This is a genomic window from Actinomyces sp. HMSC065F12 (genome assembly GCF_001814535.1).
Classification (GTDB): domain Bacteria; phylum Actinomycetota; class Actinomycetes; order Actinomycetales; family Actinomycetaceae; genus Pauljensenia; species Pauljensenia radingae_A.
In genome coordinates this window covers 57,672-115,342 of the sequence record NZ_KV817042.1, presented here as the reverse complement: position 1 = coordinate 115,342, position 57,671 = coordinate 57,672, and the positions used below count along the sequence as shown (strand labels likewise).

At 59.9% G+C, this 57,671-nt stretch carries 44 protein-coding genes (2 of these 44 cut by a window edge); 14 read left to right on the top strand and 30 right to left on the bottom strand.

All coding sequences use genetic code 11. The features are described from left to right. Positions 1–1,698 carry the 3' end of a type VII secretion protein EccCa gene (eccCa, locus tag HMPREF2975_RS11590; protein WP_070728184.1) on the top strand. The gene continues 2,346 nt to the left of window position 1, outside the view, so the window shows 1,698 of its 4,044 coding nt (coding positions 2,347–4,044); its start codon lies beyond the left edge, outside the window; it ends in the stop codon at positions 1,696–1,698. A gap of 122 nt (positions 1,699–1,820) precedes the next feature. Here the strand turns inward: eccCa and HMPREF2975_RS11585 are convergent, their stop codons facing one another. The 7 genes from HMPREF2975_RS11585 to HMPREF2975_RS11555 all read right to left on the bottom strand — a co-directional run bounded on the left by HMPREF2975_RS11585 (position 1,821) and on the right by HMPREF2975_RS11555 (position 8,498). Further along, positions 1,821–3,329: an FHA domain-containing protein gene (locus tag HMPREF2975_RS11585; RefSeq protein ID WP_070728181.1), complete on the bottom strand. Its 1,509-nt coding sequence runs from the start codon at positions 3,327–3,329 to the stop codon at positions 1,821–1,823. Further along, positions 3,329–4,276, bottom strand: a complete 948-nt coding sequence (locus HMPREF2975_RS11580; RefSeq protein WP_070728178.1) for a PP2C family protein-serine/threonine phosphatase — start codon at positions 4,274–4,276, stop codon at positions 3,329–3,331. Before HMPREF2975_RS11580 ends, HMPREF2975_RS11585 begins: the two co-directional genes overlap by 1 nt. A 126-nt stretch (positions 4,277–4,402) precedes the next feature. Beyond that, the gene (locus HMPREF2975_RS11575; RefSeq protein ID WP_141757429.1) at positions 4,403–5,788 is read right to left on the bottom strand and encodes a S8 family peptidase; all 1,386 of its coding nucleotides are present in this window, start codon (positions 5,786–5,788) and stop codon (positions 4,403–4,405) included. Continuing rightward, a complete protein-coding gene (locus tag HMPREF2975_RS12970) occupies positions 5,785–7,203 on the bottom strand; it encodes a hypothetical protein (protein ID WP_070728170.1) in 1,419 nt (472 codons plus the stop codon). The genes HMPREF2975_RS11575 and HMPREF2975_RS12970 overlap by 4 nt, the downstream gene beginning before the upstream one ends. Positions 7,204–7,252: 49 nt before the next feature. Beyond that, a complete protein-coding gene (locus HMPREF2975_RS11565) occupies positions 7,253–7,744 on the bottom strand; it encodes a hypothetical protein (RefSeq protein WP_070728167.1) in 492 nt (163 codons plus the stop codon). Positions 7,745–7,883: 139 nt separating this feature from the next. Further along, positions 7,884–8,168: a WXG100 family type VII secretion target gene (locus tag HMPREF2975_RS11560; RefSeq protein WP_058237776.1), complete on the bottom strand. Its 285-nt coding sequence runs from the start codon at positions 8,166–8,168 to the stop codon at positions 7,884–7,886. Positions 8,169–8,183: 15 nt separating this feature from the next. Further along, a complete protein-coding gene (locus tag HMPREF2975_RS11555; RefSeq protein ID WP_058237775.1) occupies positions 8,184–8,498 on the bottom strand; it encodes a WXG100 family type VII secretion target in 315 nt (104 codons plus the stop codon). Positions 8,499–8,877: 379 nt separating this feature from the next. On the opposite strand from HMPREF2975_RS11555, the gene HMPREF2975_RS11550 reads away from it, so the two are divergent. Genes HMPREF2975_RS11550 through HMPREF2975_RS11540 form a run of 3 tightly spaced genes read left to right on the top strand, consistent with a single transcriptional unit; the run spans position 8,878 to position 13,000 of the window. Continuing rightward, positions 8,878–10,197, top strand: coding sequence for an EsaB/YukD family protein (locus tag HMPREF2975_RS11550; protein ID WP_070728164.1), 1,320 nt, complete (start codon positions 8,878–8,880; stop codon positions 10,195–10,197). After that, entirely contained in the window at positions 10,197–11,609 is a 1,413-nt protein-coding gene (eccB, locus tag HMPREF2975_RS11545; protein ID WP_058237773.1) for a type VII secretion protein EccB, read from the top strand. Before HMPREF2975_RS11550 ends, eccB begins: the two co-directional genes overlap by 1 nt. After that, the gene (locus HMPREF2975_RS11540) at positions 11,606–13,000 is read left to right on the top strand and encodes a S8 family serine peptidase (protein WP_070728160.1); all 1,395 of its coding nucleotides are present in this window, start codon (positions 11,606–11,608) and stop codon (positions 12,998–13,000) included. The genes eccB and HMPREF2975_RS11540 overlap by 4 nt, the downstream gene beginning before the upstream one ends. Positions 13,001–13,062: 62 nt before the next feature. Here HMPREF2975_RS11540 and HMPREF2975_RS11535 read toward each other — a convergent pair whose 3' ends face one another. The 7 genes from HMPREF2975_RS11535 to HMPREF2975_RS11505 form a co-directional block, all read right to left on the bottom strand. Continuing rightward, positions 13,063–14,832, bottom strand: coding sequence for a serine/threonine-protein kinase (locus tag HMPREF2975_RS11535; RefSeq protein ID WP_070728156.1), 1,770 nt, complete (start codon positions 14,830–14,832; stop codon positions 13,063–13,065). Continuing rightward, positions 14,829–17,489 carry a transglutaminase-like domain-containing protein gene (locus HMPREF2975_RS11530; RefSeq protein WP_070728154.1) on the bottom strand — a complete coding sequence of 887 codons (2,661 nt, stop codon included), beginning with the start codon at positions 17,487–17,489 and terminating at the stop codon, positions 14,829–14,831. The genes HMPREF2975_RS11535 and HMPREF2975_RS11530 overlap by 4 nt, the downstream gene beginning before the upstream one ends. Beyond that, positions 17,486–18,697, bottom strand: a complete 1,212-nt coding sequence (locus HMPREF2975_RS11525; RefSeq protein WP_070728149.1) for a DUF58 domain-containing protein — start codon at positions 18,695–18,697, stop codon at positions 17,486–17,488. Before HMPREF2975_RS11525 ends, HMPREF2975_RS11530 begins: the two co-directional genes overlap by 4 nt. Then, entirely contained in the window at positions 18,698–19,663 is a 966-nt protein-coding gene (locus HMPREF2975_RS11520; protein ID WP_070728146.1) for an AAA family ATPase, read from the bottom strand. A gap of 111 nt (positions 19,664–19,774) precedes the next feature. Next, on the bottom strand, positions 19,775–26,002 hold the full coding sequence (locus HMPREF2975_RS11515; protein WP_193600060.1) for an Ig-like domain-containing protein: 6,228 nt from the start codon (positions 26,000–26,002) through the stop codon (positions 19,775–19,777). Positions 26,003–26,324: 322 nt separating this feature from the next. Continuing rightward, entirely contained in the window at positions 26,325–28,040 is a 1,716-nt protein-coding gene (locus HMPREF2975_RS11510) for a glycoside hydrolase family 13 protein (protein WP_070728140.1), read from the bottom strand. 313 nt (positions 28,041–28,353) lie between these two features. Continuing rightward, entirely contained in the window at positions 28,354–30,819 is a 2,466-nt protein-coding gene (locus HMPREF2975_RS11505; RefSeq protein WP_070728138.1) for an ATP-dependent Clp protease ATP-binding subunit, read from the bottom strand. A 213-nt stretch (positions 30,820–31,032) separates the two neighbouring features. On the opposite strand from HMPREF2975_RS11505, the gene HMPREF2975_RS11500 reads away from it, so the two are divergent. Beyond that, complete coding sequence (locus HMPREF2975_RS11500; protein ID WP_070728134.1) at positions 31,033–32,190, top strand: glycerate kinase; 1,158 nt, start codon at positions 31,033–31,035, stop codon at positions 32,188–32,190. Here HMPREF2975_RS11500 and HMPREF2975_RS11495 read toward each other — a convergent pair. Genes HMPREF2975_RS11495 through HMPREF2975_RS11480 form a run of 4 tightly spaced genes read right to left on the bottom strand, consistent with a single transcriptional unit; the run spans position 32,138 to position 35,142 of the window. Next, a complete protein-coding gene (locus HMPREF2975_RS11495; RefSeq protein ID WP_070728132.1) occupies positions 32,138–32,779 on the bottom strand; it encodes a GNAT family N-acetyltransferase in 642 nt (213 codons plus the stop codon). The genes HMPREF2975_RS11500 and HMPREF2975_RS11495 overlap by 53 nt on opposite strands. Positions 32,780–32,787: 8 nt before the next feature. Beyond that, positions 32,788–33,213, bottom strand: a complete 426-nt coding sequence (gene dtd / locus HMPREF2975_RS11490) for a D-aminoacyl-tRNA deacylase (RefSeq protein ID WP_070728129.1) — start codon at positions 33,211–33,213, stop codon at positions 32,788–32,790. A 2-nt stretch (positions 33,214–33,215) separates the two neighbouring features. Continuing rightward, a complete protein-coding gene (locus HMPREF2975_RS11485) occupies positions 33,216–34,406 on the bottom strand; it encodes a CAF17-like 4Fe-4S cluster assembly/insertion protein YgfZ (protein ID WP_070728127.1) in 1,191 nt (396 codons plus the stop codon). Next, complete coding sequence (locus HMPREF2975_RS11480) at positions 34,399–35,142, bottom strand: heme-binding beta-barrel domain-containing protein (RefSeq protein WP_070728123.1); 744 nt, start codon at positions 35,140–35,142, stop codon at positions 34,399–34,401. Before HMPREF2975_RS11480 ends, HMPREF2975_RS11485 begins: the two co-directional genes overlap by 8 nt. Before the next feature lie 658 nt (positions 35,143–35,800). Between HMPREF2975_RS11480 and HMPREF2975_RS11470 the strand changes: the two genes are divergently transcribed. The 4 genes from HMPREF2975_RS11470 (at position 35,801) to HMPREF2975_RS11455 (ending at position 38,783) form a co-directional block, all read left to right on the top strand. Further along, on the top strand, positions 35,801–36,145 hold the full coding sequence (locus HMPREF2975_RS11470) for a hypothetical protein (protein ID WP_141757428.1): 345 nt from the start codon (positions 35,801–35,803) through the stop codon (positions 36,143–36,145). A gap of 301 nt (positions 36,146–36,446) precedes the next feature. Next, on the top strand, positions 36,447–36,866 hold the full coding sequence (locus HMPREF2975_RS11465; RefSeq protein ID WP_070728114.1) for a DUF4418 family protein: 420 nt from the start codon (positions 36,447–36,449) through the stop codon (positions 36,864–36,866). A 16-nt stretch (positions 36,867–36,882) separates the two neighbouring features. After that, the gene (locus HMPREF2975_RS11460) at positions 36,883–38,097 is read left to right on the top strand and encodes an ABC transporter permease (protein WP_070728111.1); all 1,215 of its coding nucleotides are present in this window, start codon (positions 36,883–36,885) and stop codon (positions 38,095–38,097) included. Next, positions 38,097–38,783 (top strand): ABC transporter ATP-binding protein, encoded by a 687-nt coding sequence (locus HMPREF2975_RS11455; RefSeq protein ID WP_058237754.1) that lies wholly within the window; start codon positions 38,097–38,099, stop codon positions 38,781–38,783. The genes HMPREF2975_RS11460 and HMPREF2975_RS11455 overlap by 1 nt, the downstream gene beginning before the upstream one ends. A gap of 109 nt (positions 38,784–38,892) precedes the next feature. On the opposite strand, the gene HMPREF2975_RS11450 is transcribed toward HMPREF2975_RS11455, so the two are convergent. The 3 genes from HMPREF2975_RS11450 to cysS all read right to left on the bottom strand — a co-directional run bounded on the left by HMPREF2975_RS11450 (position 38,893) and on the right by cysS (position 43,125). Beyond that, on the bottom strand, positions 38,893–40,170 hold the full coding sequence (locus HMPREF2975_RS11450) for an adenylosuccinate synthase (RefSeq protein WP_070728108.1): 1,278 nt from the start codon (positions 40,168–40,170) through the stop codon (positions 38,893–38,895). 167 nt (positions 40,171–40,337) lie between these two features. Beyond that, entirely contained in the window at positions 40,338–41,321 is a 984-nt protein-coding gene (gene rlmB, locus HMPREF2975_RS11445; protein WP_070728104.1) for a 23S rRNA (guanosine(2251)-2'-O)-methyltransferase RlmB, read from the bottom strand. A gap of 322 nt (positions 41,322–41,643) precedes the next feature. Next, positions 41,644–43,125 carry a cysteine--tRNA ligase gene (cysS, locus tag HMPREF2975_RS11440; RefSeq protein WP_070728102.1) on the bottom strand — a complete coding sequence of 494 codons (1,482 nt, stop codon included), beginning with the start codon at positions 43,123–43,125 and terminating at the stop codon, positions 41,644–41,646. Between the two features lie 886 nt (positions 43,126–44,011). Here cysS and HMPREF2975_RS12660 point away from each other — a divergent pair. Both HMPREF2975_RS12660 and ispF read left to right on the top strand, forming a co-directional pair. Then, on the top strand, positions 44,012–44,521 hold the full coding sequence (locus HMPREF2975_RS12660; RefSeq protein ID WP_193600057.1) for an endonuclease domain-containing protein: 510 nt from the start codon (positions 44,012–44,014) through the stop codon (positions 44,519–44,521). An 807-nt stretch (positions 44,522–45,328) separates the two neighbouring features. Further along, entirely contained in the window at positions 45,329–45,805 is a 477-nt protein-coding gene (gene ispF, locus HMPREF2975_RS11430; protein ID WP_070728279.1) for a 2-C-methyl-D-erythritol 2,4-cyclodiphosphate synthase, read from the top strand. 115 nt (positions 45,806–45,920) lie between these two features. Here the strand turns inward: ispF and HMPREF2975_RS11425 are convergent, their stop codons facing one another. The 6 genes from HMPREF2975_RS11425 to HMPREF2975_RS11400 all read right to left on the bottom strand — a co-directional run bounded on the left by HMPREF2975_RS11425 (position 45,921) and on the right by HMPREF2975_RS11400 (position 52,586). Then, positions 45,921–47,480 carry an RNB domain-containing ribonuclease gene (locus HMPREF2975_RS11425; RefSeq protein WP_070728096.1) on the bottom strand — a complete coding sequence of 520 codons (1,560 nt, stop codon included), beginning with the start codon at positions 47,478–47,480 and terminating at the stop codon, positions 45,921–45,923. A 63-nt stretch (positions 47,481–47,543) separates the two neighbouring features. Continuing rightward, the gene (locus HMPREF2975_RS11420) at positions 47,544–48,992 is read right to left on the bottom strand and encodes an MFS transporter (protein ID WP_082628655.1); all 1,449 of its coding nucleotides are present in this window, start codon (positions 48,990–48,992) and stop codon (positions 47,544–47,546) included. A 61-nt stretch (positions 48,993–49,053) separates the two neighbouring features. Beyond that, positions 49,054–49,947, bottom strand: a complete 894-nt coding sequence (locus HMPREF2975_RS11415) for an IspD/TarI family cytidylyltransferase (RefSeq protein WP_082628654.1) — start codon at positions 49,945–49,947, stop codon at positions 49,054–49,056. Positions 49,948–50,008: 61 nt separating this feature from the next. Next, positions 50,009–50,557, bottom strand: coding sequence for a CarD family transcriptional regulator (locus HMPREF2975_RS11410; RefSeq protein WP_058237746.1), 549 nt, complete (start codon positions 50,555–50,557; stop codon positions 50,009–50,011). Between the two features lie 143 nt (positions 50,558–50,700). Beyond that, positions 50,701–51,402 carry a response regulator transcription factor gene (locus HMPREF2975_RS11405; RefSeq protein ID WP_058237745.1) on the bottom strand — a complete coding sequence of 234 codons (702 nt, stop codon included), beginning with the start codon at positions 51,400–51,402 and terminating at the stop codon, positions 50,701–50,703. 2 nt (positions 51,403–51,404) lie between these two features. Next, positions 51,405–52,586: a sensor histidine kinase gene (locus HMPREF2975_RS11400; protein WP_058237744.1), complete on the bottom strand. Its 1,182-nt coding sequence runs from the start codon at positions 52,584–52,586 to the stop codon at positions 51,405–51,407. A 180-nt stretch (positions 52,587–52,766) separates the two neighbouring features. Between HMPREF2975_RS11400 and phoU the strand changes: the two genes are divergently transcribed. Further along, complete coding sequence (gene phoU / locus HMPREF2975_RS11395) at positions 52,767–53,411, top strand: phosphate signaling complex protein PhoU (RefSeq protein ID WP_070728094.1); 645 nt, start codon at positions 52,767–52,769, stop codon at positions 53,409–53,411. A 150-nt stretch (positions 53,412–53,561) separates the two neighbouring features. Here phoU and HMPREF2975_RS11390 read toward each other — a convergent pair whose 3' ends face one another. Both HMPREF2975_RS11390 and HMPREF2975_RS11385 read right to left on the bottom strand, forming a co-directional pair. Beyond that, entirely contained in the window at positions 53,562–54,299 is a 738-nt protein-coding gene (locus HMPREF2975_RS11390) for a phosphoglyceromutase (RefSeq protein WP_058237742.1), read from the bottom strand. A gap of 133 nt (positions 54,300–54,432) precedes the next feature. Continuing rightward, positions 54,433–54,756 carry a histone-like nucleoid-structuring protein Lsr2 gene (locus tag HMPREF2975_RS11385; protein ID WP_070728091.1) on the bottom strand — a complete coding sequence of 108 codons (324 nt, stop codon included), beginning with the start codon at positions 54,754–54,756 and terminating at the stop codon, positions 54,433–54,435. Positions 54,757–55,129: 373 nt separating this feature from the next. On the opposite strand from HMPREF2975_RS11385, the gene HMPREF2975_RS11380 reads away from it, so the two are divergent. Both HMPREF2975_RS11380 and HMPREF2975_RS11375 read left to right on the top strand, forming a co-directional pair. After that, the gene (locus HMPREF2975_RS11380) at positions 55,130–55,747 is read left to right on the top strand and encodes a DedA family protein (protein WP_070728089.1); all 618 of its coding nucleotides are present in this window, start codon (positions 55,130–55,132) and stop codon (positions 55,745–55,747) included. A 79-nt stretch (positions 55,748–55,826) separates the two neighbouring features. Then, entirely contained in the window at positions 55,827–57,095 is a 1,269-nt protein-coding gene (locus tag HMPREF2975_RS11375) for a chloride channel protein (RefSeq protein ID WP_070728086.1), read from the top strand. 38 nt (positions 57,096–57,133) lie between these two features. Here HMPREF2975_RS11375 and hemH read toward each other — a convergent pair whose 3' ends face one another. Beyond that, positions 57,134–57,671, bottom strand: partial view of a ferrochelatase gene (gene hemH / locus HMPREF2975_RS11370; RefSeq protein WP_070728083.1) — the 3' portion only. It continues 494 nt past the right edge of the window; only the last 538 of its 1,032 coding nucleotides appear in the window; its start codon lies beyond the right edge, outside the window; it ends in the stop codon at positions 57,134–57,136.

The window sequence follows — 57,671 nt, the reverse complement described above, 5'->3', positions numbered from 1 at the left end:
CACGGACCTGAAGCCCACCAGGTGTGGCTGCCGCCCCTGGATATCCCGGATACGTTGGACGCCCTCATGCCGGATCTGGATGCAGATCCGCGCCTGGGATTGGTTTCACAATCGTGGCGTGCGAAAGGCCGTCTGCGTGTCCCGATGGGCACCACAGACGTTCCGCTGGAACAGCGCCGTGAGACACTGGAATATGACCTGTCCGGCGCGGGTGGTCACATGGCCATTGTGGGTGGTCCACTGTCAGGTAAGTCCACCGCGCTGCGCACACTGGTCATGGCACTGTCGTTGACGCACACACCGCAGGAAGTCCAGTTCTACATCATTGACCTGGGCGGCGGCACTTTCTCAGCCTTTGCGGACGCACCCCACATCGCTGGCGTGGCGACGCGTGATACCCCCGACATCCTCAACCGTATGCTTGCCGAGATCGAGTCCATCATCGTCGACCGTGAACGCTATTTCCGCGCGAATCGAATCGACTCCATCTCCACGTACCGGCAGGGACGCGCTGAGGGGCGTTTCGACGACGGATACGGCGATGTGTTCCTGGTCGTTGACGGGTGGGCGATCCTGCGCAGCGACTTCGAGGATCTCGATATGCGAATCCAGGCCATGTTGCCGCGGGCGCTGTCGTTCGGCGTCCACCTGATAGTCGCGACATCACGCTGGATGGATATGCGTCAGCAGGTACGTGACGTCATGGGATCAAAGCTGGAGCTGCGGCTGGGCGACGTCACCGATTCTGAAGTCAACCGCAAGGTTGCGGCTACGGTGCCGGAGGGTCGTCCAGGGCGCGGCTTGGAAATGGGCGGCCACCACGTCCTCGTCGCGTTGCCGAGGGCGGACGGTGACCACGACGTATCGTCCATGTCAGCCGGCATTACCGCAACGCTTGAAAGTATCGCAAAGGCCGCTCCGGCGCCGGGTCCGAAACTGCGCCTGTTGCCCGAACGCATCACGGTGGAGGAAGTCCAGCAACTGGAGGGAGCGCAGGACCGCGAGGGATTGCTGCTCGGCGTGGAAGAATCCCGACTGGGCCCATGGGTCTTCGATCCTGCCCACGAATCGCACCTGTACCTGTACGGCGATTCCAAGTCCGGCAAGACCACATTCCTGCGCACTGTCGCTCGTGAAATCATGCGCACGAGTACACCGAAACAGGCCCAGATCTTCCTGGTTGACTACCGCCGCACCCTGCTCGGGGAGGTTCCCGAGGAGTACCTTGCGGGTTACATGACCACGCGTGATGATGCGACAGCGACGATCAATGATCTGGCTGAGTATCTGCGCACCCGACTGCCCAGTGACTCTGTGACAACTGAGCAGCTCCGTAATCGCTCCTGGTGGCAGGGCGCCGAGGCGTGGCTGCTGGTCGATGACTACGATCTGGTTGCCACACAGTCAGGTAACCCGCTGATCGCCCTCCAGCCGTTACTTGCTCAGGCTGTGGATGTGGGTCTTCACGTCATCGTGAGCAGACGAATGGGCGGTGCTTCGCGCGCTGCCTTCGAACCTGTCCTTCAGGCACTGTCTGAACTCGGTACCACTGGTTTGATGCTGTCCGGCAGCCCTGATGAGGGCGCGGTCATTGGCCGCATCAAGCCGAAGCGCCTGGTAGCCGGTCGTGCCCAGATCGTGTCACGCGACGCGGGACTCGTGATGGGTCAATTGGCGTGGACGGATCCGATCGCGTGACCTGGGTCTGCTGCGCCGACCCGATTGCAGTGCCGGCCCGGTTGCAGGTGCGCGACTGGGTTCTAGCCAGATGATCTGAGCGTGACGCAAAAACGCGGAGGTGTCGACTGCTACCCGGCTGGTCAGCCCTGTGGCGGGGCGTAACGCATCGCCGGTGTTTCAACGACGCGGAACTCCACGCTGAGACCCTCCCCCAGGTCGATGCGATCACGGTCGAATAGGACTACTGGATCCCACGTGGCGACACGGCTGACTTGCCCGTTTTCGTGTACGACTGTCGTGCCGTTAGCAGATCCCAGATCCATCACGGCCCACCGTTCAGGGCCTTGCGGCATGACGATGCAGTGTGACCGAGATATTTCCCCCTGCGGGCTGGGCACGCGAAGTGTTGTGGCAGGTGGGCGTCCTGTAATGACGCGCGAGTTCGGATCTCGACCAATGACCACATCTCGGGTGAGTTCAACAGGCGCTCCACCGGCATAGACGAGGTAAGCACTGAGTCGCGTGTGCGGTGTCTCAGATGGGAGTGGAGGCGGCGGAGGACCCGGGTATCCGTTCGGGGCCGCAGAATCATAGGGGCGTCCCTGAAAGGGACTGTCAGCAAATTGGGTGCCGCTGCTCGCACTGTCGGGGCTCTGCGACCTGGCTGATGGTTGAGCGGTGGGCGCTGCTGGCTGCGCAGCATAACGCACGGTGTGAGGTGCCTGGGGGCCCTGGCCCGAATCCAGTGAGTCCTGCGAGCCGCGACGTGGCTGGTTTTGTTCGCGTTGACGGCGCATCTGTTCGAGCATTTCAGGCGTCATCGTTTTTTCGAGCGATTCAGGGTTGAATCCTTCGGGAACGCCACGAGAAGCGGGCGCAGACGGCGTTACCAGCTTGCCAGGGCCGTCAGGCACGTCACTGGCAGCAGGCGCAGCAGGGGTGACTGGTGCAGCAACCCCGGCAGGTCCGACAGGCGGTGTTGGGTCAGCTGGAGGCGTCGGCTCAGCATCCACGCTGCTCGCGGTATTGTCACTATCGGCGAGGGTGCTCTGGCTCGCCTCAGGCGACACGTCATGAGGTGACGCGTCGCGATCTGAGGCATCGTCACGATCTACTGCATCGAGAGGCGAGGACACCGGATCGAAGTAACCGATGCGCACTCGGCGAGCCTGAGCCGCGCCTGTGACAAGCGGCAGCCACGGATCACGGCGCTGCCCATCAGCGATGCCATCTGCCTGGTCCGTGTCATTGCTGTCAGCATCAGACTGATCCAGTTCGCCAGAGCCGAACTCGATCTCGATAGCGTCCCAGTGTGAAGAATCGGCCTGCACACCTTCGGACGTGATGCGCGAGGAGCGAACCTGCGGTTGACCTGCTGCTTCAGAATCCGTCATCGGGCTCGCGCTCCAGATCCGAATCGAACATTCGGGATGCGCATAGAGCTGCACCTGGTCCCCGCGAGTATCAGCGACGAAAACGCGTCCGCCTTGTGCACGAATCGATTCGAGCAGCTCGCCGGGGTCCCCCTCGTTCATGACACACGTCAGTGCGGCGTTCAGGCATTCAGAGGACACCAATGCCGTGCCGAACGGGCCGTTGACGGCGACGAACCCATGCCCCTGGGTGGATACGCGTCCAAGCTGCCACATCAGATGGTTTCCTCCGCGGACGAAGGAACCTCATCGCCCGCTTGTTCGGCCGCATCACTGCCTGGCTGACGGCGAATCGTCTGCGTGGAGGAAGGACGCGCAATGCCGACGGTACGTTCAAACGGATTGACGGAATCGTCAGCTGGCCACGGCGGGTTCACGGATTCAACGAAAATCGTCACAACCGTCGCGTTGTCGCGTGTCTGCCGCTCCAGCGCCGCATCCACCAGCGCATTTGCCGCGCGTTGAGCATCATCTGACTGAGTAACGATGCGAACCATCTCCGCGTCGTCAATCGCCGAGTGCACTCCATCTGAGCAGATCACCACCCTGTCCCCAGGCGCGATCGTCGTCACGGTGAAGTCCGCCTGGGGCAGGCCCGGCATTCCGCCACCCAGGGCGCGTGTGATGATATTGGCTGCGGGGAGTTCGTCTGGTGACCATTGAGCGTCACGCGCTTCCTGCCGGGCCGAATGGTCTTTCGTCATGGCCCGGATCTGCCCATCGTTTATAAGGTACGTACGCGAATCGCCTACATTGAAGACAAGCCATTGAGGCCGCTCCTCGTGACTGGCGATGAGAACCCCCGTCAGGGTCGTGCCCGGCGCACCGGCCAGCACAATATTCGCCAGGTCTTTGTCCTCGTCGGACATGGACGAGGGGGAAGCCAGGGCCATCACTGCCTGCGCGGCGACGGAAATGGCATGATCAAGGTCGTTCACATCGGCTTCGCGGCCATTGAGAGCATCGCCGGACAGTGCGCCAGTGAAAGCCTGGATCGCCACTTCGGAGGCACGTCCGCCACCTGCATGTCCACCCATACCGTCTGCTACTGCGTAGAGAGGGGGCTGTGCTGCCCAATGGTCCTCATTGTCGGGGCGCGGACCCTGATCGGTTGCTGCTCCCCACCGCGTGCGTACAACGCTACCGAGACGAGATAGGTCCATGGCATACCTCTTCCTGTCGGATGTTCACTCCGAGTTTTTCACGTCCGGGCTCAAATTCATAGAGTTTGTGTGCCAGGAAGATCGATTGCCGCATCGACTGCGCCTCAGCTGCGTCCCTGGCTGCTCTTAGAATGGCTGCTGACGTGGAGTGCCGGTCCGAGGCGAACGCGCGCGGGCAACAAGCACGACGACCACAATTATGACGACAAAGACGACTGCACCTACTGCAATCCAGATGCCAAGCGGTATGCCATTGGACTGGCCGACCCCGTCTGATGGTGCGGACTGAGGCAGTTGGCTGGCGTCAGACTGGCTGGCACCTGACTGCCCCGATTGGGTAAAGCGCGGTGAGGTGCCGGGCTGCCATTGATCGCCGTATTCGGGACGTGCAAAAGCGTCGTCTGCGCGCCCGCGATACACGTAGTCCTTGTCTCCGACATCTATCGTGAAGAAGGGGTCAATGAGGCCGTCGCGGTAATCGGCTCGCAGCTGATCATCAGGGCCGTGATCTGATTTGTGCAGCAGGGGGTTTTCGTCCTTGAAACGGGTTGGATCGGCGTTGAGGAACTCATGCAGCTGCGGAACTCCAAAACCAATCTGCTCATCCCAGTCTTCACGACCTGTTGACCACGAAAAAGCGTTGAGCACTTCGTACGGCGTCGCCTCGGGCCACTTCTGCATACCCAATGCCAGCATGCCGGCAGCCATTGGAGCTGAAAACGAGGTTCCCCATGCATCAGGTGTAATGACCGTGAGGTTGCCGTCAGGGTCCGGGTCGCGAAGCGTGATCTGTTCACCGGGAAGGACCACGTCCAATCCCTCGCCGTGGGAAGAAAACGTTGAGCGGTTGCCTTCAAAGTCAGATGAGCCCACAGCCAGCACACCGTTATCTGCGGCGATGTTGATAGGGAAATCCTCTTTATTGCCGGCAGCTGCCACCAGCAACACCTCGTGCAGCTCGGCGCGCATCGAGACATATTGGAGCAGCGAAGCGCTGCCACCGATCGTGATCACCACGATATCGGCGCCCGCATTGATGGCGGCATTGATTGCACTGACCACGTCGTCCTGGGCAGCGCACTGCGTGGACAGGCCGTCACTGGACTTATTGAACGTCGACGTCACCGCAAAGTTCACGATTGTCGCACCGGGTGCCACGCCGTAATCCGGCGAGGCGACTACTGACGTGACGGCGGTTGCGTGTGACACTTCAATAGGTTCGAATGCGGCGTCAGAGCACATTGCCTCGTGAGCGGCGATGTCGGCACCGGCCAGTTCCGGCACTCCCGTATCGGCCAGTCCGTCCACGATTCCGATCGTGATGCCGGACCCATCCAGCCCCTGCGAGCGCGCCTCGTCCAACCCCAGATAGTCCTCGTAGGCTTGGTCGCGAATTGTGTCATCGCCGTGGGCGGGGACGCCCACCATGCACAGCAGAGCGATGAGCACTGCTGACAGGCAGAGGCTGAGACTTCTGAGGGGGCGAGTTGATCGAATCGGGAAACTACTCACCAACGATCCTCGATTTCGCTTTCACTGGCATGTAGATCCTCCGCTGAACCTGCTCCTGACTGCTCTGATTCGTATGGTTCTGAAGCTGCGTCGTCTTCCAAACGGAATACATCGTATCCCACGAGCGCGGATTTTCTCTCGCTGTTGTCAGAGCCGGCACCGGTACCGCCCATGGGTGCCATAAAGCCTCGTCCCATTCCGCCTCGACCTGCGGCAGCCGCAGCTGAAGAGTTGGCCGCACCACCTGCACCCTGAGCTCCAAAGCCTGTCGCGCCCCGGGCAGCCATTCCTCCAGCGCCACCTGTTGTGCCTTGCGCGGACATTCCTGCTGCACTTCCTCCAGCACCACCTGTTGTGCCTTGCGCGGACATTCCTGCTGCACTTCCTCCAGCACCACCCGAGGTGGACGATGACACGATTCCGCTGGCGGGAACTCCCCGCGAAAATGCGGCCGCTGCGTTCGGTCCGGCCAATGACAGTCCTGACAGACCTGATCCGCCGGCCCGGGCAGCCAAAGTGGCAGCTCCTGCTCCCAGCAGACCTCCTGCCATGACAGCCGTCGAGCCGCCTACTCCCAGACGACTTCCCTCCGCAGCGATTCCCTGATCGAGGAATGCACCGATACCCTTAGGGCGCGTTCCCTCCGGCAGATATCCCTTCAGGGGGCCGTCAGGTCTGATCGCACCATCAGGGGAGGAGCCTGACAGCGTTGCCTCATTGCGAGTTCCGCTTTCAAATGCCGTGGCACCTGAGTTGACGTCTCCGATGGACGCGCTCGACTCGCCTCGCATGTTCGACATCCACGAACCCAGTCCGTGACGTGTCTCAGATCCGGAGATCAACGGTATTCCTGCGCTTTGCCCGCGTCCACGAGAGCCAGTTCCATTTGGGTAGTCGTAATTCGCGTAGCCGACGCCCGATCCTGACCGTGAAGAATTATTCCCTGTGGAGGAGCCTCCTGACCTGTTCACTTGCTGGCCGCTGGAGATCACTTTCATACCTGTTCGAGATGCCGCGCGCAGGCCCGCATTCATTTTCGAAAGGATCTGGGCGGCTTCCGAATCGAGCTGGCTGATATCTTCAGGACGCTTGGGGCCTGCGCGGTGATACTCCGCGACAACCATCTCACCCTCACGTGCCGCCTGTCGGATAGCAACCTGCGCCTGAGAATAAGCCTTCGAATACGTCCTGACCGCGGCCGAGTAATCTTCCACCTTACTCTGGCACCGCGATAGCCAACTCACAATGGCGTCATTGGTTTCGCCAGAAATATTCGTCCTGGCCTTATACGTGCTAATGATCTCGTTGCACTCATCGAGTTTTTCTGAAATCTTCTCGATCGAGTCCGGCGTCTCCGCGCCTCGCACCGGAAGCTGCTGCACCGCTTCCAGTCGTTGGACGATTTCTCCAGCCATGATTCACCTATTCACTCCAGTAGTTCAACATGTGGAATCTCTCAGGGGCTTACTCGGGGTCTTCGGACTCCGAATTCCTGCGCTCGTTTCCATCTTCGGATTCCGAGTTCGTACGCTCGGTCGCGCCTTCTGAGCCCTGCTCACTCGTATCTGCCTCTTCGCCGCTTTGCTCGCGAAGGCGTTCCTGCTCCTGCGGGCGCTCGGCATTTCGGGCAGATTCTGCTTCCTTGACCTTCAACTCTGCTTCAGAGTCCGTATCGGAGCGTATGAATGCATTGATCGCATCGTCAACACCACCGGAGAAGGCAGTCAAGTCTGAATGAAGCAGATCGATGAGGACCTCCAGTTCATTCAAATTTTCAACGAGACGCTCACGGAACATCACCGCTCCGCTTTCAACTCCCCACTTCGCGCTGGTCTCACCCCTAGCAATGCTGCCAGTGGAAGTCTTCGCCGCTGTAACGTGAGTCAACCCGTCGTGGCGCAGCTTATTCAGCTCCGTCCGCGCAGCATCAACATCTACTTCCCAGCCTCCAGACACTGTTTCTCCTCTACACCTGTCGTGGTCGAACGATCGTTGTGTCCATGTCGTGAATCAGATCGAAATAGTGAACCGGCGAAAGGGACGCTGCCGCGAGAAACCGCCTGCAGCGTCCCTTTCGACAAGCACAAGGCTCAGACTACTGGAACAGTCCTGCGTTGTGGTGGTCAGTTGAGTTGTAATCCTGGTTAGCCTGCTCAACGAGAACGCTGATGCGAGCCAGGACGTCACGCATACCGGTCATGCCCTCGGTCCACTTTGCCTTGGCAACCTGGTAGGCCTGCTGTGCATCGCCTTCCCAGTTGGTCTGCAGCTGCTGGAGCTCAGAATCCATCTGATCCAAGGTGTTTTGAATGCCGGTAGCACCAGTGTTGATATCTGCTGAGGCGGTTGACAGAGCCCCGTAGTTTACTTTCAGATCCATTTCAGCTTAGTCCTCTCACATTCCAAGACGGCCGGCGACGGAGTTCATCGCAGCCTGGTGGTCGGCATCGGTCGTGTCGTAAGCCTGCTGCGATGAACGCAGGTTGGCTTCGAATTCGTTCAACGCACTGGTGATCTTGCGTGCATCCTCATCCCACTGAACCATCAGCTGCTGGAAAGCGGTAGATGCGTTGCCGACCCACTGTGAGCCGATGCTTGAAAGGTTGGAGCGCAAGGTGCTCAGGCGGCCCTCAAGATCCTGACGTGTAGAAGAAACAGTTTGAGCGCCTTTGAGGATTGCACCCTCTGCGGCGGAAACCTGTCCAGCCATGTTTTATCCTCCATAATCGGTAGGCTGCCGAGCACTCACTTCGAACACTCGGAAGATGACACACTTACTGAAACATACCCGCCCCCCGTTTGGCAATAGTCTGAAGTAAAATGTAAACGTTTCGTCACCGACGCGTTACTTGAAAGAATCGGCAAAAAAATCGAGATTTTTGCCCGTTTACGCTCGAAAGAAACGGTAGTTAACGCTGGTCGTCCGCGGATTCGCAGTATGCGGGGTGTTCACCCATCGAACCGTCAGCATGCCCTTCACGGTTTCCCTCTTTCATACTTATTGTTTGTTGATGTTCCAATAAATGAAATACCGTTTAGTCTTAGATGGGGCCCGAATTCCACGGGCGACGCATCCGAGAGGACCGTTCATGCCACAGAGCGTCAAATCACGCACCGGAACACTCATGCCAATCTCCGTCATGTGCGCTGGTCAAAAACTCGATATGTCCGTACCGTCATCGTTGATCGTGGCGGAGCTGCTGCCGGGCATGGTTGAAGCACTTGGCCGCCTCGATCCGGAAACGGCAACTCAGGGATACCGACTCCTGACTCCGTCAGGGCGCGTACTCGACCATTCTCAAACCCTGCGCGCCCAACACGTCACTCCCGGCACACTTCTGACCCTTGAGTCCGAGGGTGGCAGCACAGTAGACCAGCGCTATGACGATCTGGTTGAAGCTATCGGCACATCCGTCAACAAACATCAGGACGCATGGACCAAAGGCGACAGTGCACAGTTGTCATCACACTGCGGAGTCATCCTGATCCTGACTGCAGCGGTGCTGCTCGCAATTCGCGGTGGACACTCGATTGCCACCGCCATCATCGCAGCTGTCGGAGCCGCCCTCGTGTGCGCCACTGCAGCGATCGTGGCACGAGGAAGCAGCACTGCAGGAGCCGTTTCGCTCAGCTTGACCGTTCCCGTTCTTCTTGGTGTCGCAGGATTTGCCCTCATCACTGATGGGAACCTGGCGCACTGTTTCATGGCCATCGGCGTCGGCATCATGTTCGGCTCCCTTGCCACGATGGTGCTTCCCCCGGGGTTACGCATCATTGCCGGCGGCCCATTGCTCGCAGGATTTTCGTATATGGTCGTCGGCGCACTGACTGCCTACGCCACAGTTTCGCTGCAACGGTCAGCGACGGTGGTGGTGGCCCTCCTGACGCTGGTCGTGCTGTCGACTCCGTGGATCGGGCTGGCACAGATGCCCTCGCGGATTCCCGCTCTTAACATCCAATCAACAGAGTCATTCTCAGGTGCAGCAGTCGATGAACAGGTAGTGACCGGACAGGCGCTGGCTTTATCAGTGAAGATCGCATCGTTCATGGTGATCATTACCTGCGTTCCGATGGTGGTTGCGACCGTCGAGGGTGTCCTGCTCATGGCATGCGTGGGGGCGGCATTCATGCTGGGGACGCGGTCGCTTCACGGCCGAATTGACGTCTTTATCGGGGTTGTCGCCGGCATGTTGATCACGCTCGCCACCGGGATCCTGGCAACTCTGGCGGTATCGTGGCTGCTTCCCTGGACGGTAGGCCTGACGGTCCTGGTCGCGATCCTGATCCTGGCAGCCAACGTCGTTAATTCGCGGCTGCGCCCGTGGCTCACTCGCCTGGCAGATGGAGCCAACGTCATCGCTCTGATCGCGATCATTCCGTTGACGTGCCTGGTGTGGGGGATCATTTAATGGCTTCCAATAAAGATATTCTCAATGCGCAACGGTTTAATCGCCGCCGACTCGTCACGGCGTTCATCTCCGGCACGCCTGGAGGCCGGGAACTGGAATCCAAATCGTTCGTGCCGCCCCTGATCGGCGGGATCGTCATTTCACTGCTGATGCTCGGCATTGCCTTCGCGATGGGAAAGTTCTCCCCCACCCTGCCGGATAACTGGCAGAACAACACGCTGATTATCGTCAAGGGAACAGGTGCGCGCTACTACTCCGTTCAAGGAGTGCTGCACCCGATCTACAATGTCACCTCAGCGCGTATGCGCACCCCGGCTGGCTCTCTGCAAACCGTTTCCGTGGGAGAAAAAGTGATCGCGGGTATTCCTCGCGGCGATGCGATCGGAGAACCTGAAGCACCCGATAATGTCCCCGCTCCCGCCGACCTGAAAGCAACCGAGTGGAACGCATGCGTCATGGAAAACGCGTCGACCCACACATGGGTGTCAATCCGACCCGACGGCCTCGAACCCGTGACGACAACGCTGGTCAAACAGGGCGACACTCTCTACGTCATTGCAGAGAATGTGCGTCACCGCATCGAACCCGAACATCTCGAAGTCCTTAAGAACACCCTCAACATCAACGATTCACCTGTCTTTGACGTGCCGGCTGACTGGCTCAATCTCTTCAATAACGGCACACCATTCACCCCCATCAGTCTCGACAACAGCGGTACGCCCGTCAGCGGGATGCCCTCGTCCGTCCACGATGCCGTCGTCGGCACGATCATCAACGTCAAATTTCCCGAGGGAGACCACCACTACCTCGTCATAGGCGATGGTCAGCTGGTCCAGCTCTCCGACGTGTCGTATGCAATGTACCAGGCCTCTTCCACCGGCAACCCGTACACAATTGACCCACCGACAGTGTCCGTCGGTGAAATAGCCAATATTCATGTCGTCACTGAAGGCGGTCCTGTTCCTGCGGACTGGCCTGACACCCTCGGCACGATTACCAATGAGCAGGCTCGGCCGTGTGCTCACCTCGACGTCAGTGACATCGAGAAAGGAAGCGTCCTGTCAGCCATACCCGCTGATTCACCAGATCTGGCATCCGCACAGTCGGGTATGGGCACGTCCGCCTCCCCCGCGGCCTCGAATTCTCCTCACCCGCCGGCCGTGGGGTCAACATCCGTTCTGGGCGGAAGCGGTGTTCTGGCACGTTCCACTTCCGGCGGCTCCCTGGGTGCCGTCATGCTGATCTCTGATACAGGTCTGTCGCACGGTCTGGGCCTGAACTACTCCGAAGCCATGCAGCGATTGGGGTATGACGAAAATTCCATTACGCCGATTCCCGGGCCGTGGATCGCGCTGATCCCTGAAGGCATCGACCTCAAACCCATCGATCCTGCCACAGGTTCAGCCTCATGAGCGAACAACGGACACACATTGTCAGGTGGGCACACACCGCCCTCCTGACATGCGTATGCGCCCTGCTTCCACTGTCGCTCCTCCCTCATGCATCTCACGCTCAAGCCCCGGTTGGCACGTCTCACAGCCAGCCTGCGCGAGTCGATCACCGGGCGCGCATCCCCCTCGCCAATGGGGACGAACCGCAGGCATGCCAGGTAGGCAAGACGCAGTACGTTCCGATTGAACCGCCCGTCTTTGAACGACTGGGAATCCAGCAGGCGTGGGAACTGTCCACCGGCGGAGTGCTCGTCGCTGTTGTGGACTCAGGGGTGAGCAGCGCTAATGAGCACCTGAAGGAAGCTGTTCAGCCAGGAACCGATTTTGTTGATTCGGGTGGCGATGGTCGCACCGATGTCGACGGACACGGTACGGCGGTCGCCGGTCAGATCGCGTCGCGGCCAGTTGAGGGATCCGGACTGGTCGGCATCGCCAAGTCAGCACAGATTCTGCCTGTGCGCGTATATGCTTCCACGCGACCCGAGGATACCGACAATGGGCGCGGTCCGAACGTGAAGCGCACAGCAGCGGGCATACGGTGGGCGGCCGATCACGGTGCCAAAATCATTGCTGTTCCGGCATCGTCACCGTCTGACCATGCTGAGTTGGCTCAGGCAGTCGCCTATGCTACGAACGCCGGTGCGCTCATTGTCGCCTCGGCGGGTAACGCCGATCCGAACGGGGAAAATTCAGGGGTGCGTTTTCCTGCCAACTATGAGCAGGTGCTCTCAGTCAGTGCGGTAACGCTTCAGGGACAGCCTTCTGACAGCGTCGTGCACGGCGTTCACGTGGAAGTGGCAGCTCCCGGTTCCGATGTGCTGACCACGTTCCTCCAGTGGGGTGATTGTGTCCTGTCAGGCGAGCAGCCCTCCACGTCGTACTCAACGGGGTACGTCGCCGGCATTGCCGCCCTCGTCGCTGCTGCTCATCCAGAGGAGACTCCTGCTGACTGGAAGTACAGGATTCTTGCAACAGCATTACGCTCCACGCCCTCTGAACGCAATGAGATTGTCGGGTGGGGAATTGTTGCGCCCAAGGATGCGATCAACTTCGTGAACGACGGTACGCAGGATGGTCCGCCTAACCCTCGCTACCAGCGGGCAGACCGGCCGATTCCTCCACCAGTGCGCCTGGTCAAGCCCGAAGAGGATCTGACAAAAAGCCGCACGCAATACCTGACAATCGCTGCAGGCATCGGGGTGGCTGTGCTTCTCGGAAGCCTCGTGGCTGCCACACTGATCGATCAGCGCCGACAAACCAGGAAACGTGCCAGGAAGAGCTCCGTGACGACACGCCACGTGTCGAACCCGTTTTCACCTCGCGTTCCGCGCACTGAGTCAGGTCAAAAGTAGGGAGGTCTCAGCGGGGCATCCGGCCAGCGTGGCATCCGGCGCGGACGAGGCGGCAGAACGTCCTACGGCACATCGACGCAGGCCTTGGCTGAATCGGACTGACGGCCTCCCCTGATGGCGGCTGTCACCTCCAGGCAGTTCTCTCCCGACAATGCGTGCGTATCCAGTGACTGCACCTGAGTCTTGCCCGACTGGTTGAGATTTTCAGGGCCGCTCATCACATAGAAGAATTCGATGACCTGTTCGTCGCCGGATTGGCCGCCAGAATCAGACTGCATGGCGCTGTCCTGCTGGCCTGCATCATCCTGAGCGCCCGGCTGGCCGGACGAATCTGCGGACATGTGGTGGCGCCACGACCAGTGGATGACATCGCCGTCGACAACGCCGCTTACTGACGTGGGCGAGGGCGGAGTCTGACCGATGGGGTCCACCGGGGCGGGAGGTGCGGGTGTCGGGTTATTGATCGGGCCTGGCGCAGGTGATGGACCGTTCCACGATATTGTGCCTCCCCCGCCGGTGAGCAGGGCAACCACCAGCCCGGCACACGCCAGCACACACACGCATGCAATGACGATAATGACGGGAAGCGACAGGCGTCGTGCCGGCCGCACGGTATCGGAGGAAAAAGCCGCGTTCTCGCGTTCAATCTGAGCCAGTCTGTCCTCTTCAGAGACCCATTGGTCGGGCTCGACAGCATACGACTGTGAATCAGCGAAGACAAAGGATTCAGATGCTGCCTGCTCGGACGCATCGTCTCTGGCGTCGCCGCGAGCGGTGCCTGCAGTGTGCCCTCCAGGCACCACTGTGCTCCAGCCGCCGTCCGTTGTTCGTCCCTCTGTCGACGTCGTTGCTCGGCGGTTATCTGCACCTGACATCGACGGATCAATGGTGCGAATGGCACGCACCCTGGTCTGATCTGAATCAATAGACGTGTCCTGCACGGCTGTCAGGTCATCGTGCGGCCCGGCGCTGTGAAGCTCCATGCGCGTCATCGGCTGATGCATGACTTCCTGGGCGCGCTGGAACTGCCGGCCCAGCTCTGCTGCTGAGGCAGGGCGTTGGCGTGGATCCACTGACAGCGCCTGACGCAACGCAGCTTCCAATACCTGTGGCACGTCAGAGCGGTTCAGCGAGCCGATGCGCCCTTCCTGGACGCGGCCAGCCACAGCCACGGCCGAATTGTCGCCCACCGGGTCCTCAAAGGGTGAGCGCCCAGTCAGGAACGTCCACGCGGTCGTGGCCAGCGCCCAGATATCCATCGAGGGGTGGGCGGGCGTGCCAGACACCTGCTGCTCAGGTGGCGCCCACAGCACCGAAAAGCCGTCAGCGGAATGGGAAGCGGGAGCACCCAACTTGGCGGCAACCCCAAAATCAGTGAGCATCGGGTGACCATATGCATTCATCATGACGTTGGATGGTTTGATATCGCGGTGGACGTATCCTGCCCGGTGCACCATTTCCGCTGCGCCGCACAGCTGGATCATGACGTCCAGGGCGCGCCGCACTGACATCGGTTGGGAACGCACCTGTTGGAGCACATTGGTCACAGGACAGTACTCCATGATCAGGTAGGAATCTCCCTGAGCAGTGGTGCCCACGTCATACAGTGATGGGATCGACGGGTGAGCCGATGTCGCCGCCATTGCATCAGCTTCCCGGATCACTGCCTCGTCTGCGTCAGTGCCTTCATGGTTGCGCGCCACTTTGACGGCAACGTCGCGCGAGGGAACATGCTGCTGGTAGAGGTAGACATCCGCAAAGCCACCGTGACCCAATGCGCGTCTGAACGTGTATCCCTCAAGCTGTGGGCCTTGGTTGTTCTGACTTGTCATGGTCTTCCTTTAGGTGACGACGTGCGGACAGGCTGATCGGAGAACGCCTTTTGCCGCTGATCGCGGCGCGAGTGCCGTTTCCAGAAGCGCCACCGGGATTCTGTGCGGGGCTTTTCGGCATGGGTGAAGCCTCCGCGGCGGTGCCGGTGCCGCCTCAGCGACCTGACGGACAGCGCGGTCAGTGCCCGCTGGAACCAGGACTGCCTGGATCGCAGTTCTGCCTTCAACTGCGAATAGTAACCCCAGGCTCGGTTGGCATCATCCTTCGTCACGACGTCCTGTCCAAACTGAGCGCGGTCGGCAATAGATGCCAGGAGCACCGTCGCCGGTGCTGTCTGGCCGGCAACGCGCCAGTCAACTGACGCTTCCGTCGACTCATCAACGACGGGCGAGGGCGACTCTGTGTCCTCGTGAGTGTCCTGCCACACGCTGTCCGCAAGGCTCCACGCTGCTTCTGCACGTGTCATGTCGCGAGGAAGCCGGGTTCCGGCATCAGCCGCAAGATCGACCGTCTGGTTCCATGAGCCTTCCACTGATGACAGCGGGGAGCTGTGACGCCGCTTGTAGAGGCGTCGAGCCTTCCACAGCAGAATTGCTGCAATTGGCACGATGATGAGCAACGCTATACCGACCGAGGTGAGGATCACGCCCCATGGGACAGGGACAGGTGCTTCCGAATCGGATGGCGTGTTCTTCTCTGTTATCGCCGGCGGAAGCTCCGGAGGCTCTTCCGGCGGATTCGGTGGCTGCAGAACCTGCGGGCGCGGAGTAGGAGTCGGATCCGGGGTCGGATCGGAAAAGATGTTGTCGCGTGGGGGTGTGGGATCAAAAATCGCCCATCCGACATCGACAAATTCAGCCTCCACCCACACGTGCAGATCCGCACCTTTGAGACCAACTGAACGCACCGGCGCTTCACTGGCCGCATTCCCCTGCAGTTGATCCAGTGCAGCTCCTGTCACAGGGTCGCTGGGATAGGCACCCATCACGACACGCGCTGACATACCCAGAGAGTGCAGCATCAGAGCCATCAGAGTTGCGTACTGTTCGTCATCGCCCACCATCTGATCGTCATCGATCATGCGTGCCAGTCGGTCTGCCCGGTGTCCTGACCGCGAGCTCTTATCCATCCCGTTGGAGAAATACCCGTTCTGCGCCAAGGTACGTTCAATGGCCCGGGCTTTCTTGATCGGAGTCGATTCAATCGCTGACATTGAGACGGCAAGTTCTTTGACACCGTCAGGAACGTTCGTGTCAGGCTGTCCTTCCACCGACACTGCGCCGGCACCTGCCAGCTGCGAATCAGACCAGCGCGGTGGCACATCGGCGACCAGGTGATAGCTCAGATCATCCCCGTCCGACCCGGTGGTCAGCGCAGCGTCTGCCCACCTGTTCCAGTGCAGGCCATCCTGGTATCGCTGCGCCTGATCGCCTGAAAACTCGATAACTTCGGCCTGACCCATCGTTGGAACCCATGGCCCCATCAGGCCAGACGTTGTCACCCTCGTATCTGCGCGCACTGAACCGATCGGAGAGGGCCGCACCGGCAGTTGACTGCCCACTGAGATGTAGCTACCGACAGGGCTTTCCTCAGGATCGGACATGCCGAATGTGATGCCGTTATACGTGTCCATGACTGCCAGGCGCACGCGCGCCCCATGAGGCAGTTGCGACACCGATATCAGCGTCTCGTCACGTTCCTCGGTTGTCAGGTGCCGGAAGGCCGCAAGCGGACTGGGGTAGTCATGCAGGTCCAGCGGCGGCTCCACAAGATCACGCAGGACTGTGCGTTCGTCCCACGATCCGACGTAAGAAGTGACAGGAAATGCGAGCGCGGTCGTACATGCCGTGATGACGAGGGCGACCAGAGCCTGCTGCAGCACGTGGGCGCGAACTGGCCGCACCGACCGTGTCGAGGTGTTATGTCCGGTTGTCGTCATGCCTGCCGCACGACGAGCCCGCCGGCCGATGAGGATGTCGAAATCAGAATGGAGGCGCAGATGCTGAACGGACCACATCCACCACATGATGATCGCCAGGAACCACACCATGACTGCCCACACCGGCGGCTGCATGCCGCTGGGGCCCCACGCCACGGCGATGATGCCCATCAGCGCCAACGGAATGGTACCGACAACAACCCAGCCGCGCCGCATGGTCATAACCCCGGTCGCGAATGCGCACAGCAATCCGCAGATCCACGGCATAACCGAGGGGCCGACATATGATGACGCGGGTGGTGCCAGTGTCAGCAGGTCACGCCACGCGACAACGGGCTGCATGACCAGGAACTGAAGGGTGCGCCCGGTGGGAATGACGTGTGCGTACAGCGTCTCAGGTAGTGAGCCGATACCGCCGAGCAGCAGGTGCGTCGCGAACAGTGCCGCCACGCTCGTGATCACGTCCCAGCGCCAGTAGGTGCACAGTGCCGCAAGGATCAGACCTGCCGCAACACCGCTACCCGCAGCGCGCAATCCCAGTCCGTGGCCAAACAGTGGTTCGTGCGCTGCAATCACCGGAATGAACAGTACCGCCAAAACGATCCATGACCAGACAGGCAACGGGCTTCGTGTCAGTCGCCCTCGTCCATTACGCACACGAAAACGGCGTGGACGCTGTGCACCTGCAGGCGGGCGGTCGAACGTGTTCGCACTCATCGCAGCCCTCCGCGTGCCAGCATGCGGGGAAGCGACTCCAGTGTCGGACAGGTGGCGACGACTGCTCGTGACGAACTGGATCGAGATGAGGGCGCGTCCGGGTCCACGCGGATCACGCCGACGATGACGTCAACGCTCGGCAGATGGCACAGGCGCGCAATCTCTTCATATGACACGCTGGCCGGAACAATCAGCGTGAGAACGGATGCGTTGGGATACGACGTGAGGACTTCACGCAGACGCTCACTCAGGTCCTGGTCCTCCACTCGCCAGCTTTCTTCAGTGAGTTCATCGAGCATACGGGTCGCTGACAGTGTGGAAATCAGGCGTGACGAGGTTGCCATCGAAACCTGGTGCGACGCAGTGATGCCCGTCAGAGCCAGTGAAGCGGCGATGGACAGCGCCGTCTCAAACGGTTCTTCTTCCCAGTGATCACGCAACGTATCGATGAAAATCACGTGATGGGAGCGGCGGGTTTCCTCAAACTGACGCACAATCAGGCGACCCGTGCGGGCAGTGGTCGGCCAGTGAACGTTTCGCCGGTCATCGCCGGGCTGGTAATCCCGCAACGCATGGAACGACACGTCGGAGGAGGACAGTTTAGCTGTCACCACGCCTTCGATGTCTGCCTGGAAGCCTGTCGCGTCGAAAGGAACGCGCACTGTACGCGGGTGGACGTAGACGCGAATCGGTTTCGTCCATGCTCTGACTCTGCGGAACAGACCCACCGGATCGGAGCGCACTGAACTGGGCGGGCCGACCGTGACGATACCGCGCCTGCGGGTGGGAACTGCGAATACTTCCGACCACGAGCTCCTGCCCGCCAGATTAGGGACGACGAACTGGGCGGCACCTGATCCGACCGGCAGTTCAATGACGTGGGAGCGGGCCGGTCGGGCATGGTCGTTGCGCACGCGCAGCTCTCCAATGATGGTGCGTCCGGCGACGGTTCGTGTCTGAGGAAGCTCCACGCTGACGATCTGGGGAGCGCGCCCAATGATCCAGATCAGCGCGACGATCAGGGATAATCCGCACGCAACGGCAACGATCCCTGCTTCGCGCCAATGCGCGGTGAAGGCAAGGATAGTCGCCACGATGCCACCACACAGCAGTCCGACACCACTGATGGTGATCGTGGAAATGGCGATGTCCCATGCACGACGTACCCCACCTAGGATGGATATTCGACGCTGAGCCTCCTGCGGCATTTAGGCACCCGTGATCGGAGCGGGAACGGAAGTCAGTGCACGCGAGACCACACCGGCCGGTGTTGCGCCGGCGAATGCGGCGTCCGGATCCACGATGATGCGGTGCTCCCACACAGGTCCTGCGAGCGCTTTCACGTCGTCAGGCAGCACGAAGTGACGTCCCTGTGCTGCGGCCCATACACGTGCGCATCGAGTCATGCCGATGGCGGCTCGCGTGGACACGCCCAACATGGAGGACTCGTCTTCGCGGGTGGCTTCCGCCAGTGCGGCAATGTAGTCCAAAACCGCGCGGTCGGTGTGGTTGTCGGCGGCCATCGCCTGGAACGTGTCGACTTCATGGGCTGAGACGACGGGGTGCAGGTTACGTGACCGGTCCGGTGCGGCCGCGCCGTCAAGGACTTCGATCATGGCTGCACGCGAGGGATACCCCAGTGACGTTTTCATGAGGAATCGGTCCAGTTGCGCTTCAGGCAGCGGGTAGGTGCCGGCCTGTTCGACCGGGTTCTGGGTAGCAATGACCATGAAGGGTTCGCCAGCCGGGTAGGAAACGCCGTCGATCGTCACGTGCGCTTCTTCCATCACTTCCAGCAGAGCCGACTGCGTCTTGGGCGATGCACGGTTGATTTCGTCGGCCAGCACAATCTGGGCGAAGATTGGGCCGCGGTGGAATACCCACTCGTGTTTTTGCTGGTCGTACATGTTCACGCCCGTGATGTCGGAGGGGAGCATGTCAGGTGTGAACTGGATGCGCGAGTGTGACCCGTCAATGGTTGCCGCCAGTGCGCGCGCAAGAGCAGTTTTTCCTGTTCCGGGCGCGTCCTCGAGCAGCAGGTGCCCGCCAGCGAACAGTGTCGTCAACGTCAGTCGAATGGCCTGTTTCTTGTCCAGCACTGCCAGCGAAATCGCGTCGACCAACGCGGCGAACATTTCGGCGAACTTTGTGGCATCGCGTTCATTGAGTGACATACATGCTCCTTACTGTGCGTTGGTTGCTGGCCAGTCGTTGGCAGCTCATTGACGAGGGTGGTTCAGGTACTGCCATGCGTACTATTCCCGTCCAGTTCCACTGCTCACCTGTTATTGTGACGTTTCGCATGTGAGGGTGCCATCCTGTAACCAGTTCTTCATGGTTTCCTGATCTGTCACACGGGTAGGTGCATTCGAGGCATACGGATACCCTAACGTCCTGATTTCGAATCTATACGTCTGGTCATCAGCATCTGACTTAAATTCGCAACGCAATGGCAGAAGACTCAGATCCCACACATCTGCCTGCACCTTGAAAGTATGGCAGTCATCGAACTTGTCTGACATCTCAGCATCGCACTTGGCAGGCATCGGTCTAATGGTGCCCCGTGCCTTGCTGGTGGCCGCAGCCTCAATGCTCTTTTCGATGTTCTCGGCATGAACAACCAACTTGAAGTTTATTGCCTCTCTGGTGTCCACATCGATGTGCCGGCTCGTTTCCGAAACGGGAATGTCCTCGCTCTTTCCGTTGTACTTCACGGTGATCGATGTGATGGGAGCTCCAGCGTTGTGAGTGATGGCCCACGACAGGTCGACTCCGTCCGGCGTACTGGTTGCCGTGAAGCTGTCAATCGTCGGCTGTCCGTATGTCGTCACCACTACTTCTTCAGTCGCTGGCCCGTCGGCGCGGCCGGGAGCAACCTGCCTGAATGTAATCCGTGCCTCCTGGCCGTCAGGCAGTCCCGTGATGGTCTTGCCCTGCAACGGTGTCCACTGACCTGCATTCACCGAATACTGAAGCTCAAGTTCTCCGCGATTGTAACCGTTACCTTTTTTCGTTTCAGCCGTCACCTTCGCGGTACCTGCTTCTCCGGTTGCTGTAACCGTCGGAAGATCGATCACAACCGGCGTCGAGAACACAGTGAAACGCTTGGAATCGACCTTGCGTGACGATCCTGCCGCATTGTCAACCCACACGGTGGCTACCACGCCTTCCTGCGGCTGCGCCTGCAACGTGATTTCCCCAGACAGCTCACCGTTCAACGCGACGTCACCCTTTCCGCCACCGCTCAATGTGACGTGCGCAGCGGTCAGCGGACTGCCGTTGTCCGACTCGACTGCCCAGCTGACACTGACCGCAGCAAGGTTTGGATCATCGGCAGAAGGTGTTGACCGAATGTCCGTGATCGACACCTTCAGAGGCGGCCCAAAGGGCGCGACCTGGGCAGATGGCTCGGATGGTTGTGAGGGTGACGGCGAGGAATTCAATGCCACAACAGAGGCATAGTAGGGCTGACCGTTCGTCAGGTTGGTGAATGTCACTGATGTCGTTGCGCCGTCTACTCGCTGCGTCTGGCCGTCAGAGAGCGTCACTTCGTACGCGGTGATCGGTGACCCTTCATTTGCCGGTGGATTCCACGTCACCGTCACCGACCCGTCGCCAGCAGCAAGCGTCGGGGCGGCAGGCTGGGATGGTTGAACGTCGACCAGGACAGGCTCGGATGCAGGAGACGAATCGGATGCGCCAACATCATTGTGCGCCACGACTGAGAACGAATGCTTCAGGCCGTTCGCCAGACCGCTAAGCGGGCAGGACGCAACATCGCAAGTGAACTCCTGACCGGTCGTGACATCCGTCAAGGTGAAGGAGGTAATAGCAGCACCATTGTCCGCTCCGGGCTGGAACGTCACAGTTGCTCTGCCAGGACCCGTGGCCATCACCGACACGTTGGATGGTGGTTCGGGCCGATCACGCACGACTAACCGCACGTTACCTTCCACGATGCGCCCCGGATCATTGGTGGCATCAATCAGGCGATAGTTGACCGTCATTTGCCCGTGGAAACCAACAGCTGGCGTGATGTGGAGGACTGTGCCCTGCGGATCCACGGTGCCTTCACCGATTTCAATCTGGCTTGACACGATCCGTATCGGCGTTTCCGGGAACGGGTTGATCGTGTACTTCGTCAGATCGATCGTTTCCGTACCGCCAGCGTTCGCAGCGTCGATGAGCGCGTCCGACACCTGAATGAGTGGCCGCGTGGAGGCGACAACCGTCACCGGGATCTCACCGACTACCGGCCCTGACCCGTCATCAACACTGATCGTGACCTGGTCCGTGGTGCCGGTGGCCTGATCAACGCCGGCCTGAAGGGACAGCATATGCCCATCAAGTTTCGCGCTGACAACACGAGGACTCTTCACCAGCGCATACTTGAATCCTTTAGGGTCAGCGTCGTCCGGGTCATCGACCATCGCCGACAGGTCCAACGTGATGGGTTCTTCACCTGCAGCCACACGCGCACTCGTCGGGATGAAAGCCGGTGGCTGGTTCTTCACTGCCTGCACCACAATCGGCAGGGAGAGCACAGCTGATAAGGCTGATGTATCCGATGCAACACCGTCACGTACTTCAAAGGAAACGGATGTCTTACCGGAAAATTCCGGGTCGGTGTGCAGGGTGAGGCGATGCTGGTCCTCCAGCACGATCTTCGGATCCAGCCCCCATGATGCTTTGAGCCTGGATTCGTCCGTGATCATCGCGGTACGGCCCGCCCTCGTAATGACGTGGTCCCGAATGTCGATGACGACGTCACTGCCGGCCCGTGCCTTGATCGGCAGGTGCGACTGGTCCAGGCGCGGCCTGGTCTGATCGGTTCCCGGAATCGACACCACTGCGGAGGATGAGAGGCCGTCCTGATCGGTAATCGTGTAGACCAAGAGCCGTCGAGTCTCGTATGCCTTCGCTTCAATGATTCCGCCCTTGACTTCAGCGTCGGGAGCGCGTGTGGACACAACCAGTTCTGCGACGGTTCCGTCGGGATCCTCATCGTTTTCCACCACGTTAATCGGCACAATCTCACTGTCAGGCATATCAGCCAGCGCCACAACGTCATCGCGAGCGATCGGAGGCATCAGGGGCGCATCGTTCTTCGCATTGATCGTCAACGTCCCGTTGTCCACACCGCCACGCGAGTCGGTGACCTGATAGGACATGACGTATGTTCCGGCAGCTTCTGGAACCTCAACCTGGATCCCGGTTCCCACAATTTCAGCTTCGAGGGCGTCGTCCAGCACGCTGAGCGAATCGGGAACCAGCGAGATTGAATCCCCGTCAGGGTCAATGTCGTTGGCTAGAACGTTCACCATGATCGTGCGCCCAGGTTTGACCAACAGAACGTCTTTAACAGCAGTGGGTGGCTGATTACTACCCGCCGGTGGCGCAATACCGACGCGCACACGTGCGGTTGCCTGCTTGCCCTGACGGTCCTCAACGATGTAGGTGAATACGTCCGTGCCGGTGGTCTTGCGCGCAGGCGTGTATTCGATCCAGTCAGTGCCCAATTCAATCGTTCCCTTGGACGGTGCCTGCTCGATACCCACCAGTGTCACAGAATCGCCGTCAGGGTCGATCGTGGACAGTGGGACAGGGATTCGAGTCGTCTGCCCTGACACGGCCCACGCTGTCAGAGGGCGAGGTTGCGGTGCCGCGTTGGCACCTTCGAGGGCGACCACTTCGAACACGACTGTCGATGTCGCCATGTTGCCGACCATGTCGTGCACCGTGTACGACACATGCATCACACCTGGCGTTGTGCCTGCTTCCAAGCGCACTAGGTTACCTGTTACAAAGGGGGTTCCGACCTGCGAGTTTTCCTCGAACTGCAGTTTCGGATCGACTTTCATTGCCAGGCCGGCCGGCGAGCGATCGTTTTCCAGCACGGGGACCGAAGCAACGTCTCCGACACGCACTTTGGCATGGTCGGGCTGCAAAACGGGTGGTTTCTTGTCGTCGAGCGCTCGTGACGGGACGACTGTGATCCGCGCTTGGGCAGTATGGGACCCGTTGGAAACGGAATACTGGAAGCTGACGGCTTCATCGAGGCCGCCAGGTGCCGTGATGCGCAGGAGGTGGCGATCGACCAGTGTGACGCGCAGGCCCAGTTTGTCCGTCGGCTCCACCTGCTGAATGACCAGGACGCCGCCGGCTGGATCGGAATCATTATTCAACGGTGCGGCAAGTGCTTCACCGCCAGCAGGCAGGACAACCAGGTCATCGTCAGCAACGGGGACTGCATTGGAGTCAGCTTCCACCACGTCAATGCGAATGATGCCCAACACGGTCGAAGGGCCATCTGAAATGGTGTAGGTGAACTGGTAGGTACCCGGTGCCTGCGCTTTGAACGTGATGGATCCGAGAGCCAGGTCGGGCGTGAGCTGTGTTCCGGCTGGAGCTTCAGACACACCAACCAGCGTCAGGCCGTCACCGTTGGGATCCGTATCGTTGGTCAGCGGCTCGATCTCGAGGGCTTCGCCGGCTCTCGCCACATAGAAATCGGCGTGCGCAACAGGTGGAATGTTGCCTGGTGGCTGTACGACGATGGGTACGACACCTTGCGTTTCGGCACGCCCGTCAGAGACTACGACGTTCACCTCGTACTGGCCGGGCGCTGCGCCCAGATCCCGGATATTCAGGGTTCCTTCTTCACGGTACTGCACCTGGATACCGTCAGGAGCACTGGCGGACTGCAGGAAGATCGGGTCGCCGTCCGGATCGTTCCAATCAGGCAGCACGTTGTACTCAATGGCAGCTCCCGCTCCCAGTTTCTGCGGATTCTTGCGGATCTGCACCGGGCCGGCGTTCTGATCCCAGGGGTGCACACTGATCGTCACCGTCGCACTGTCAGATGCCTGCCCGTCGTATGCCTCGTACACAAAAGTGGTGCTGCCCGACGCATCATCGGGCACGTCCGTCATCTGCAACGCCTGGCCGCCACGCGTCGGTGTCACCGCTCCGATCTGAGGCTGGCTGATCGGTCTGGCTGTCAGAACATCACCATCGATATCCGTGTCATTTTGCAGTACAGGCAGCGTGGTGGCTCGGCCTGGCCTGACACCGAACTCATCATCAACGGCGTCAGGTGGAGTGTTCTTGTCCTTGCGCTGAGGGTCGATAATTTCGTCGGTGTATTCAGGCGATTCCTCTTCTTCTTTTTCCTTGTCAATCTCCTGGTCGATCTCATCCCAGTCATCCATGAACGCCATGTTCATGTCGGGCAGCCAGATGCCACCCTCGTTAATTTCGTTGAGGACGATGACCTTACGGTTGGTTCTAAACGAGATGTTGCGCGCAGACTTGAGGGTGTCAACAACCATCGACGTGTCATTGGCAGAGTCGTCACACAGACGCACATAAGAGCCCGAGCCTGCCCACGCGCCGTACGAGCATCCTTCGTGTCGTGTGGGAGCCGCCGGCTTTCCTGAACGATTCTGCTCATTCGCGGGGGTGATCGTCACAGGATCGCCGTTGAGGGGAACGCTGATCAGGGATCGAGGGGTGGCCAGTAATACCGCGTCATGGTCGGGGCCGGGATTTTGCAGGATGGCATCTGTTGGGACGCCTTCATCGGACAGGGATCGTGCGGACCCATCGGGGAGGAACAGCGTGTTGGTTGACTGGTCGAGGGCGACTGGTCGTTCACCGACCGCCGTGATCTGCAGCAATGCGTCGGCGCGCATATCAGGGATGTCGACACTGTGTTTCTGATCGACATAGCCGCGGCGCGTGACTGTCACGAACTGGCCGGTTGCTGCCGACACCGCCATGACGGTTCCATTGACGCTGGTTGTCACCACACCTGAGGTAAGGCCTGTTTCGATCGCGCTGTCGTCTCCCATCGGCACGGTCGAGGGCTCGGATGCCGGCAGGACCCACAGGTTTCCTTCCGCGCCGTCCAGCACACCGATCCGTTCTCCGCCTTGCACTGCCTGGGCGCGTTCAGTCAGCGACGTTGTCGCACCCATGCGCACGCCGGCCACGTCGATAGGGGCGATCGAGTTGGTGCTCTCATCAGAAAACGTGACGGTATCTGCTGCCTGGCCGATGTCGAATTGGGCGGCGTCTGTGCGCAATGCGGCATCGAGGCGCCGAGTCTGGTAGTTGAGGTGACCGACCAGTTGGCGCGAGGAGTTTGTCACCCATATGCCACCGTCATTCACGTCGATCTGGGATGTTGGCACGCCCGGATGAAGCAGCGCCAGCGTGGTGACAATCAGGCAGAACACCAACACGATAATGGCTGGGATTTTGCGTCGATTTTTCGCGAGTTGCTTCTTGAGTTGTCGTCCCCGTCGACTCAGGTGAAGCCGGCGTGACAGCGTGTTACCGCCCTGATTGGCGGGCGAGTACTCGTCGCCGGGAGGCATCGGGGGTGCAGAAAGAAAAGGGGAAACGTTGTTGCCGTTCACTGACTTGGATCCGGTAGCGGGTTGGGTGCCTGATTCGGATTGCCCAACGGGTTCAGGTCGACTCTGCGGAAAATCAGACGTCGTCCTCACTCTCGCCTCCTTCATCACGGTCTCATTGAAACAATGATCAGCATGTGACGGCTCTGCGCATCAGATGATCCACCTGGCGGCGGGCAGGCTCACGTCCTCTCAAAGAAGTGGAGTCGCATACGCAGAAACAACTGCAACCGCAGTAAGTCTGACACGAAAATCCGGATAAAGACAGAGGCAGGCGAAAAATCGTTCCTATTTCTCACGTGTATCGCGCTCAGTTGTCGGTTCCCACGCGGGCGAGGGATGGAGTCCCCACGACCCGGGCAGAGGCGCCGACAATGCGACGCTTCTGCGCGGGCACGAGGGGGTTCACGGTAGCTTAGCTGCGCGGTGCGCACCAGATGGTTGTCTCACCAGGCAGGACACCGTCGGTCAGCGGCTCACTGGTCAGGATGGCTGTGCTGGTGTCGAATGGGATCGGCTCGGTGCTGAAGTTCGTGATCACGTCCCAGCCACCGGGACGGCGCAGATGCAGCACCTGGTCGCTGTGCGGTGCCTCGATGCTGTCGTCGACCCATTCCATTTCTTCGGCGTCCTGCAGTGTGCGGCGCAGATGCAGTGCACGCCGGTACAGAGACAGCGTCGAGTCTTCGCGGGCAGATTCCACGTCGACTGCACTGTCTGCGAACCATGAGGGTTGCGGCAGGTGGGCCAGTCCTCCAAATCCGAAGTTCGCGGCGTCATGGACCCACGGCAAGGGGACGCGGCAGCCGTCGCGACCGATTTCTTTCTGATTGGTGCGGAAGAACGTCGGGTCCTGACGCTGATCGGCCGGGATTTCCGCCACTTCATGCAAGCCGAGCTCTTCACCTTGATAGATGTAGGACGATCCGGGCAGTGCCAGCATGAGCATGGTGGCGGCGCGCGCACGACGCAATCCCTGTTCACGATGAAGCTCCGGCTCGGTACCACCTGTCAGCAACCAGTCCTGACCCACCGGCTTGTCGGGCCTCGGACCATGAGTGCGCACTGCATCGGGCAGGCCGTAGCGCGTGGCATGGCGGACAACATCGTGGTTCGACAACACCCATGTGCTCGAGGAACCTGACGAACTGGCCAGCTCCAAATTGTCGGTGATAATCGTGCGGAACTGGTCGGCGTTGAAGTCGGCTTCAAGCAGGTCGAAGTTGAAGGACTGTCCCAGGCTGTTCGGGTTTGCGTACCGAGGCACCCGGTCAGGATTCACCCACGCCTCGGCAACCGCTGTGCGCGGCGGATCGTAGGAGTTGAAGACCTCACGCCAGGTAGCGTAAATGTCCTGAACCTCGTCGCGGTCAAAGATGCGGTGGTGTCCATCCATCGGCATAGCGTCGAGTTCTGCCTGGCTGGGCAGCGGTTCGCTGAGGTCTTTCGCCAGTCCGTGGGCGACATCAATGCGGAAACCATCGACACCGCGGTCAGACCAGAAGCGCAGTGTTGTCAGGAAGTCCTCGCGCACATCGGGGTGATCCCAGTTCAGATCCGGCTGCTCGCGGGCAAAGAAGTGGTAGTACCACTGTCCGTCTTCAACCTGTTCCCATGCGGCACCGCCGAACGTGGAGGTCCAGTCCGTCGGGGGCTGCGAGCCGTCAGGGCCTGTGCCTTCGCGGAAGATGTAACGTTCACGCGCCGCTGACCCGCGGCCCGCTGCCAGAGCTTCCTGGAACCAGGGGTGCATGCGTGAGGTGTGGTTGGGCACGATGTCAACGATGACGCGGATGCCTCGCCCATGCAGGGCCGCGATCATTTCGTCAAAATCGTCAAGCGTCCCCAGGCGTGGATCCACGTTGCGGTAGTCGGCCACGTCGTATCCGCCGTCAGCCAGCTCGGAAGGATAGAAGGGGCTGAGCCACACAGCATCCACACCGAGGCCAGCCAGGTAGTCTGCCCGTGAGGTCACACCCTTGATGTCACCGAGCCCGTCGCCGTTCGAGTCAGCGAAGCTGCGCGGGTAGATCTGGTACACAACCGCCTGGCGCCACCACAGTGGGTCTGTGCTGAGCGCCGTGTCGGCGTCAACGCGTGCGTGCGACTCGGGCGTAGGTGCTGCAGGCATCAGGGTCTCCTTAGGTTTTGGCATCGCAGCAATTATGGCAAAATCTCGTCGGCGCTGTTGGCTGAGATGGGCGTGCGAGAAGGAAATTTATCACCCTCGTGTGCAAGGGCTCAACTGCGTGCAGGAGGGGTCACGTGTGGCAGGAGTTCTTCGGACGCTGCAGGCTGCTTCGTCCCCGCGCAGCTGAAGATATTTGTCGAGGGTGGCCGCCTGGATGACCGTGACCAGTTGACGCCTGGAGCCGAACTACCGTGGCCGGTTGGCCCCTAACCACGGTAGTCAGCCGCTACACGCAGGCCATGCGACCAGACGATCAGATCCCCGTGAACGTAAATTCACGCTGGTCGCCCTCGCCGGCAACATCGACGGTGACAACCTGACCCGGCATGATCTCACCGAACAGGATCCGCTCGGACAAGGCGTCCTCAATATCGCGCTGGATGGCGCGGCGCAGCGGCCTGGCACCCAGAACAGGGTCGTACCCGCGGTCGGCCAGCAGTTCACGCGCAGCATCGGTGATCTGCAGTTTCATGTTCTGGTCCTCCATGCGCTCCGCCAGGCGACCGATCATCAGGTCAACGATCTGCGTGATCTGCTCCTTCGTGAGCGGCGGGAAGACGATGACGTCGTCAACACGGTTGAGGAACTCGGGGCGGAAATGCTGCTTGAGCTCCTCATTCACCTTCGACTTCATGCGCGAGTAGTCGTGCGTGAGATTGTCGGCGGACTGGAAGCCGGTCAGCACACCCTTGTTGATGTCGCGCGTGCCCAGGTTGGTGGTCATGATGATCACCGTGTTCTTGAAGTCCACCTTGCGTCCCTGTGAATCGGTCAGATGACCTTCTTCCAGGATCTGCAGCAAGGAGTTGAAGATATCGGGGTGAGCCTTTTCAACCTCGTCAAACAGGACAACGGAGAACGGACGGCGACGGACCTTTTCAGTAAGCTGGCCACCCTCGTCGTATCCAACGTACCCGGGAGGTGCACCGAACAGGCGTGATGCCGTGTGCTTCTCGGAGAACTCGCTCATATCTATCTGGATCAGCGCATCTTCATCACCGAACAGGAACTCCGCGAGAGCCTTGGCCAGCTCAGTCTTACCGACACCGGTCGGTCCGGCAAAAATGAACGAACCACCGGGGCGTTTCGGATCTTTCAGGCCGGAACGTGTGCGTCGGATAGATTGCGATAGTGCTTTGACAGCCTCTTCCTGGCCGATGACGCGCTTATGCAGCTCATCTTCCATCTTCAGCAGCTTGGCAGATTCGGTCTGAGTCAGCTTCACCACCGGGATGCCGGTCGACATGGCGAGCACTTCAGCGATTTCCTCTTCGGTGACCTCCGCGATTTCTTCGCGTTCGCCACCCTTCCACGCATCTTCCTTCTCGCGACGTTCCTCACCCAGTTTCTTTTCCTCATCACGCAGGGAGGCGGCACGCTCAAAGTCCTGATCATCGATCGCGGCTTCCTTGGCCTTGCGCACATCAGCGATCTTCTCGTCGATTTCACGCAACTCGGGCGGTGCCGTCATACGGGCGATGCGCAGGCGGGCACCGGCTTCATCCATCAGGTCAATGGCCTTGTCAGGCAGGAAACGGTCAGAAATGTAGCGGTCTGCCAGCTCGGCTGCGGCGCGGATCGCCTCATCGGTGATGATGACGCGGTGATGCGCCTCGTAGCGGTCACGCAGCCCCTTCAAGATCCCAACTGTCTCATCCACAGAGGGTTCCTCGACACGCACCGGCTGGAAACGACGCTCCAACGCAGCGTCCTTTTCCACGTGCTTGCGGTACTCGTCAAGCGTGGTGGCACCGATGGTCTGGATTTCGCCGCGAGCCAGCATTGGCTTGAGCATCTGAGCGGCATCAATGGAGCCTTCAGCAGCACCGGCGCCGACCAGTGTGTGGATCTCATCGATAAACAAGATAATGTCACCGCGCGTGCGGATCTCTTTAAGGACTTTCTTCAAGCGTTCTTCGAAATCGCCGCGATAGCGCGACCCGGCGACCAGGGATCCCATATCCAGTGAGTAGATCTGGCGGTCTTTAATCGTCTCCGGCACGTCGCCATGCACGATCGCCTGAGCCAGGCCTTCGACAACAGCGGTCTTACCGACACCGGGTTCACCGATCAGCACCGGGTTGTTCTTCGTGCGACGCGACAGCACCTGCATGACGCGTTCCATCTCCGTCTTACGACCGATCACCGGATCAAGCTTGCCTTCACGTGCAGCCTGAGTCAGGTTGCGACCGAACTGCTCCAAAATAGCGGAGTTCGTCTGACCGGGGTCGCGCACAGGGTTGCCCGATACGCCCACCGCCTCGCGGTTGTCCCCATCGCTCTGGTAACCCGACAGCAGCTGGATAACGGCTTGACGCACCTGCGACAAGTCAGCTCCCAGCTTCGTCAGCACCTGAGCTGCAACGCCCTCGCCCTCTTTGAGCAAACCGAGCAGCAGGTGCTCAGTGCCAATGTAGTTGTGACCCAACTGCAGTGCTTCACGCAGCGACAGCTCAAAGATTCTCTTGGCACGCGGCGTGAACGGAATGTGACCTTCGACAGGCTTTTCGCCCTCGCCAATAATGTCGATGACCGCTTCACGCACCTGGTCGCGCTCAATGTTCATCATGTCGAGGGCTTTTGCTGCGACTCCCTCGCCCTCGGTAATGAGGCCCAGCAGCAGGTGCTCAGTGCCGATGTAGTTGTGGTTGAGGTTCCTGGCTTCGTCCTGTGCGAGGACGACGACTCGCCGAGCTCGGTCGGTGAACCGTTCGAACATGGCTCCTCCTGATGTTCACGAATGGGATGGCGCAGACACGGGTGCCTGGCGTTTTCAACTGGTTCCACCCTACGGGCTGATTGGCGCGGTCGCTTGAATGTTCACTACAGGCGAGCGGAAACACTGCCAGTTGTCTGCCTCGCGTGCGCACACAAGCACGTCAACACGCTGCCTACAATCAGAGCAAACCGCGCCGCGACAGAGAGGACTGCCATGAAAATCGTCTGCGCTCCTGACAGTTTCAAGGGGTCGATGACAGCGATGCAGGCGGCGCGTGCACTTGCTGACGGTGTTCGTGCAGTCGTACCCGATGCGCAATGCGAGGTGGTTCCGCTGGCTGACGGCGGAGAAGGCTTCGCGCAGGCCATCGCGGATGCCCTGGGGGCGCAGTTCCACATCGTCGAGGTTCACGACTCGCTCGGCCGCCCTCGTGAGGCAGGGTTCTGGACGGCAGGTGGCAGCGCGGTCATCGAAGTTGCCGAGGCTGTCGGGCTGGGATTGGTCGCGGCTTGCGACCGGCGAATTTGTTCCATGACCAGCGCTGGAGTGGGTGAGCTGATCTCGGCAGCACTGGACCTTGGTGTTGAGGAGATCCTCATCGGGCTGGGCGGGTCCGGCACGAACGATGGCGGAGCGGGAATGCTGCGCGCCTTGGGTATGAGCTTCATTGACGAGGGTGGCCGTGACGTCGACGATTCGCCGGAGTGCCTGGGAAAGGTTCGACGTATTGACGTGTCTGGCCTGGATGGGAGGCTGAGGGATGTGCGCGTGCGCGCCGCATGCGATGTGGACAATCCGCTGTGTGGGCCTCGGGGCGCATCCGCTGTATACGGGCCTCAAAAGGGTGCGACACCTCGCGACGTCAAGGTGCTGGATCGTGCGTTGGCAGCCTTCGCGCACGCTGACCCGGCAGCGAGCGCCCATGCCGACAAGGCGGGAGCTGGAGCGGCAGGTGGGCTGGGGTTTGCGCTGTCAGCTTTCCTGGGCGCTTCGTTGGAATCAGGGGTGGATCTGGTGATGGAAGGCGTCGGGCTGGCGGAAGTGCTGCGCGGGGCTGACCTTGTGCTGACCGGCGAGGGGTCGATCGACCGGCAAAGTGTCATGGGCAAAACCATCTCCGGGGTGGCGCGCCTGGCACGCGAGGCCGGCAGCGTTCCTGTCATCGCGTGCGCCGGCAGAATTGAACAGGGGCAGGCACTGACTGATGAGCTGTTGCGATGCGGAATCATTGCCGCTGTCCCGATCGTGCCCGGGCCGTGTTCAACGGATGAGGCGGTGTCATCGGGCGAAAGGAACCTGCGTGCCACCGCTTCGCGTGTCATGCGGATCTGGATGGCCCGCGCAGGCAAATCCCCATGGTGTAGCCGCTGACGGCGCCATCACTGCCTCGGTCTTCACGCAGCACCTCAAGACCATTTTTGGCATAAAAGCCGATGGCACGTGAATTGTCCGCGTCAACCCCGATGGCGATGCCGTGTGCGTGCGACCGCGTGGTCACCGCCTCGGTGAATCTGCCAAGAAGCTGCGTACCGAGCCCGCGTCCCTGCACATCGGACAGCAGGTCGATGTGAAATTCGGCCTCATAGGTGCGGCGAAGATCCGACCACATGGAATCAGGGTTGAGGCCGCGTTCAAGCAGTTCACGCTCGCCTTCTGGCCACAGCTCCGTGCCGCCGAAACGCTCGCGCAGCACCGGCACCCAGTGGTCGCGCCACCAGTTCACAAAGGAAGCAACATCGGGGACACCCACGATGTATCCACTGATGTGTGAGCCAGTATCAACCACAAACGACCAGCTCGGAGCGTAACTGACGTACGGCAGTGCGTAAATGTAGGGCAGAATTTCATCATCGGTGAGCCTGCCCCGCGCTCCCCTGCCACTGTCGGCCGTATCAATGCAGATCGACGTCAGATCAGCTGCGTCCGTTAACCGGTACGGGCGAATATGCACCTCCGTCATGGTTCCGTCTACGCCTCAACCAGCACAGTAAACGGCCCGTCGTTGACCAGTTCAACCTCCATGTGGGCGCCAAACTGGCCGGTCGCCACTTCCAGCCCACGCTCACGCAGCCCCTGAGCCACAGCATCAATCAGCGGTTCAGCCACAGGGCCCGGCGCAGCTGCCGACCACGAGGGGCGCCGGCCCTTACGGGTACTGCCATAGAGTGTGAACTGCGAGACGACCAGGACCGCGCCGCCAATGTCGCTCACCGATTGTTCATCGTCCATGATCCGCAGCTCCGCAATTTTGCGCACCACCGTGTCGACCTGGTCGGGGCCGTCCTCGTGAGTGGCGGCGACGAGGGCGAGGATGCCGGGGCCAGTGATTTCTCCGACAACTTCACCATCGACGCGCACGCTCGCACGAGTCACCCGCTGAAGTACTGCTCGCACTGTTATGCCTTCCTTCCACCTGACATGTGCGGTGATCCTGCCGGCGGAATATCCAGCCGGCGCAGGTCCTTGTTCGTCAGGTCCTTTCCGGGGCGCTCATCGGGTGAATCTTCACTGCGACCGTCACGCGGCACGATGATTTCCTGCGCAGCGCTGACCCCGTCAATGTCAAAGACCGTGTCTTCTGGGACGTTGCGCGAAATGAGCGCCAGCGCAACGGGGCCAAGTTCGTAGTGCCGTGCCGCTGATGTGACCACACCCACCTGCCGGTTTCCACGCATCAGTCTGGCTCCGCTTTCCGGCAGATCTCCGCGTGAGCCATCGAGTTGCAGGAAGGTCAAGCGCCTGGGCGGTTTACCAAGGTTCACCACACGTGCCACAGATTCCTGTCCGCGGTAGCAGCCTTTATGCAGATGAACGGCGGTGCGCATCCAGTCGAGTTCAGCCGGGATGGATCGAGCGTCCGTGTCCCGTCCGATAAGAGGACGCCATGCCGCAATGCGCAGTGCGTCCCAGGCAAGCATTCCGGCAGGCGTCATGCCGTCGCTGTCGCCCGCCACACTCATCATGTCGGTGATGGCGCCGTCGCCCTCGACAATGTGGAGGTGGAAACGCGTGTCAGATCCCGGGTGCTTGCTGCCTGCAAAGTATCGCGTGCCGCCTTCCACGACTCCTGGCCACGGGTCATCCCACGTGAACAGGTATCCCGGCAGGTTGCGTGCTGTTTCAGCAAGCGGATCGGTCTGGGCGTCAGAGCTGACGGTGCCGATCACGCGAATGTCGTGGCGCTCCGCCACTTCGACGCGCAGCATGAATTTCATGGACTCGAGCCACTGGGCCAGTGCGCCGACGCGGTCACGCACAGTTACCAGCCACGTCATTTCACCGTCATCGTGGACTGCTGCGGCGTGCTCGATGCGGCCGTTGGCATCCAGCACCAGCAGTTCTTTTGATTCTGCAGGCGTCATGCCATTGATGATCTGCGAGGTCATGTTCGTGAGCCATGACTGACGATCAGGCCCGCTGACGCACACGGCTGCCAGAGTGGACAGATCCGTGAAGGCCCGCGATTCAGCCAGTGCCCACTGCTCCCCGATCGGGTCGCCGTAGTGAATCGGCAGGCCGACCCACTCGCCCTCACCTGCAACAGCTTTCGGCCAGGTCAACAGTGGCGAATGCAGCTGATCAGTCATCGCTGTCCTGCGCATCGACGCCACCGTGGTTCGCCGCAGCGTTGCTCGGCGTTCTTGCAGAATCTGATGTGACAGCGTCCCCCTCGTCAATTCGCATGAGACGACCAGAAATCGAGGTAATCGACTCGCCTGCACCCACCATTGTGACGTCCTGAGCCCACATGAGTTCACCTGCGACCAGGCCGAACATGCGAGAGGCTTCCTCAACGGGTTGAGCGCGTGGGCTGCGTGCGATCGCGTCGGAAATCATGCGTACGCGCGGCCCCATCGACACTCCCGCCCACAGCGTCGCCAGACCTTTCTGATCCGCGCCACTGGCAGTGAGCTCTCGGGTTTGGAACTGTCCGGGAGGGGGCAGCTCCTGCGTCGTCGGCATGACGCTGACGTACACGGTTTCCTCATTGATCAGGTCCTGTTCGACGAGGGCGGCCAGGCCTTCCTCGGTCGAGGCACTCGGGTCAAGCGACTGAACGCGCGACGTTGCCGAGTAGATGCGGGTCACCATGCGCATCTGTGTGCCCACGGCTTCGCACGTGATCTCTTCAATGACCATCTGATCGGGCACATCGTCACTGTCAGCGGAGGTGGCGGGGGTGTTCTGGTCGGATTCTCCGGACGAATCGGGGGTGGCGGGCGCCGCGTGCGATCCGGCAATCACGCCCCAGCCGCGCCACTGTCCCAGCATCCACGCCAGGGGTGCAATTTCTCGAGGAGTGTTCTCATCAAGTACAAACATGCTTCTTACTGTACGGGCCTTCACGACGATTCACGAGGGGCGACCAGCAATTCTCTGGTCTTGTTCGCCATCACCGAAGCGGGCAACACTGCGCACTGATGGCGGGGACGGCACCGGCGGAACCTGGAGTTGGCAAGGTCACTGAGCGTCAGTGTGGGTGGCAATGTTAGGCTGAACGCGGCATCGGGCCGCTAAGCCCCGGGCTCCAACTATTGCCGCTACGAGCGGCCTTCGCGCCGACAGGCGCTTTCGGTCCGATGCCACTTTCACCCCGCGTCATTTCCAGCACCTTGCGATGATCAAGGATAGATCGTTGGAGCCGGAGATATTGATGTGTGGCAGTGCGACATGGCACGGTAGTACTCAAGTACATGAAACTGATCTAGTCGTGCTGGTGAGCTGCGTTCTCGTGATCGCTCTGGTTGCGGCCGGCGTTCTTTTCATCACCTCACGTCACTCTGATCCACTCTCTGCAAGTGAAGCCACAGAGGCACTCCGAAATGTCGCGGTCAGTGGCATTGGCCCCGTTGATGAAGTCGAGGGCCCCATCCGCTATACCGACGTTGAGCCGCTGCAGTTCAAGAGCACTCAATGCTAGAAGCTTTTTGACAGCCTGTCGTCACCGGATTACATGAGTCACACGTCATTGATTGAGGGAGTGACTTCTGTGGCCTTCATTGAGCTGTCAATCTTCCCCAGTAAGGCCAACGCGCAGGAATTCTACGATCTCCACTTGGAGAGAAATCGGAAAGGATGCGATGGTGAGGCAATTGATGCGGCGGTCACCGGCCTGGACTTCAGAGAGGACGGCAGGGTCAGCGGCGCGCAGTACGTCACCTTCACGGCTGATCTTGCCGATCCTGATCCACATGAGACGTATACGTTTACTCGTATCGCGTACTCCAACCTCGTGTTGGGAATCTACTTCACCAGCGCAGGCGAACCAGTAAGCGCCGAAGCGATCCATGAAACAGTGACGTCGATTATCAATGCGGTTCGATGAGGATCTGACCACCAGGCACTGACAGCCGGTTGAGCGCCGGGCACAGCAGCTCACCGTACGAGATAGAAAGATGGCTTAGTTCGAGGCCCTTTCACGTCGCCTTGCTCACTTTTTAACGGTTCGCACCACAGGTCCACACCTCCTGCGCTCTCGCCGTTGGCGCTATTCTGCGGTTTCCATCCACTCCTCACCGCTTAGGTAAGGTTTGCCTTTCTTATTTTACGCTGTCATAATAACAGCGTTTCTTGAGAGACGGACTGATCCGGCAGAGGGGTCGTCGAGCACCTGTGAAAGGGTTATCATGACAAACAAACTGATCTCATCGATTCCAGCAATCATTCTGGGACTTCTCATCGCATTCGCGCCCAAGACTTTCGCGCAGCCATGCCCTCCGACGGAAGATGGGCACTTCATGAAGTGTCACTGGTCAGCTCAGGCCGCCCTCGGCATCGGTCTGGTTATCGCAGTCATCGGCGTCATTGCGTTCTTCGTTGACACCCGCATCCAGACAGGACTGGCAATTGCAGCTGGCCTCAACGGCGCTTTGACTATCACCATCGTCAAGGTTCTCATTGGCGGATGCATGAAGGCCGACATGCACTGCAACATGATCATGGTCCCCACGCTGATGGTTCTGGGCATCCTGACCATTGTCTACGCGGTGGTTGTGGTGTACGTGAACAGTCGCGTCATGACAATCGCACCCGCCTCACAGAAGTAAGTTCTGCAGGCAGACCGTGACACATCACAACCTACTGCGACGGCTACCGCTGAAGAACTTATCGAGCAGACCACTGCGCACCTTCGCGCTCATATTCATCGTCAGCGTTCTGTCCGGTACCTTCTTCGGCGGTACCGTCTTGTCGTTCAACCTTAAGACCGGTCTGGCGAGTATGCAGGAACGCATGGGTGCCGACCTCATGGTTGTTCCTCAGGTTTCCCGTCCGCAGGCGGAAGCACTGCTGACCAATACCGGTTCCTCCACCTTCTACTTCATCAACAACATCGCCGAGTTGGTGGCCAAGGCCAACGGGATCGAAAAGCTCACCGCGCAGACTTATATTGCGTCGTTGACGGCAAGTTGCTGTGACGACCAGGTTCAGATCATCGGTTTCAATCCACAGACCGATTTCATTATTGAGCCTTGGGTGTCCTCGCAATACGACAAACAGCTTGCTGACGGTGACGTCATTGCAGGCTCGAAGATCAAAGTGTCTGCAAACGGTGACATCAAACTTTTCGGCCACCACTTCCCTGTCGCAGCACAGCTCGCACCCACCGGCACCTCATTGGACAGCTCAGTGTTCGTCAATCCGGCAACCGTTCCTCAAGTCGTGAAGTACTCGGCGGAAGTGGGCCATCCGGCCATTCCGGAAGAACATGCGGGCAATGCGATCTCCGCCGTCCTGCTCACAGTCAAAGATGGAGTCGACCCGCACGAGGTGGCAGACAACATCACCAAGGCGACGGGGATGGGAAGCCTCGGCTTCGTCTATCCCGGAGGAATTACGGCGACCACCAAAGCTCACCTGAACGTGATCACGGGATATGCCTACGCATTCGTGGGCGCGGTATGGGTGCTGGGCGCGATCGTGCTGTTCGCTGTGTTCTTAACCTCGGTCAATGAGCGGAAGAAAGAATTTGCCTCACTGCGCATCATGGGAATGCGCAAGTCTTACCTCATTCGCGTGTACCTCACTGAATCAGCGCTGATCGGCCTGGCTGGCGGTGTGATCGGAATCGGCCTGGCTTCCCTCGTCGTTTTCCCATACAGCACGCTGATTACAGACGCCCTGGCACTGCCCTATCTTCAGATCAGCATCGCGCAAGTGTTGGGTCTGGCAGTGGGGAGCGTGTTGGCAGCCGCCCTCGTCGGTATGGCAGCCTCAAGCCTGTCAGCATGGAAGTTGTCGCGAGCCGAGACGTATACGACTTTCCAGAGGGGGCAGTAATGACACTCGTGACCACTCGGGACCTCACCCGGGAATTCACGCGACGCGGCACAGTGTTCGCGGCGGTTGATCATGTGAACCTGACGGTCGATGCCGGTGAGTTCATTGCGATTGTCGGCCGGAGCGGCAATGGGAAGACCACGCTGTTAAATCTGATCGCTGGCCTGTTGGCTCCCACATCGGGTGTTGTTCTTATTGACAACAAAGCAGTCTCGCACCTCAGTGACCATGAGCTATGCAATCTTCGGGCGCGCACGCTCGGTTTCATTACGCAGCACCACTCACTGCTTCCCAGCCTGAACATCCTCGACAATGTTCTGCTGCCTGGAGAGATCGCCGGCGAGGCAGACCTGGCCGGCCTTGAAGAGCGCGGCCGCGAACTGCTGGAGCGGATGGATATTGCGCCACTTGCTGACGCCTACCCCTCGGAACTGTCAGGTGGAGAACTGCGGCGGGCCAGCGTTGCGCGCGCAGTCATTAACTCCCCTGCGATCATCATTGCTGACGAACCGACCGGCGATCTTGATGCGGACAGCACGGCGCTGGTACTTGAGCTATTGCGCGACAGTGCCGCGACAGGCGCAGCGGTCATCATGGTCACGCACGACCAACAGGCTCTGAGCGCGACCGATACGACCTACACCATTGACAACGGAGTGCTGAGCGCCGGCTCGGAACACAGCTAAGCGGAAGCTCCGAGCAAAGCTGAGCTCCAACTCCATCAAAGCTGAGCGGCAGCTCGGCGCAGGGGCGCGCAGCCTCGTCGACATTCAAGCTGCGCGCACCGACTGCAGATCAGAGCGCGTGGCGCACAATGATGGCTTCGCGTCCTGCTCCCACACCGATCGAGGAGATGCGGCACTTGGACAGCTCCTCCAGGCGCAGCACGTACTCCTGAGCCTTTTGAGGCAGGTCCTCGAAGGTGCGCACGCCGGAGATGTCGTCACTCCATCCGGGCATCTCTTCATAGATGGGTGTTGCAGCCTCGAAGTCTGACTGATTCATTGGCATCTCATCCAAACGCTGCCCGTTCACCTCATAGGCCACGCACACCGGAATCGTGTCATATCCGGTCAGGACGTCCAGTTTCGTCAAGCACAGGTCAGTCAACCCGTTGACGCGCGAAGCGTAGCGCACGACCACAGCATCGAACCATCCAGTACGACGCGGCCGCCCCGTCGTCACACCGAATTCGCCGCCGCGTTTACGCAGTTCATCACCGACTTCGTCAGTAAGCTCCGTTGGGAAAGGCCCTTCACCTACGCGCGTCGTGTACGCCTTGGCAACACCCACCACACGGTCGATGCGGGTAGGCCCGACACCTGTTCCGGTCAGTGCGCCACCGGCCGTCGGATTTGATGAGGTCACAAACGGGTAGGTTCCATGATCGATGTCGAGCATTGTGGCCTGGCCACCCTCAAACAAGACGGTCTTGCCTTCATCCAAAGCATCGTTGACCAGCAACGACGCATCTACCACCATGGGGCGCACGCGGTCAGCGTACGACAGCAGTTCGCGCGTGACCTTCTCCGGATCGAGCGTTTCCATACCAACAGATTCAAGTAGCGGGTTCTTCTGAGCCAGGGCGCTGCGCACCTTCTGCTCAAGGGTCGGCGGATCGAACAGATCCTGAATGCGGATGCCAATACGGTTCATCTTGTCCGCATATGTCGGCCCGATGCCTCGGCCAGTGGTGCCGATCTGCTTGTCGCCCAGCAACTTCTCACTGGCGTTGTCCACCAGGCGGTTGTAAGGCGGGATGATGTGCGCGGCCGCCGAAATCTTCAGTTTCGAGCAGTCCACACCGCGAGCGCTGATCTGTTCCATCTCATCGAAAAGAACGCTCAGGTCGACCACCACGCCGTTGCCAATCAGCGGTGTGACACCTTTGGACAGGATACCTGCGGGCAGCAGGTGCAGCGCGTACTTTTCTCCGTCGACGACGACGGTATGGCCGGCGTTGTTCCCACCGTTGAACTTGACGACGACGTCGGTGCGCTGACCCAGCTGGTCAGTGGCCTTGCCCTTCCCTTCGTCGCCCCATTGTGCGCCCAAAACGATCACGGCTGGCATTCGGTTATGCTCCCCTACTTGGTGGCTCGCCTGTCTTCTTGATGGACGAGGGTGTCTCACGGTCACCTGGCTGAAACACCACCGTCCAGTCTATCGCCATTGGCGCATTCTCATCACCAGTGTCCAGTTCGTGCGGGCAGCGCGCCGGGAAATACCCGGCGTACCTGTCAGCGAGCGTCGGCGCGCGTGGCCGCCACCTCGTACAACGCTATGCCTGTGGCAACCGACGCGTTCAAAGACTCAACGGTGGAGCTGATCGGAATCGACACGATCTGGTCGCAGGTGTCGCGCACCAGGCGTGACAGTCCAGCCCCTTCCGCACCCGTGACAATAACCAGTGGCTCGGTCGACAAGGGCAGGCGCCGGATCGACTGGTCACCCCCGCCGTCCAATCCGATCACGAAGTACCCGGCCTTTTTGGCGGCACGCAGAAACTGTACAAGGTTGGACACCTGCGCAACCGGGACGCGCGCGGCTGCACCAGCGGACACCTTCCACACGGTGGCGTTCACACCTGCCGAGCGGCGCTGCGGAATCACCACGCCTCCCGCGCCAAATGCGCCAGCAGCACGCAAAGTCGCACCCAGATTGTGCGGGTCCGTCACCTGGTCAAGTGCCACCACCATGGGCGGCTCACTCTGCTGAAGCAGGTCACCAAGCAGTTCGTCTGCATCCGCATATTCGTAGGCGTCCACCTCGGCAGCTACTCCCTGATGCACGGCACCATCCGTTGCAACGTCCAGGTCACGCCTGGTCACTTCAATCACCGGCGCTCCCAGAGAGGATGCCGTGCGGATCACGGATTCGAGTCGCTCATCGGCCGTTGTGGTCGGTGAAATGAAGACGCGCAGAATCGGCACGCCTGCCTGAGCTGCTTCGGCAACGGGGTTACGCCCACAGATCAGCTCGTGGCCTTCGGGAATCTTGATAGAGGTCCTGGAGCGGGCACGTGCCAGCGCTGCTTCCTGTTGCTCACGCTTTTCACGGGCAACTTTGCGCTTGTGGGCGGCGTGGTAGACGCGATCCTCAGCTTTCGGAGTGGGGCCCTTACCCTCCAGACCCCGGCGTGAATGGCCGCCGGTTCCTACGCGTGGCCCCTTCTTGGAGTTAGGTTTGCGGATGGCTCCACGTCGACCGTAATTACTTGCCATCTGTTGACTCCTGCCTTCTTATGCTGATCGCGGGCTTGAGCACGGCTGCACATACGGATGCTACGTGAGGTGCTCAATGGATGCTTCCAGCCGCCTCACCTGGTGATGTGGCGATTCGCGCCGTGCAAGTCCTTCACTTTATCGTACGGCCCGCCCCACATTCGAGTGCATTTTCGTGGATCCTTACCACATTTGTGCCGCTAGGCGCCGGCGTCGCTGTGTGAACCCGGAGTGCGATGCCCTGAGTGCCATCTAAGTCTTGCCGTCTCAGCTGTGCCGACCGGGCTGTCCTGCCGAGAGTTGGTATGCGCGGTGGGAGGTTTTAGTCGGCTGCCAGGTGCCAGGTCGCGCCGTCTTTGCCGTCCTCCACCGTGATGCCGGCTTCGGTCAGCGTGTCTCGCAGCTGGTCGGCTCGCGCCCAGTCTTTATCTGCTCGGGCTTGCGCACGCTCGTTCACAATACCGGTCACAAGATTGTCGAGGGCGTCCATCGCGCCGTTTGATCCGCTGCCGTTCGTGCCTGTCGTTGCTCCAGTTGCCCCGCGAGTGGTGGCCTTCCACTGATCTGACAGGGGATCCACGCCCAGCAGATCCAGCATGGATCGCACGAGGACGTGTTCGCGGTGAGTTGCCTCCGTGTCGCCGCTGGCCAGGGCCTGGTTGCCGGCTTTGAGGTGTTCGTAAATCACGGCGAGGGCGCCGGCAACGTTCAGGTCATCGTTCAAAGCGTTGACGAACCCTTCAGGCAGGTCTTTCTCCCCCAGCTGCAGTTCTTCGGCGGTTGCTTCGCCTGCAGCTTCCGCACTCTTGAGTGCAAAGGTGATGAACTTTTCAGATGCCGCCTGAGCCGCCGGCAACGTGTCGGGTCCCCACTCCAAGGCTGAACGGTAATGCACTGTTGACAGTGCCCAGCGCACAGCCAGAGCGGGTGCCTGCTGCGTCAACGCGTCGACTGACAGAACATTGCCCACGGATTTCGCCATTTTCTCACCCTTAATGGTGACCCAGGCATTGTGGACCCACATGCGGGCAAATCCCCATCCGGCTCCATGTGACTGTGCCTGCTCGTTTTCGTGGTGCGGGAATCGAAGGTCGATGCCGCCCCCGTGGATGTCGAATTCTTCGCCCAGGTAGCGCTTCGACATGGCCGAGCATTCCAGGTGCCAACCCGGCCGCCCTCGTCCCCACGGGGAATCCCACGAGGCGGTGGCTGGTTCGCTGGGTTTGGCAGCCTTCCACAAGGCGAAGTCGCGGGAATCGCGTTTGCCTGCCTCGACATCCGCGTCAATCTGCGCGTCATCTTCCGTGGAACGCATATCGTCCAGTTTCTGACGGGTCAGCGAGCCGTAATCTTCTTGCGAATGGACGTCGAAATACACATTGCCCTGGCCGTCCGCGTACGCATGTCCACGTTCAATCAGGCGCTCCACCAGCGCGATCTGGTCAGGGATGTGGGCAGTAGCACGCGGCTCAAAGGTGGGTGGCAGCACGCCGAGGGTCGCATACGCATCGGCAAATTCGCGCTCGAATCGAGACGCCCACGCCCACCACTGCACTCCTGCTTCAGCTGATTTGGCGAGGATCTTGTCATCAATGTCGGTGATGTTGCGAATGTAGGTTACCTGCGTGCCGTTGCGGCGCAGCCAGCGGATCAGCGTGTCGAAGGCGACCGCACTGCGCAGGTGTCCGATGTGCGGAGACCCCTGCACGGTAGCACCGCACAGGTAAATCCCGACGTGTCCGGGGTGGACAGGCTCCAGCGGAGCCAGTGCGGCCTTTTTCGAATCGTGCAGATACAGCGTCATGCCTCTTATCGTAATGCGCCGCGCGCGCATTCCTCATCTTCGCCCTGCGATCCGCGCCCGCCCGAGGGTTGCCATATGCGCCACCGGCCCCTCTTCCGCCGACGCGCTGCAACCCACGCGCAATGGGGCTGCCCGCGCCCGTCAAGTCTCTGGCCCTATCTGACTTCATCCACGCCCCACCCTGCGCAGCCCGCCATCCACAGACAGTCGCCTCGACCTATTTGTGTGCGAGAGCGAATTCTATCCTGACCACTGCAACCGTATATCTGACCATTGCAACCACATCTCACTTGGGTACGCAGTCCAAACCAGAGGAGCACCGATGCCTGCTGTTGCATTCGACTTTGACAAGATCCTGATCCGATCATCTCGCGACAGACGCATCTCGCGAGAAAAAGCCACCTCGATGAATCTCATTGCTTTGGGAAAGGGTTTCTACGTTGCTCGATACATACTGGAGGAGCTACCCGACAAGTGGGCAGTTATCAATTTCATTAATCGGGCGCGAGCATGGATTCTCACGTGCTACCGACACAGCAAATGCATCGTAATTGGCCAAGCCGCATGCGTCGTCCACGGCATCAGCACTCTCTCCTCGCTGACAACAATCGATCTCTTGCATCCAGCGCCCCTGAATTCGACCACATCGACAAGTTTTCTGCCCCCGGTCCAGCTGTCTGAAAACGACGTTATCCCAGCGATAACCGTGCGTAGACATCACCGGCAGCTGTTAAGCGAACCGGTCACATTTCCTCATGGGATTCGTTGCTGTTCACTGAAAGACGCCGCTATTTCAACTGGAGTTCTAGACGATACGACGAATGGCTACGTCGTCATGTGTGGAGTTCTGCGCATCCTTTCTCGCTTCGACCGGCGGGAATACGACATGTCTCGAAAGCGAGAAGATGCAGTCCGCAAAGATCTACTTTTACTCGCACGCAAATTGCCTGAACGGACTCGTAACAAGAAACACCTTTCGCACATCATCGAGGGTGCAGACGCCGCGTGTGAATCCGTTGCAGAACGACACTTGCTATGGATCATGCGCGAAGGTGGCATCACGGAGGTCTGCACGCAGATGAAAGTGCTGCATGACGGCTACACGTTCTTCACAGATTTTGGAATTCCAGACCTTCGTATCGCCATCGAATTTGATGGGCGTTCGAAACACGGAACTGATGCTGACGACATATTCGCAAGCTTGGAGGCTCAGCAATACCGCCAGAAAAAGCTTGAGGCCGCAGGTTTCACCGTCTTGCGTTTTGTGTGGAAGGATCTGCGCTCGCCTGAACGCATCGTGGCTGAAATTCGCCTCCACATGGAGCGGGCGTACGCACGCAAGGTTCTCTTCAGCAGTTCCGCCAATCGCCAGTTTTCCTCAGCACCGCCCGGATAGTGCAGCTCTCCTCAGCAGCGGGCATACACCCGCTTTTTCGCGCGTCGTGTCGCGCTTTGCTCTTCTCCCTGCGTCTCCGCGACCCCTTTTCTCGTGCGCTCATCCGACAAATCAGCCGCCGATGCAACACAACACCCTAGATCTTCGTGCCTGCGTTGCACATTCCCCTAAATCTTCACGGTCTTGATGCACATTCCCCTAGATTTAACGCGAAAATTGCACATACCCCTAGCTAAAGTCGGCACCCCAAAAGGACAAAACCTATTTCCGCAGGTCAGCCGTCAGTAGCTTCCGGCGGCCTCGAGCCTCACGCGTTAAATCTAGGGGATTGTGCATTTTTACATGACTTTTTAGGGGTATGTGCACGCGGAGGGTTTAAATCTAGGGGTATGTGCACGTGGAAGGCCCAATTTCACGAGTATGTGCACCCGGCGAAGTTAAATCCAGAGTATGCGCTGGCGCCAGGGCGGAAGGGCAAACGACCGGCACCGCCCATACCTCGTGACGGCTGCAACTCATCCCGCGGGCGAGGGTGGATACTAAGCTGACCTTATGAGCACCGCGCACCGGACCAATTATTCTCGCAACGCCGCAGCAAGCAACGCGGCAGCAGGCAACGCGCAGGCGCCACAAGCGTACCCATTCCGCATCGGCCACGCCATTGACGTTCACGCGTTCGCTGAGAATCCGCACCCTGGCGGCAGCCAGCCGGGACAGGCTGCAGAAAGCTCGCAGGTGCGCAGAAATGATAGCCAGCGAGGACAGACCAGTGACGCTCAGCAAGCGCGCGCAACCGACACCCAACATATTCACGGAAGTGGCAACGAGCAGCCGCATACCGACGTCTTGATGCTGGCGTGCATGGAATGGCCAGGTGAGCCAGTGCTGGCAGGGCACTCTGATGGAGACGTGGCGGCGCATGCCATCTGTGATGCACTCCTGTCGGCCGCACACCTGGGCGACATGGGATCCAACTTCGGCACGGACCGCCCCGAGTGGAAGGGCGCATCAGGGCGCGCATTCCTCACAGAGGTCCTGCGGATGGTCACGCAGGCCGGTTTCGCCGTTGCGAATGTGAGCCTGCAGGTGGTCGGTAACCGCCCGCGAATGGCATCGCGCCTGAAGGAAGCCGAACGTACATTGTCAGATATCGTCGGCGCCCCTGTATCCGTATCGGCCACCACGACCGACGGGCTCGGGTTTACTGGACGCGGCGAAGGGCTGGCAGCGCAGGCAAGCGCACTGATCTACGCAATGTCGACGGCTCCAGGGTCTGGTTTTTGATTGACGAGGGTGGCCGCGGGCGCCGCGCGCACCGGCACAACCACAGCTGACTGTCATTCGGCAACGAGGGCATTTCTATGGGCACCGTCAGCGAGGGCACACCCTAGCGGCACCGTCAGCGCCGATCGGCCTCAGACCCATCGATGGCGAGGGCGAACTCCACCGACGGAGCGGCAGGGTCGACCTTCTCGAGCCTGACCTGCACGCGCTTGCCAGCCAAGGAAGGAGCATCCTCGATTCCCTGAATATCGACGCGTGAAATCACAGCCGGATCCGACACGATGATCTCTGCCCGCTCCTTGTTCACACTGGTGACCACCGCATCAAACAGCTCGCCTTCATGACCAGCCAGCACCATCGCCTCCAGCGCGGCAACCGCTCCGTTTTCAACGGTGCGCACTTTCTGAGTCGTCTGAGCCATGATGGTGGGCAACTCAGGCAAACGGTCACGTACCCACGTCGGCACGTCAACACCGGCGCAAATCGACAGGCACACTTCCTCACCGTAGCGGTCCACCAAACGGCGAAGCGGTGCGGTCACATGCGCATACGGCGCAGCGATCGCTCCGTGGATCGCTTCATCACCGGTGGGTGCCCCCCGGTCAAACGCCGTGTACCCCGCGCCGCGGAACAGTGTGCGCGCCTGGCTCATAAACGCCGCGTGAGCCGGCTCGGCCGAATCGAGCGATCGCACAAAGTCGGGATAGGTCTGTTCAACAGGCCATTCCAGATCCAGTGCCTCGGCCACGCGCCGCAGGCGGGTAATGTCACGGTCGGTTGCAGGCGGCATGACACGCAAAATACCGATCCCTGCCCGGCGCATCATGTCAGCCGCACACATGCCGGTCAGAAGCGAGATCTGAGCATTCCATTCTTCAACGGGCAGCGTCGCGCGGTACGTCAACTCGAACTGGCCGTCGTCGCGCTCCTCAATTTCCTGCTCAGGCGCGTTCATCGAAATACCGCCGCGTTCGATTTCACGCTGCTCACGAGCCTGACCGACGTGAGCCAAGTTGTCAATAAAGTCAGCTGGAACCACATCAGGCAGGTCGCCCTTGCCGTCGACTGCGCGCTGAACACCGTCGTAGTCCAGTTGTGCCCGCGAACGGATCACAGCCCGCTCCACGTTCGCTTTCACCACGTTGCCGTCATCGTCCAGGTCAATGGTCCACAGGCACGAGGGGCGATCCGCATCCGGAATAAGTGAGGCAGCATCATGGCACAACACATCCGGATGCAATGGCGTGACCTCATCGGGCGCGTATACGGTTGATCCACGCTCACGCACAGCATGGTCCAACGCCCCGTCAGGCCACACGAATGTTGCCAGTGAGGCGATCGCATAGTAAACGCGAAAGGTGGCTCGCCCTGCCCGCGAGGCGCTGCGCTCGCCGTCATCGTCACCGTCCAGTCGCACACACGCCACAGCCTGATCCAGATCACGGGAACCATGCGGGTCGATGGTGACGAACGGGATGTCACGCGCGTCGCGGGCACCCTCGGCAATGAAGCGCTCAACGCCGCTGGAATGCCAATGGGAGGCCGCAAGGTCAGCTTCGTGCTGCGCCTCGTCGGAAAACTCGGTGGGGATCCCGGTCTTGTCGCGCAGGTGGTTCAAGGCGAGCACGACTTGCGAGGGCGGCGCGCTGTACATGCGCAGACGTGGAGCGGACATGTATTCTCCCTTCGTTGACGAGGGCGCCTTCACCGCGCGGCTTCCAGGAACGTGCTTCCAGTATCACCCCTGTGACGGCGTGCTGTCCTGATAAATGTTCAGATGCGCGGATTCCTGGCGAATCGGAATGAGCAGCAGAAGGCCAGCCAGCAGTACCACGACGATGCCGAGAATGCCCCAGTGAGTGGCGTCCACGTCCGGTGGTGTGACGGCGCGCCCCAGTTTGATGGCCAGGTAGTACAGGGCAGGTGAGAGGAAGGAGACGGCTCGGCCGGTCGTGGCGTACAGGCCGAATACTTCGCCTTCGCGACCTGCCGGGATCATGCGCGCCAGGAAGGAGCGCGAGGCCGACTGTGCCGGGCCGACAAAGACGCACAGGATCAGGCCCAGGACCCAGAAGATCGGCTTGCCGAATGAGTGGAAGAAGAACACCAGCAACCCGGAGGTCACCATGCACACCAGGGACAGGATGATGACGCGCTTGGGGCCGATCCAGTCGTCAAGCGCACCGAAGCCAATGGTTGCCAGGCCGGCGACAACGTTGGCGGCAATGGCAAAGAGGATGACTTCGGAGGCGGAAAAGCCGAACACGGACCCTGCCAGGATTGCGCCAAATGTGAACACCCCAGCCAGGCCATCGCGGAAAACAGCCGACGCGATCAGGAACATCAAGGTGTGGCGTGATGTGCGCGCCAGAGACTTCACTGTTGACCACAGCAGCTTGTAGGAATCGATCAGAGACTCATGGGTATCGCTGGTGGACACATTCTTCGGTTTGGGCGGGTTAAGGACGACCGGCAGAGAGAAGACGGCGAACCAGATGGCTGAGACCACCATTGCGACGCGAATATTCAGCCCGTTTTCACCTGTCACGCCGAACCAGCCGACTTCAGGGTTGATGAAACCGACGAAGAGGATCAGCAGCAACACGATGCCGCCGACGTATCCGAGGCCCCAGCCGAATCCGGAGATTCGTCCCATCGCTGACTTATCAGCCAGGTGGTTGAGCATCGCGTTGTAGTTGACGGAGGCGAACTCGAAGAACACGTTACCCAAGCCGAGCAGACCGATTCCCAGCCACAGCGCGCCGGTTGGGCCGAGCGAGGAATTGGGTGCCACGAAGAACATGGCGAGCATGCACAGCACCACCATGGCGGTGAACCAGCCGAGCCACACTCCCCCTTTACCGCGCCGATCAGCACGCTGCCCCGTGATGGGAGCTAGCAGAGCGATCACGATGCCGGCAAGGGTCAGTCCCAGTGACAGGTTCTCGTTGGCAACAACTTTGGGGGCGAACACCCCGTCAGTTGTCAGGTAGACAGAGAAGACGAACGTTGTTGCCACGGCGTTGAATGCGGCTGAGCCCCAGTCCCACAAAGCCCATGAGACCACTTTCTTGTTCCACAGAACCCAGTGGTGGCGTGACCCTGACGGAGGCGTGGAACCTGTCGAGTGTGACGAAGTGGAAGAAGGAGTGGGAGCATGCTCGAAGGACTGCTCGTGTTGTGACATGGGATCTCCTTATGCAAGGGTGCGGCGCGCGCCGCAGACAGATACCTGCGATTGCAAGGTATCACGCATCGGGCGCGTACCCGTGATCTAGACAGGCTTGCGCCAGGGCAATGTCCAACTCGGTGGTCACTTTGAATGCCATCGTGTCGCCCGCAATCGACATCACCGTCAGTCCCAGTGCTTCCACCAGCCCTGCATCATCGGTGGCGGCGCTCGATTCGTCGGCTGCTCTGCTGGCTCCGTACTCGTGAGCACGGCATATGACGTCCCACGTGAAGCCTTGCGGAGTTTGAACAGCGCGCAGGCGTGAGCGGTCAATACTCGGGTCGAGGGGCGATAGCGCATCGTCTCCCTCGTCGATGTGCGTGCCGGTGGCAAGCGGTTTGATCGTGTCAGTTACTGGCAAGGTTGGGATGACGGCATTGGCACCGTTTTCAATGGCTCGGGCTACGCGGCCGATGAGCGCCGGCGGTGTCAGGCAGCGCGCCGCGTCGTGGATCAGGACAGGTGTGCGCGCGTCAGGACGGAACTGTTCAAGGGATCGCAAACCTGCGGCCACAGACGCCTGACGCGACGCTCCTCCCGCGACGACTCGCACGGTGGCAGATAGGTCGGGCAGCGCGCTCCCGATGAGTTGTTCAAAATCGACGAGGGCGTCTGTCGGAGCGGTGACCGCAATGTGCGTGATTCCCGCAGCGTCAAGGCCGCGAAGGGCGCGCAGTACCATCGGTACACCGCCTACTTCGACGAGGGCTTTGGGCATGTGCCGTCCCAGTCGGGTGCCCGAGCCAGCTGCGGCCAGGACAGACAGGCGCCTCTTGACAGGTGCAGGTTCTGCTCGTGCAGATTCGGTTGACACAGATTCAGTGAGCGCAGGTTCAGCTGACACGATGCCAGCGTGGTGGGATCCAGGCGCCTGCAATGGCGTCGTTGACTGGGATCGCAGCTGGCTCATGTCAGGATGGTCGCAATTCAGGTGCCGCGCCACTGCCGGGAGGGGCGCGGTGCTGACGGCACTACTTGTCGTCGCCTGATTCGCGAGTGTCGGTGCCGGCGTCGTCGGCACTGTCATCCGTTTCGGCCGATTCAGCCAGGATCGAGTCGAGGCGATCCGATGCTGCTGACTTGTCGATGTCGCGGGCCAGAGCAAGCTCAGAAGTCAGGATCTGGCGGGCTTTCGTCAGCATGCGCTTTTCGCCCGTGGAAAGCTTCTTGCTGGCGTCGCGGCGTGTCAGGTCACGAACAACTTCGGAGACTTTGACGATGTCGCCGGTTGCGATTTTTTCCTGATTCGCTTTGAAGCGTCGTGACCAGTTCGTCGGCTCTTCGACATAAGGTGCTCGCAGAACGGAGACGACTTCTTCCAGCCCGTCTTCATCGACGACATCTCGAACGCCAACGAGGTCGACGTTGTCAGCTGGCACTTGAATCTTGAGGTCACCTTGCGTGACGCGCAGTGTTAAGTAAGTTTTTTCCTCACCGCGTATCTTTCGGGTGGCGATCTCCTCGATCGTGGCTGCTCCGTGATGGGGGTAGACGACCGTTTGACCGATGGTGAACGTCATAAAAGAAACTCCTGCTGGTATTAAACAATACCGCCATTCTACCAGTAATCGTGCACACACAGTCAGTGGGGGTGTTATGCTAGCGCTTCGCTCGCTCCACGCCCCTTCGCACGGGGATGCCGGCACACACCTGCGCGCCGTTTTTACTTGCTTTCGTCGCGCGGATTCGACACCAGTTTGTAGCCCAGTCCGCGAACGGTCACCAGGCGGACGGGGTGGGATGGATCCGGCTCGATCCGAGCGCGCAGACGTTTGACATGCACGTCCAGGGTCTTTGAATCACCGATCGTTCCGACTCCCCACACACGATCCATCAGCTGCGAGCGCGTCAGGACTCGATCGGGGTTGCGGGCGAGGAATTCCAGCAGTTCGAATTCGCGCAGCGGCATCGACACGGATGTGTCGTCCACCGTGACTTCGTGCCGGTCTACCCACAGGCGGATTGTTCCCACTTCGAGGACTTCTTCTTCATCCTCCAGTGTTCCAGCCTGGCGCCGCAATACTGCACGGATGCGGGCCAGCAATTCACGGTAGGAATACGGCTTCGTGATGTAGTCGTCGGCACCCATCTCCAGGCCGACGATGCGTTCGACCACTTCGTCTTTCGCGGTCACCATGATGACAGGAACGTTGGATACTTTTCTGAGTTTCCTGCACACTTCGGTGCCCGACATTCCCGGCAGCATGAGGTCAAGCAAGATCAGATCCCATTTCGGATCGATCGCTTTTTCGAGTCCAGCATTTCCGTCGGATGCTTCGCCCACGTCAAAGCCGTCCCGACGCAGGTTGTAGGCGAGTGGCTCACGGTAGGAGGCTTCATCTTCGATTATCAAAATTGCCGTCATGATTATCTTGCGTCCTTGTCTTTACGCTCGTCTCCATTTTCACCGATCTCTGCTTCAGGTAACACTAGCGTGAACGTTGATCCGCGACCCGGGAGGGATGCAACGGTCACTGTTCCGCCGTGATCACTGGCAACATGTTTGACGATTGACAATCCCAGTCCTGTCCCCCCTGTTTCACGTGAACGCGCCGTGTCGACTCTAAAGAAGCGTTCAAAGATGCGTTGCTGATGCTCAGATGAGATGCCGATACCGGTGTCGATGACGCGAATGCAGATTCGTTCCTGGTTGCGTACCGCGTCGACACGCACCCATGAATCCGGATGCGAGTACCGCACAGCGTTATCGACGAGGTTTCGGACCGCCATCACCAGCATGTCCTTATCTCCCCACACGTAGGCTTCGAGCGCAGGATCCGGTCCGCGCAACTCGATGCGTGCCTGCTCGGCGGGGAATTCTTCCTGATGGAGCGCTTCGCTGATCACTTGCTTGACGCTGACGAGGTCGGGCGAATCCAGAGCATCAGGTGATTGCAGGCGCGACAGGTCGATAATGTCCTGCACCAGTGTGGACAGTCGTTCCGATTCTTTCGACAGTCGGCTCGCGAAGTAGGCAACTGCTTCAGAATCGTCAGAGTTTTCAGCGATCGTTTCGGCCAGAAGTCGCACAGCTCCGACAGGTGTTTTCAGCTCGTGCGACACGTTCGCAGTAAAATCACGACGCGCAGCCTCGTTGCGTCGTTGGATCGTCAGATCCTCTGCCACGATCAAAAGGAGGTCACCGGGCAGCGGGGCCACCCGTACTCGGAAGAACAGTTCCGCTGCTTCAGGAAGGTCGGAGCGTGGCAGCGTCATCTCAGTGGTCAGCGGGACTCCCTCGGCCCGCACGCGTGCGGCAACTTCAATGAGGGCAGGGTGCGTCAGTTCCTGGTGACGCGCCAGGCCTTTGGCATACGCTTTGGCATCAGCGCGGACAATCTTGTTGTCCGCGTCAACGACGATCACGATGCCGGGCAGAGCGGAAGTCATGGCGAGCAGATCGACAGGCGGCTGGGTGTACTGCGGATCCACTCCATTTTCGACGTCCTGTTGACGCTGAGACAGCCGGAAGGCTCCTACGCCGACAGCGCCGACGAGGACACCCAGCAGCGCGACAACGATGAGAGTGATAGCGTCCAACACAGACATAACTGTATCGATCTGTTTGCCTCTTCGTCACCACTCGTGACGGGCCATCTGCAGATTTCCTGCAACAATACCCGAAAAGCAAGCAGGAGTTAACCAAAAATTAACCCGATATGCACACACTTGGCACTTATCTTTGGTGGACTTAAACAGTTACAGTGGATTTTTCGTGAAGGAGACATTGTGCGCACTGTATATCGACAGGAACTGACGCAGCTTGGACTCGATTTGGAGAGGATGAGCTCCGGTGTCACCGTCGCGATTGAACGCGCAACGCAGGCCCTGCGCGAAGGTGACATGATCAAGGCGGAGCAGACAGGCGACGCTGATGACCGCCTCGACCAGCTGTCCCGTCACATCGACGAAACCTGTGTGAGCCTTCTGCTGCTACAGGGCCCCGTTGCATCCGATCTTCGCCTGATTGTTGCGGGCCTGAGACTGACTCAGACGATGGAGCGTCAGGGCGACCTTGCGGCCCACCTGGCTTTGATCGCACGCAACCCCCACCAGGAGCCGGGGATTTGCCCACAGGCTCGACCGCTCATCACCAAGATGACGGACGCGGCCGCGCAGATGGCACACTCGATGGAGAAGGTTGTCCAGACCCAGGATCTGAACCTGGCCCGTCGTATGCATCGCGATGACGACATTCTCGATGACCTGCAGATCGAGGCTCGCCGCATGGCAACCGATGACGACAATGATCTGACTCGCGCTCAGGTGATCGACGTGACGCTCGCGGCCCGCTTCCTGGAGCGCTTCGGTGATCACGCTGTTTCCGTTGCAGACCAGGTGATGTACATCGTGGAAGGCGCACAAACCGCCTAAGCGGAACTGCCGAATCTATATCCGGCGAACGCGGAGCTCACACACCGTATTACCCCGCTGACGCCTTCAACATGCGCATAAAGGCTGGTGCCCCACCTCCTTGGGAGGTGGGGCACCAGCCTTGAGGGTGGGAACCCTCGTGAATGAAACTTACTTGCCCTGGTTTGCTACGGCCGCGATCTTGGCCTCAGCATCGGGATCAAGGTATGTGCCGCCCTTCTTGACGGGCTTGAGGGTTTCCTCGTCAAGTTCGTAGACCAGCGGAATGCCGGTCGGGATATTCAGGCCGGCGATGTCGTCGTCGGAGATATCATCGAGGTGCTTGACGATGGCGCGCAGTGAGTTGCCGTGGGCTGCAACCATCACGGTCTTGCCGGAGCGAATCGCGGGAACGATGGTGTCATTCCAGTACGGCAGCAAACGGGCCAGCACGTCCTTGAGGCATTCGGTCAACGGAATCGGCTCGCCTGCATAGCGCGGGTCGGCGTCCTGCGAGAATTCCGAGCCCTTTTCGATCTCCGGCGGCGGCACATCGTAGGAACGGCGCCACTGCATGAACTGTTCCTCGCCGAACTCGTCGCGGATTTCCTTCTTGTTCTTGCCTTGCAGAGCGCCATAGTGACGCTCGTTAAGGCGCCATGAACGCTCCACGGGAATCCAGTGACGGTCCGCGGCATCCAGGGCCAGGTTGGCGGTCTGGATGGCGCGACGCAGCATCGAGGTGAACAGCAGGTCAGGCAGGATGCCGGCTTCCTTGAGAAGCTCTCCTCCGTGCGTTGCCTCTGAGCGGCCCTTTTCTGACAGGGGTACGTCAACCCAGCCGGTGAAAAGGTTCTTTGCATTCCATTCGCTCTCGCCATGGCGGAGCAATACCAGTTTGTATGTCATAGTCCTATTCTCACAAAGATCGTGCCCGCTGTCACGGGACCCTTCGACATCACTTCACAGCGTCGGCAATACGAGCCACTCAACAACGGCCGGTCGCCGCCTGAGCGGTTGTCCTTCACCTCATCGGCAGCTCTTACTGATGCGCCTGACGGTACTGCTCGACAATGTCGGCGGGGATACGTCCGCGCTGTGACACCTCAAGACCCTCATCCTGCGCCCACTGGCGAATCTTCGCTGAATCGGACGCGCCGGCGGTCGCACCGCTGCGGCGAGTGACAGCCCGGCCACCGGTCCGGCGCGCATGGCGAATCCACTGCGCGAAATCGTCTTCGATCTTGTTCGCGTGTTCAGCATTCAGATCGATTTGGTAGGAAATGCCGTTGAAGGCAAAACTAATCGTCCGTTCAGCTTCAGAGCCATCGATGTCGTCGACCAAGAAAACCTTTGTTTTTTTCATTGAAAGTATTCCTTCTGCAGAATCCAATTCCGACAATAAAAAGAGTAGCACTTCAATCGGTTTTCATTTATTTGAATTCATCTGGCAATGTGGCGTGAACCGTTTTCTCACATCAACCGTTCTCTCGTATCAGCCGTTTTCTCGTATCAACCGCTTCCTCACATTAGGCACTTTCTCAGATCGCTGACAAGTTCATGGTGAACACCAAAATCGGGCAGAACCTGCTACCAGGTTCAGGGACTGTTCAGGGGATTCCCCTATGGCGTTTAACTTCCATTCCGTGCGATGATCACCATGTGAATTCATTGAAGCACCGGCCTGCGCCAGTCTATTCGACGTTGTCGCATTCCCTGAGCTTTTCAGGCCTGCCGCAATGAGCTCCTTTTGGTCCTTTATCAGCGGCATCGAAACCGCCATCGTTTCATTTTCCGATCAGCCGCTTTCCCTCGTTCTGTGCGTCCTGGCATGCTGGGGTGACGGGTTCTTCCCCGTCCTTCCCTCTGGTTCGGTTATCAGCGCCCTGTCGGCAACTCCGGCATACCGTGAACCTGTGTTCCTGACATTCCTCATTGTGTGCTGTGCCTGCGCAGCACTTGTAGGCGACCTCACAATGGCAGCGATCGGTCGGCTCTTTCCTGCAAAGTCCCGTCGTCTGCCGAAACTCAATATGAGGTTAAGTGCAGTAACAGAGCGCCAATGGAGAATTCTCCTGTCGACGGGTCGATTCGTCCCCATTGTGCGAATTGCGATTTTTCTCAGCGCGGGGAAAATGCGCATACCTTTCCGCCACATTGCGTTACTCGATGCACCCGCCTGCCTTATCTGGGCTTGCATCTACGGCCTGAGCGGAACAATCGGTGCACGTATTTCCACTTCACCACTGATATCAATGGCATGCGGAATTGTTTTAGGGGCGCTGTTCGCAGCAATTCTGACCCGGATTGCTCAATACCTCCATTCCCGCCACGCGAAGGTTACTGATCAATCCTGACAGTACGCGCCGTTGTCCCCGCCCCGCCTCACCGCGTCCCTGCTGGCGCACCAAAGCGCAGCCAACGTACGGTAGATGGATGCACGTACCCTCAGACGGTGAAAGCTCTCACCGCACTCCGCTCGTTCGCCTCATCGTGGCCGTCATTTTCACGGCCGCAATTGCTGGCATCACCGGATGGTTCTTTTCGCATCTGCTTCACCTGATCGAAAGACTCGCCTACGGTGAGAGCGCAACCTTCATCGAGGCTGTCCTGTCAACCGATTCGTCCAGACGCGTCATATTTCTTGCTCTGGCAGGTGCGATCGGCGGGGTTTCCTGGGCACTGCTGCACCACACCAGACGAGGGATCGTCACCGTCACCCAGGGTGTCAACGGGGCGAAAATGCCGCTCTTGACCACATTCGCGCACGCGACCACACAGGTTGTCATTGTGGCGCTCGGTGCGTCCATCGGCCGGGAAGTGGCACCGCGTGAAGTATCCGCAGCCCTGTCAGGATGGTGCTGTGACCGGTTGGGACTGAGCGCGCAGGATCGCCGCCTGATCGTCGCATGCGGCGCAGGCGCAGGGCTGGCCGCTGTGTATTCAATCCCCATTTCAGGAGCAATTTTCGCCCTGGAAGTTCTGATCGTTTCTCTGACCCCGCGGGCATTGTGGTGTGCATGCCTGATCTCGGGCCTGTCTGTCCTGGTCGCCCAAGGCCCCATCCGGCCCGAACCGTTCTACACGGTCACCGCACCCACTTCAACACCATCACTGCTGCTGTGGGCACTTATCGCCGGTCCAATCTTAGGTACAGCAGGATGGGGTTTCAGTCGCCTGGTGAAACGCGCTGAAGACCTGCGCCCAACAACCCCTCTGGTTCTGATCACCCTACCCGTAGTCTTCACGCTGGTCGGCCTGGTCGCCGTGTGGATTCCGCAGGTCATGGGTAATGGTCAGGCCACTGCTCAGGCGGGATTCGACGCGCATGCCCTGGCCGCCCTCGTCCCTGTCCTGAGCATCACGTGCGCCAAGGCCATCACGACGCTGGGCACAATCGCATCAGGTGCATGGGGTGGAACGCTGACACCGGGGATAGCACTGGGAGCCGGCTTCGGCGCCGTCGGTGGACTGGCGTGGTCGACGATGTTCCCCGACATTTCAATCACTGCCTGCGCGCTGATCGGAGCGATGTCATTCCTGGGCTCATCGATGCGTGCGCCGCTCACCGCACTCGCCCTTGTGCTGGAGTTTACGCATCAGGGGGCAACTATCCTGGTTCCGGCACTCATTGCACTTGGATTGTCGTGGGCCATCACCTGCGCTTTCACGCGCCTGAGCGAGGCGTCGCACCCGGCCGGGTAATTGACGAGGCTCTCGCTCAAACGGGCAGACGACGAGGCTTATACCCAGCCGGCCAAGCCGGTGCGGGCGACCTCCTCGAACGTGTCGATGCATCCGGGCAGATCGTTGCCCCATGGCACGTAGTGGAACTGCGAACCGCCAGCTTCGATGAAGGCATCACGGTTCAGGCGTGCGATCTCATCAAGCGTTTCGATGCAGTCTGCGACAAACCCGGGGCAGATCACGTCCACTCTGGTGGTGCCCACTGCGCCAAGTTCCCCCATCGTGTCGATGGTGGCGGGCCCAATCCACTTGGCCGGCCCAAAGACGGACTGGTAGCGGGTGAGTACCCACTGTGAATCCAGGTTGAGGCGCGATCGCAGCAGTTCAGCCGTCGTTTCGCACTCGTCGCGGTACACGTCTCCGTCGCGGTGCATCGCCTCGGGTATTGAGTGGAAGGACAGGACGAGTTTGTCGCCGCCTTCAAAATCGGGCCGGCCGCGCGCATCCCAGTGATTGACGAGGGCGGCCGCGAGCGCCTCGATATACACCGGGGCGTCATGGAAGGAGCGAATGGTGCGGATCTCCAGTTGATTG

Bases quoted from the DNA above. Each gene is read 5' to 3' on its own strand.
- HMPREF2975_RS11520 (WP_070728146.1), bottom strand. From the start codon at position 19,663: ATGTCACTCAATGAACGCGATGCCACAAAGTTCGCCGAAATGTTCGCC.
- HMPREF2975_RS11385 (WP_070728091.1), bottom strand. From the start codon at position 54,756: ATGAAAAAAACAAAGGTTTTCTTGGTCGACGACATCGATGGCTCTGAA.
- HMPREF2975_RS11465 (WP_070728114.1), top strand. From the start codon at position 36,447: ATGACAAACAAACTGATCTCATCGATTCCAGCAATCATTCTGGGACTT.
- HMPREF2975_RS11500 (WP_070728134.1), top strand. From the start codon at position 31,033: ATGAAAATCGTCTGCGCTCCTGACAGTTTCAAGGGGTCGATGACAGCG.
- HMPREF2975_RS11455 (WP_058237754.1), top strand. From the start codon at position 38,097: ATGACACTCGTGACCACTCGGGACCTCACCCGGGAATTCACGCGACGC.
- HMPREF2975_RS12970 (WP_070728170.1), bottom strand. From the start codon at position 7,203: ATGGCTGGAGAAATCGTCCAACGACTGGAAGCGGTGCAGCAGCTTCCG.
- HMPREF2975_RS11380 (WP_070728089.1), top strand. From the start codon at position 55,130: ATGAGCTCCTTTTGGTCCTTTATCAGCGGCATCGAAACCGCCATCGTT.
- HMPREF2975_RS11390 (WP_058237742.1), bottom strand. From the start codon at position 54,299: ATGACATACAAACTGGTATTGCTCCGCCATGGCGAGAGCGAATGGAAT.
- HMPREF2975_RS11525 (WP_070728149.1), bottom strand. From the start codon at position 18,697: ATGCCGCAGGAGGCTCAGCGTCGAATATCCATCCTAGGTGGGGTACGT.
- HMPREF2975_RS11450 (WP_070728108.1), bottom strand. From the start codon at position 40,170: ATGCCAGCCGTGATCGTTTTGGGCGCACAATGGGGCGACGAAGGGAAG.
- eccB (WP_058237773.1), top strand. From the start codon at position 10,197: ATGGCTTCCAATAAAGATATTCTCAATGCGCAACGGTTTAATCGCCGC.
- HMPREF2975_RS11485 (WP_070728127.1), bottom strand. From the start codon at position 34,406: ATGACTGATCAGCTGCATTCGCCACTGTTGACCTGGCCGAAAGCTGTT.
- HMPREF2975_RS11510 (WP_070728140.1), bottom strand. From the start codon at position 28,040: ATGCCTGCAGCACCTACGCCCGAGTCGCACGCACGCGTTGACGCCGAC.
- rlmB (WP_070728104.1), bottom strand. From the start codon at position 41,321: ATGGCAAGTAATTACGGTCGACGTGGAGCCATCCGCAAACCTAACTCC.
- HMPREF2975_RS11560 (WP_058237776.1), bottom strand. From the start codon at position 8,168: ATGGATCTGAAAGTAAACTACGGGGCTCTGTCAACCGCCTCAGCAGAT.
- HMPREF2975_RS11530 (WP_070728154.1), bottom strand. From the start codon at position 17,489: ATGAGTGCGAACACGTTCGACCGCCCGCCTGCAGGTGCACAGCGTCCA.
- HMPREF2975_RS11580 (WP_070728178.1), bottom strand. From the start codon at position 4,276: ATGGACCTATCTCGTCTCGGTAGCGTTGTACGCACGCGGTGGGGAGCA.
- HMPREF2975_RS11555 (WP_058237775.1), bottom strand. From the start codon at position 8,498: ATGGCTGGACAGGTTTCCGCCGCAGAGGGTGCAATCCTCAAAGGCGCT.
- HMPREF2975_RS11410 (WP_058237746.1), bottom strand. From the start codon at position 50,557: ATGACGTTCACCATCGGTCAAACGGTCGTCTACCCCCATCACGGAGCA.
- HMPREF2975_RS11425 (WP_070728096.1), bottom strand. From the start codon at position 47,480: ATGTCCGCTCCACGTCTGCGCATGTACAGCGCGCCGCCCTCGCAAGTC.
- HMPREF2975_RS11550 (WP_070728164.1), top strand. From the start codon at position 8,878: ATGCCACAGAGCGTCAAATCACGCACCGGAACACTCATGCCAATCTCC.
- HMPREF2975_RS11405 (WP_058237745.1), bottom strand. From the start codon at position 51,402: ATGACGGCAATTTTGATAATCGAAGATGAAGCCTCCTACCGTGAGCCA.
- HMPREF2975_RS11495 (WP_070728132.1), bottom strand. From the start codon at position 32,779: ATGACGGAGGTGCATATTCGCCCGTACCGGTTAACGGACGCAGCTGAT.
- HMPREF2975_RS11375 (WP_070728086.1), top strand. From the start codon at position 55,827: ATGCACGTACCCTCAGACGGTGAAAGCTCTCACCGCACTCCGCTCGTT.
- HMPREF2975_RS11540 (WP_070728160.1), top strand. From the start codon at position 11,606: ATGAGCGAACAACGGACACACATTGTCAGGTGGGCACACACCGCCCTC.
- HMPREF2975_RS11400 (WP_058237744.1), bottom strand. From the start codon at position 52,586: ATGTCTGTGTTGGACGCTATCACTCTCATCGTTGTCGCGCTGCTGGGT.
- HMPREF2975_RS12660 (WP_193600057.1), top strand. From the start codon at position 44,012: ATGTCTCGAAAGCGAGAAGATGCAGTCCGCAAAGATCTACTTTTACTC.
- HMPREF2975_RS11480 (WP_070728123.1), bottom strand. From the start codon at position 35,142: ATGTTTGTACTTGATGAGAACACTCCTCGAGAAATTGCACCCCTGGCG.
- HMPREF2975_RS11535 (WP_070728156.1), bottom strand. From the start codon at position 14,832: ATGACAAGTCAGAACAACCAAGGCCCACAGCTTGAGGGATACACGTTC.
- HMPREF2975_RS11585 (WP_070728181.1), bottom strand. From the start codon at position 3,329: ATGTGGCAGCTTGGACGCGTATCCACCCAGGGGCATGGGTTCGTCGCC.
- HMPREF2975_RS11420 (WP_082628655.1), bottom strand. From the start codon at position 48,992: ATGTCACAACACGAGCAGTCCTTCGAGCATGCTCCCACTCCTTCTTCC.
- HMPREF2975_RS11415 (WP_082628654.1), bottom strand. From the start codon at position 49,947: ATGAGCCAGCTGCGATCCCAGTCAACGACGCCATTGCAGGCGCCTGGA.
- HMPREF2975_RS11505 (WP_070728138.1), bottom strand. From the start codon at position 30,819: ATGTTCGAACGGTTCACCGACCGAGCTCGGCGAGTCGTCGTCCTCGCA.
- cysS (WP_070728102.1), bottom strand. From the start codon at position 43,125: ATGACGCTGTATCTGCACGATTCGAAAAAGGCCGCACTGGCTCCGCTG.